The organism is Turicibacter bilis, assembly GCF_024499055.1.
In the GTDB taxonomy this organism is placed as follows: Bacteria; Bacillota_I; Bacilli_A; order MOL361; family Turicibacteraceae; genus Turicibacter; species Turicibacter bilis.
The window spans coordinates 2,607,059-2,664,729 of the sequence record NZ_CP071249.1 but is presented as its reverse complement, the minus strand read 5'-3'; the positions used below and the strand labels follow the sequence as shown (position 1 = coordinate 2,664,729).

47 protein-coding genes (2 of these 47 running past the window's edge) are annotated in these 57,671 nt (G+C 34.6%); 11 read left to right on the top strand and 36 right to left on the bottom strand.

Annotation, left to right across the window (positions count from 1 at the left end; all coding sequences use genetic code 11):
- Together recU and J0J69_RS12790 are read left to right on the top strand one after the other, a co-directional pair.
- Positions 1-120 carry the end of a Holliday junction resolvase RecU gene (gene recU / locus J0J69_RS12795; RefSeq protein ID WP_068759485.1) on the top strand. Its footprint begins 459 nt before the window's first position, so the window shows 120 of its 579 coding nt (coding positions 460-579); the start codon falls outside the window, past its left edge; it ends in the stop codon at positions 118-120.
- Between the two features lie 20 nt (positions 121-140).
- Positions 141-3,173, top strand: coding sequence for a transglycosylase domain-containing protein (locus J0J69_RS12790; protein WP_212724378.1), 3,033 nt, complete (start codon positions 141-143; stop codon positions 3,171-3,173).
- Between the two features lie 90 nt (positions 3,174-3,263).
- Here J0J69_RS12790 and nth read toward each other — a convergent pair whose 3' ends face one another.
- The 5 genes from nth to dapB form a co-directional block, all read right to left on the bottom strand.
- Positions 3,264-3,914: an endonuclease III gene (gene nth / locus J0J69_RS12785; protein WP_068759482.1), complete on the bottom strand. Its 651-nt coding sequence runs from the start codon at positions 3,912-3,914 to the stop codon at positions 3,264-3,266.
- Positions 3,915-3,929: 15 nt separating this feature from the next.
- Positions 3,930-4,604, bottom strand: coding sequence for a DnaD domain-containing protein (locus J0J69_RS12780; RefSeq protein WP_237252528.1), 675 nt, complete (start codon positions 4,602-4,604; stop codon positions 3,930-3,932).
- Positions 4,605-4,615: 11 nt separating this feature from the next.
- Complete coding sequence (locus J0J69_RS12775) at positions 4,616-5,092, bottom strand: PepSY domain-containing protein (protein ID WP_212724377.1); 477 nt, start codon at positions 5,090-5,092, stop codon at positions 4,616-4,618.
- A 10-nt stretch (positions 5,093-5,102) separates the two neighbouring features.
- Positions 5,103-6,242 carry a CCA tRNA nucleotidyltransferase gene (locus J0J69_RS12770; protein WP_068759481.1) on the bottom strand — a complete coding sequence of 380 codons (1,140 nt, stop codon included), beginning with the start codon at positions 6,240-6,242 and terminating at the stop codon, positions 5,103-5,105.
- Positions 6,243-6,353: 111 nt separating this feature from the next.
- On the bottom strand, positions 6,354-7,064 hold the full coding sequence (gene dapB / locus J0J69_RS12765) for a 4-hydroxy-tetrahydrodipicolinate reductase (protein ID WP_055277433.1): 711 nt from the start codon (positions 7,062-7,064) through the stop codon (positions 6,354-6,356).
- A gap of 105 nt (positions 7,065-7,169) precedes the next feature.
- Here dapB and J0J69_RS12760 point away from each other — a divergent pair, with 105 nt between their 5' ends.
- A complete protein-coding gene (locus tag J0J69_RS12760; protein WP_055305944.1) occupies positions 7,170-8,042 on the top strand; it encodes a YitT family protein in 873 nt (290 codons plus the stop codon).
- Between the two features lie 35 nt (positions 8,043-8,077).
- Here the strand turns inward: J0J69_RS12760 and J0J69_RS12755 are convergent, their stop codons facing one another.
- Both J0J69_RS12755 and J0J69_RS12750 read right to left on the bottom strand, forming a co-directional pair.
- A complete protein-coding gene (locus J0J69_RS12755) occupies positions 8,078-8,785 on the bottom strand; it encodes a zf-HC2 domain-containing protein (RefSeq protein WP_068759479.1) in 708 nt (235 codons plus the stop codon).
- On the bottom strand, positions 8,782-9,249 hold the full coding sequence (locus tag J0J69_RS12750; protein WP_212725741.1) for an RNA polymerase sigma factor: 468 nt from the start codon (positions 9,247-9,249) through the stop codon (positions 8,782-8,784). The genes J0J69_RS12755 and J0J69_RS12750 overlap by 4 nt, the downstream gene beginning before the upstream one ends.
- A 261-nt stretch (positions 9,250-9,510) precedes the next feature.
- On the opposite strand from J0J69_RS12750, the gene J0J69_RS12745 reads away from it, so the two are divergent.
- Complete coding sequence (locus J0J69_RS12745; protein ID WP_128446202.1) at positions 9,511-10,806, top strand: ISL3 family transposase; 1,296 nt, start codon at positions 9,511-9,513, stop codon at positions 10,804-10,806.
- Positions 10,807-10,874: 68 nt separating this feature from the next.
- Here J0J69_RS12745 and J0J69_RS12740 read toward each other — a convergent pair whose 3' ends face one another.
- From J0J69_RS12740 to J0J69_RS12665, 16 genes are all read right to left on the bottom strand, one after another.
- On the bottom strand, positions 10,875-11,603 hold the full coding sequence (locus J0J69_RS12740) for a zinc metallopeptidase (RefSeq protein WP_055243121.1): 729 nt from the start codon (positions 11,601-11,603) through the stop codon (positions 10,875-10,877).
- A 101-nt stretch (positions 11,604-11,704) separates the two neighbouring features.
- Positions 11,705-12,955: a tetratricopeptide repeat protein gene (locus J0J69_RS12735; RefSeq protein WP_055243123.1), complete on the bottom strand. Its 1,251-nt coding sequence runs from the start codon at positions 12,953-12,955 to the stop codon at positions 11,705-11,707.
- Between the two features lie 11 nt (positions 12,956-12,966).
- Complete coding sequence (gene aroA / locus J0J69_RS12730; protein WP_212724375.1) at positions 12,967-14,238, bottom strand: 3-phosphoshikimate 1-carboxyvinyltransferase; 1,272 nt, start codon at positions 14,236-14,238, stop codon at positions 12,967-12,969.
- On the bottom strand, positions 14,229-15,308 hold the full coding sequence (aroB, locus tag J0J69_RS12725) for a 3-dehydroquinate synthase (RefSeq protein WP_055243127.1): 1,080 nt from the start codon (positions 15,306-15,308) through the stop codon (positions 14,229-14,231). The genes aroA and aroB overlap by 10 nt, the downstream gene beginning before the upstream one ends.
- Entirely contained in the window at positions 15,308-16,459 is a 1,152-nt protein-coding gene (gene aroC, locus J0J69_RS12720; RefSeq protein ID WP_055243129.1) for a chorismate synthase, read from the bottom strand. Before aroC ends, aroB begins: the two co-directional genes overlap by 1 nt.
- Before the next feature lie 11 nt (positions 16,460-16,470).
- Positions 16,471-17,034 carry a GTP cyclohydrolase I FolE gene (folE, locus tag J0J69_RS12715; protein WP_055243131.1) on the bottom strand — a complete coding sequence of 188 codons (564 nt, stop codon included), beginning with the start codon at positions 17,032-17,034 and terminating at the stop codon, positions 16,471-16,473.
- Between the two features lie 531 nt (positions 17,035-17,565).
- Complete coding sequence (locus tag J0J69_RS12710) at positions 17,566-18,957, bottom strand: glycogen synthase (protein ID WP_055277641.1); 1,392 nt, start codon at positions 18,955-18,957, stop codon at positions 17,566-17,568.
- Positions 18,958-18,960: 3 nt separating this feature from the next.
- Entirely contained in the window at positions 18,961-20,226 is a 1,266-nt protein-coding gene (locus tag J0J69_RS12705; protein ID WP_055305497.1) for a glucose-1-phosphate adenylyltransferase, read from the bottom strand.
- A gap of 326 nt (positions 20,227-20,552) precedes the next feature.
- The gene (nifJ, locus tag J0J69_RS12700) at positions 20,553-24,128 is read right to left on the bottom strand and encodes a pyruvate:ferredoxin (flavodoxin) oxidoreductase (protein ID WP_055305498.1); all 3,576 of its coding nucleotides are present in this window, start codon (positions 24,126-24,128) and stop codon (positions 20,553-20,555) included.
- 514 nt (positions 24,129-24,642) lie between these two features.
- Complete coding sequence (locus J0J69_RS12695) at positions 24,643-26,400, bottom strand: NADH-dependent [FeFe] hydrogenase, group A6 (RefSeq protein ID WP_055243141.1); 1,758 nt, start codon at positions 26,398-26,400, stop codon at positions 24,643-24,645.
- Between the two features lie 11 nt (positions 26,401-26,411).
- A complete protein-coding gene (gene nuoF, locus J0J69_RS12690) occupies positions 26,412-28,232 on the bottom strand; it encodes an NADH-quinone oxidoreductase subunit NuoF (protein WP_055275696.1) in 1,821 nt (606 codons plus the stop codon).
- 27 nt (positions 28,233-28,259) lie between these two features.
- A complete protein-coding gene (locus J0J69_RS12685) occupies positions 28,260-28,628 on the bottom strand; it encodes a (2Fe-2S) ferredoxin domain-containing protein (RefSeq protein ID WP_055243145.1) in 369 nt (122 codons plus the stop codon).
- 23 nt (positions 28,629-28,651) lie between these two features.
- The gene (locus J0J69_RS12680) at positions 28,652-29,197 is read right to left on the bottom strand and encodes an ATP-binding protein (RefSeq protein WP_212725487.1); all 546 of its coding nucleotides are present in this window, start codon (positions 29,195-29,197) and stop codon (positions 28,652-28,654) included.
- Positions 29,198-29,869: 672 nt separating this feature from the next.
- Entirely contained in the window at positions 29,870-30,196 is a 327-nt protein-coding gene (locus J0J69_RS12675) for a hypothetical protein (protein ID WP_156344934.1), read from the bottom strand.
- A gap of 421 nt (positions 30,197-30,617) precedes the next feature.
- Entirely contained in the window at positions 30,618-31,094 is a 477-nt protein-coding gene (locus tag J0J69_RS12670) for an NADH-quinone oxidoreductase subunit NuoE family protein (protein WP_055243151.1), read from the bottom strand.
- 507 nt (positions 31,095-31,601) lie between these two features.
- Positions 31,602-31,694 (bottom strand): YjcZ family sporulation protein, encoded by a 93-nt coding sequence (locus J0J69_RS12665; RefSeq protein ID WP_082411206.1) that lies wholly within the window; start codon positions 31,692-31,694, stop codon positions 31,602-31,604.
- A 186-nt stretch (positions 31,695-31,880) separates the two neighbouring features.
- Here J0J69_RS12665 and J0J69_RS12660 point away from each other — a divergent pair, with 186 nt between their 5' ends.
- Positions 31,881-33,419 carry a peptidylprolyl isomerase gene (locus J0J69_RS12660; protein WP_212725485.1) on the top strand — a complete coding sequence of 513 codons (1,539 nt, stop codon included), beginning with the start codon at positions 31,881-31,883 and terminating at the stop codon, positions 33,417-33,419.
- A gap of 39 nt (positions 33,420-33,458) precedes the next feature.
- Here the strand turns inward: J0J69_RS12660 and J0J69_RS12655 are convergent, their stop codons facing one another.
- From J0J69_RS12655 to pulA, 3 genes are all read right to left on the bottom strand, one after another.
- A complete protein-coding gene (locus J0J69_RS12655; protein WP_212724866.1) occupies positions 33,459-34,388 on the bottom strand; it encodes a 3'-5' exoribonuclease YhaM family protein in 930 nt (309 codons plus the stop codon).
- On the bottom strand, positions 34,378-35,856 hold the full coding sequence (hemZ, locus tag J0J69_RS12650; protein ID WP_212725484.1) for a coproporphyrinogen dehydrogenase HemZ: 1,479 nt from the start codon (positions 35,854-35,856) through the stop codon (positions 34,378-34,380). Before hemZ ends, J0J69_RS12655 begins: the two co-directional genes overlap by 11 nt.
- A gap of 123 nt (positions 35,857-35,979) precedes the next feature.
- Positions 35,980-38,127 carry a type I pullulanase gene (gene pulA, locus J0J69_RS12645; RefSeq protein WP_212723502.1) on the bottom strand — a complete coding sequence of 716 codons (2,148 nt, stop codon included), beginning with the start codon at positions 38,125-38,127 and terminating at the stop codon, positions 35,980-35,982.
- 293 nt (positions 38,128-38,420) lie between these two features.
- On the opposite strand from pulA, the gene J0J69_RS12640 reads away from it, so the two are divergent.
- Positions 38,421-39,053 carry a YczE/YyaS/YitT family protein gene (locus J0J69_RS12640; RefSeq protein WP_055275683.1) on the top strand — a complete coding sequence of 211 codons (633 nt, stop codon included), beginning with the start codon at positions 38,421-38,423 and terminating at the stop codon, positions 39,051-39,053.
- Between the two features lie 200 nt (positions 39,054-39,253).
- On the opposite strand, the gene J0J69_RS12635 is transcribed toward J0J69_RS12640, so the two are convergent.
- A complete protein-coding gene (locus J0J69_RS12635) occupies positions 39,254-41,017 on the bottom strand; it encodes a helicase-related protein (RefSeq protein WP_212725483.1) in 1,764 nt (587 codons plus the stop codon).
- A 234-nt stretch (positions 41,018-41,251) separates the two neighbouring features.
- Positions 41,252-43,192: a sensor domain-containing diguanylate cyclase gene (locus J0J69_RS12630; RefSeq protein ID WP_212725482.1), complete on the bottom strand. Its 1,941-nt coding sequence runs from the start codon at positions 43,190-43,192 to the stop codon at positions 41,252-41,254.
- Positions 43,193-43,737: 545 nt separating this feature from the next.
- Between J0J69_RS12630 and J0J69_RS12625 the strand changes: the two genes are divergently transcribed.
- Positions 43,738-44,865 carry a DEAD/DEAH box helicase gene (locus J0J69_RS12625; RefSeq protein WP_055275677.1) on the top strand — a complete coding sequence of 376 codons (1,128 nt, stop codon included), beginning with the start codon at positions 43,738-43,740 and terminating at the stop codon, positions 44,863-44,865.
- Positions 44,866-44,993: 128 nt separating this feature from the next.
- On the opposite strand, the gene J0J69_RS12620 is transcribed toward J0J69_RS12625, so the two are convergent.
- The 4 genes from J0J69_RS12620 to J0J69_RS12605 form a co-directional block, all read right to left on the bottom strand.
- Positions 44,994-46,424 carry a glycoside hydrolase family 32 protein gene (locus tag J0J69_RS12620; RefSeq protein WP_212725481.1) on the bottom strand — a complete coding sequence of 477 codons (1,431 nt, stop codon included), beginning with the start codon at positions 46,422-46,424 and terminating at the stop codon, positions 44,994-44,996.
- A gap of 19 nt (positions 46,425-46,443) precedes the next feature.
- Positions 46,444-47,412 (bottom strand): carbohydrate kinase family protein, encoded by a 969-nt coding sequence (locus tag J0J69_RS12615; protein ID WP_068759465.1) that lies wholly within the window; start codon positions 47,410-47,412, stop codon positions 46,444-46,446.
- 87 nt (positions 47,413-47,499) lie between these two features.
- Positions 47,500-48,873, bottom strand: coding sequence for a sucrose-specific PTS transporter subunit IIBC (locus tag J0J69_RS12610; protein ID WP_212725480.1), 1,374 nt, complete (start codon positions 48,871-48,873; stop codon positions 47,500-47,502).
- Between the two features lie 331 nt (positions 48,874-49,204).
- The gene (locus J0J69_RS12605; RefSeq protein ID WP_055243432.1) at positions 49,205-50,194 is read right to left on the bottom strand and encodes a LacI family DNA-binding transcriptional regulator; all 990 of its coding nucleotides are present in this window, start codon (positions 50,192-50,194) and stop codon (positions 49,205-49,207) included.
- 131 nt (positions 50,195-50,325) lie between these two features.
- On the opposite strand from J0J69_RS12605, the gene J0J69_RS12600 reads away from it, so the two are divergent.
- Positions 50,326-50,754: an Hsp20/alpha crystallin family protein gene (locus tag J0J69_RS12600; RefSeq protein ID WP_055243431.1), complete on the top strand. Its 429-nt coding sequence runs from the start codon at positions 50,326-50,328 to the stop codon at positions 50,752-50,754.
- A gap of 36 nt (positions 50,755-50,790) precedes the next feature.
- Here J0J69_RS12600 and cysK read toward each other — a convergent pair whose 3' ends face one another.
- Both cysK and J0J69_RS12590 read right to left on the bottom strand, forming a co-directional pair.
- Positions 50,791-51,726 (bottom strand): cysteine synthase A, encoded by a 936-nt coding sequence (gene cysK / locus J0J69_RS12595; RefSeq protein WP_055243430.1) that lies wholly within the window; start codon positions 51,724-51,726, stop codon positions 50,791-50,793.
- A 143-nt stretch (positions 51,727-51,869) separates the two neighbouring features.
- Positions 51,870-53,093, bottom strand: a complete 1,224-nt coding sequence (locus J0J69_RS12590; protein ID WP_237252344.1) for a M20 family metallopeptidase — start codon at positions 53,091-53,093, stop codon at positions 51,870-51,872.
- Positions 53,094-53,378: 285 nt separating this feature from the next.
- Here J0J69_RS12590 and J0J69_RS12585 point away from each other — a divergent pair, with 285 nt between their 5' ends.
- From J0J69_RS12585 to J0J69_RS12575, 3 genes are read left to right on the top strand one after another with little or no spacing between them, the layout of a single operon-like run.
- The gene (locus J0J69_RS12585) at positions 53,379-54,473 is read left to right on the top strand and encodes an MGDG synthase family glycosyltransferase (protein ID WP_212725479.1); all 1,095 of its coding nucleotides are present in this window, start codon (positions 53,379-53,381) and stop codon (positions 54,471-54,473) included.
- Between the two features lie 5 nt (positions 54,474-54,478).
- Entirely contained in the window at positions 54,479-55,165 is a 687-nt protein-coding gene (locus J0J69_RS12580) for a polysaccharide deacetylase family protein (RefSeq protein ID WP_212725478.1), read from the top strand.
- Entirely contained in the window at positions 55,165-56,223 is a 1,059-nt protein-coding gene (locus J0J69_RS12575; protein WP_212725477.1) for a lysylphosphatidylglycerol synthase transmembrane domain-containing protein, read from the top strand. Before J0J69_RS12580 ends, J0J69_RS12575 begins: the two co-directional genes overlap by 1 nt.
- Before the next feature lie 40 nt (positions 56,224-56,263).
- Here the strand turns inward: J0J69_RS12575 and J0J69_RS12570 are convergent, their stop codons facing one another.
- Together J0J69_RS12570 and amrS are read right to left on the bottom strand one after the other, a co-directional pair.
- Entirely contained in the window at positions 56,264-56,680 is a 417-nt protein-coding gene (locus J0J69_RS12570; protein WP_237252341.1) for a DUF2871 domain-containing protein, read from the bottom strand.
- Positions 56,681-56,763: 83 nt separating this feature from the next.
- Positions 56,764-57,671, bottom strand: partial view of an AmmeMemoRadiSam system radical SAM enzyme gene (gene amrS / locus J0J69_RS12565; RefSeq protein WP_212724857.1) — the 3' portion only. It continues 79 nt past the right edge of the window; only the last 908 of its 987 coding nucleotides appear in the window; the start codon falls outside the window, past its right edge — the gene reads right to left on this strand; it ends in the stop codon at positions 56,764-56,766.

Sequence of the window (57,671 nt, the reverse complement as noted above, 5' to 3'; positions counted from 1 at the left end):
AAATTAGGTAATAGACGCTCAATTAGGCGTGAAGAATTTGCACAATATGGAACAAAAATTCCTGAAGGTGCCTTTCCAAGAATCGATTACTTAAAAGTGGTTGAAGAACTTTTCTTATAATCGTAAAGGCGGTGACTTAGATGAAGAAAAATAATGGTAATAAATTCTCTCTCACCCTACTCCAAGCTATCGGAACAATTTTTAAATCATTCGTATTAGTTGGGCTGCTGGGGGGAATTGCAGCAATGATGATTGGGAGCTTCATCATTTTCAAAACAATTGAAACAGCTCCAGAACTAGATATCTCAAAAATTTATGCAACCGAATCAACAGTTATTTATGATAAAGATGGAAATGTGCTTGATGAACTCGGAATTCAAAAACGTGAATGGGTTTCTTATGATGAGATTTCTCCCGTTTTAATTGATGCTATTGTCGCAACTGAAGATTCAAAGTTCTATGAACATGGAGGAGCCGACTGGCAACGTTTCTTAATCGCAGCTCTATCTAATCTTTCAACAGGTGACTTTGATCAAGGAGCAAGTACATTAACTCAACAGTTAATTAAACAAACTCACTTAACAAGTGAGAAAAGTATCGATCGTAAAATTAAAGAGCTATACTTATCTATTCAAATTGAAAAAGTCTTAACAAAAGAACAAATCATTGAAGCCTATTTAAACTACTCTCCATTTGGAGGAAGTGTTAATGGGATTCAAAAAGCTGCAGAATACTATTTTGGAACAACTGCTAACGATTTAACATTAGCACAAGCAGCGACTTTAGCAGGACTCGTTCAATCACCTTCAAACTATCGTCCAGACCATTTTGCAGATGCAGCTGAAACACGACGTGATACTGTATTGAAACTTATGGTGAAGCATGGCTACATTACTCAAGACTTAGCAGACTTAGCAGCAGCTGAGCCTATTACAGATATGCTAGTCTACACTGAGTCTGAAACAACTGATAAAACAAAATATCAATCATTTATTGATGCTGTCTTAAATGAAGTTGAAAATAAATATGGTTTAGATCCATACTCAGGATTACAAATTTATACAACCATGGATCCTGAAGCTCAAGAACTCATCTACGATATCCAAAATACTAACAACTATGTTGACTGGTCTGCTACTGGGCTTGCGAATTCAAAAACAGATATTCAATCGGGTATTGTGTTTATGGATACACAAACCGGTCAAGTTCGTGCCATCGGTGGTGGGGTGAATGAAGAAGGTATCGAACGTGGGGTAAATTTCGCCACTCAACTTCAACGCCAACCTGGTTCAACAGCAAAACCAATCTTTGCCTATGGACCTGCCATTGAATACTTAAAATGGGGAACAGGTACAACTGTTGATGATGAGTTATATACTTATCAAGATGGAAGTGGACAAATTGTTCATAACTATAATCATATCTATCAAGGTCGCATGACTATTCGTTATGCATTAAATAAATCATTAAACGTACCAGCCGTAAAAGCATTTAATGCAGCAGGTGCTGATAATGTGAAAACATTTGCTGAAAACCTCGGATTTACTTTCTCACCAGAAGTACTAAGTGCAGACGGATCTTTATTTGAATCAACAGCCATTGGTGGTGTTTCAAGTGGATTCTCACCATTACAAATGGCAGCTGCTTATGCAACCTTTGGAAATGGTGGAATTTATAACGAACCCATTATGATTGAAAAGATTGTAACAAGCGATGGAACAGTGATTAAGGCTGACCAAGAATCACATCGTGCCATGAGTGAAGAAACAGCCTACTTATTAACAGATATGTTACATACCGTTATGACAGATGGAACAGGTACAACTGCCAATGTTGGTGGTATGTACTTATCAGGAAAAACAGGAACAACCAATCTGGATCCAAAAGATCGTGCTACTTATGGCTACCCTGATAATGCAATTCGTGATTCTTGGTTTGTCGGTTATTCAAACTACTATACAGCTGCTATTTGGACTGGATTTAATCATAATGAAGATGGTTATATTACTCAAACAACGCAATCAAAACCTTGGTACGTATTTAATACCTTAATGAAGTATCTAAATCCAGCAGGTTATGTAGAGCCAACTCGTCCAAGTAGTATCCAATCGTACACCATTGAACAAGAAAGTGGAAGTAAAGATGGCGAAGTGTTATCACCATCGAAGTTTACACCAAGCCAATATGTATCATCTGAATTATTTATTAAAGGATATGGACCAAGCGGAACATCTACTCGTTTCCAACAATTAGATACTCCACAGAACTTTACAGGATCTTACACTGGCTCAGCTCTTCAGTTCTCTTGGAATCATGTTAAAGGTTACACATTAACACTTGATGAGGCTCGATCAAAAGCTAGCTATGCAGCTGATCTAGCCACTAAAGCAACAAAGATTAGCCAAGTGCCAACATTAAATCCAACTGAGTCACAACTTCGTATGATGATTAAACAAATTCAAACGATTGGACAAACGATTTACGATGTTTATGCCACAAATCATTATGGAAATGAAATCCTACTCGGTTCAACAACAGGTAATACATTAACAGTCGATAATGTTTCAATTGGGGATATGTCTAAATATAAAGACTTCTATATTCGAGCACGTTATGAAAATTCAGGAGCATTAACAAGCGAAAACTCAAATGCGATTACGATCGATTGCGATAGTTGCTCAAAACCAGTTGATATTCCAAATATGCAAGGTTGGACAAAGCAACAAGTAGAAGATTGGGTAAAAGCAAATGGAATTACAGTATCCTATACTGAGACTCCGACAAATGAGATAGCAAATGGTCTTGTCTTATCAACATCACCAGCTAGTGGAACATTACTTCCTGGTGAAACATTAACAGTTACTATTGCATCTGCACAGTTAACTGTACCAAACTTCAAAAACGAACCTGATTTCATTAGTCAGTATCAAGCTTGGGCTGCCCTAAACTCAGTAACTGTCAAAGTTAAAGAAGAATTCCATGATAGTATCCCAAGTGGAGCATATATCGGTTCAAATCCAGGAATCGGATCTTCAATTACACCAGGATCAACATTAACGATTACGATTTCAAAAGGTCCTGCAGGCGGTTCGACAACTCCACCTGTCAATAATAATCCGACAACTCCTGAAGATATTCCTGATAATGGAAGCTCAGAAGGTTCAGAAGATTAATAACATCTAATCATTAAGCTCAATTAAAAAAAGACTTCTTCGGAAGTCTTTTTTTCTAAAATAAAAGGATTCCTCAAATGAGAAATCCTTTTATTTTGCTTTTTTAATTAAACGTTTCCCTTCTTTGCATGAAGTAAATAATGGGCATGTCTCACATTTTGGATTTTTAGCTGTGCAGTGATAACGGCCAAAGAAAATCATTAAATGATGTGATTTAGACCAACGTTCTTCTTTAATAAGTCGCATTAATTTATGTTCAACATCTAACACTGTATCATCAGCCTTTGCAAATCCAAGGCGTTTAGAAATACGATCGACATGTGTATCAACAGCGATACGTGGGACATCAAAGCCTACTGATAAAACAACATTTGCCGTCTTACGGCCGACTCCTGGTAACTTAACTAACTCTTCAAATGTATTTGGTACAACACCATTATATTCTTCAAGTAATAAACGGCATAATGCCTGAATATTTTTTGCTTTACTTCGATATAAACCAATGGTTTTAATATCTTGTTCTAATTCTTCTAATGTTACATTCAGATAATCTTGTGGTGTCTTATATTTCTCAAATAATGTAGCTGTTAATTTATTCACACTTTTATCTGTTGTTTGTGCCGATAATAAAACGGCTAATACTAATTCAAATTCATTTTTAAAATTTAACTCACAATGTGCATCTGGAAATAATTCTTCCATTACATCGATCATTTCTGCAGCTTTTTTCTTTGATACCATGATGTTCTCCTCTATCTATTCATTCATCCAATCATAATAGAAGTTTGGATCGACAGCAGGGGCTTGTGTTGATGTTGTCGCTGCTGTTTGTTTTCGTTGACGGAAAGCAATTAATTGACGTTTAGCTTCCTCGACTGTCTTAATATTTTTCTTTTTCCAATCTAATAAAATTTTATCAATATAGCGAATCGATTTAATTTGATACGAGTTCATTTCTTGAATAGCCAATTTAATTAAATCCGCATCAAAGTTATCCTCTGTCATCCATAAATGAATCGTCTCAATATCAAGTGGACTTAAAATCCCGAACTCTTGCTCAATCATTTTAAAAATTTCTTCACGTTGAGAGGATTGAGACTGTGTTTTTTTCTGCTTTAAGTGTCGCTCTAATTTTTCAAATAATGGTGAGATTGAATATTCTTCAAATCGTTTTCCAAATGAATCTGTTTTACTGCTTACTGAAATGTATTGGCGTTCGACAAGACTAATAAATAATAATGAACAATTTGCATCATCAATGGTCATATGTGTTGAAATCTCTGCAAAAGTCCATCCTCCTGGCTTTGTTTGAAGTAAACGAGCTAATAATACTAAAAAGACATACTCTTGTTCATTTAGACCTAGCTCACCATAAGTTGTTAATAATAACGTATTAAAGTCTAATAAATTTTCTTTCCATAATTCGTACATCACAATCTCTCCTACTTTATATCGAATTGTAATAATACATCACCAGTTTTAGCATCAATAATGATATAATGCTCTTCATCTCCTAAAGAAACTAATACTTCATAGACTGGTTTTTCATCGTAGATTCCTAAGTAATAGTGTTTTACTATGCCTTGCCCTATCAGCGACAGGGCTTTTTGTGCGGCTTGCTCAGGTGTCATCAATTCTTCAACAGGATAGCTAAAATCAACGGTATTATCTTTAATAAAATAGTAATACTCTTTATTTGATGTTAACAAGACTTTTGCCACATAATACTGCTCTTGACCACTATACTCCGCTATTTCTAAAACTTCAGAAACTTCTGGCAAATTAGCTAACGATTTTTGATACGTCATCAAGGTCTTATTATATTGTAAAACATACGAGGCTAATAAAATTAAACCTGAACAAAGAATAACGATGATTAATAAGACGCTACGCTTTAACCATTTATTTTTTTTATTCATATTTGACTCCTTATCGGTACTGTTTTATAAATTCAATAAGCACGGCTCGATTATTGACTAATTGCTTCATTACAATTTGATACTCAATCTCCTCTAGTAACTGTTGAATCCACGGCCCTTTTGGGCGATTAATTATTTTTGTAATTGTTGCTACATCAATTGCTAATTGTTTACGCGTTTGAAGAGGTAATTCAATCACTTCGTATGGTCTCATCTCCTGATTTAAAAAGCAAATCAGTTGATGATACAGTTGTGCCCAAGTTTCACCATAACGATAAGTAAAGTAAGGCATCGGAACTGGTGAATGAACACATGAACGTAGCACTTGAATACATTTTTTCTCTTCTTTAGAAAAAGGCCAAGCTGATAAATACCTTGATAACTCTTCTAAATTTAGACTAGCAAGTACAAATAATAAAATCGGATGCGTTAACAATTCAAAATTATAGCTTCGATACTCACAAAGTGGTGCTAAATCAGGTAACGCCTCTAACAACTGCGTATCATATAAATAATGCATTGCCTCTTGCCTTGAGCTCCCCTGAATCAATCCTTCTAATTCCTTTTTAATACGCTCTTTTGAGATATGTGCAATCAAGGGACTAACCTTCTTAATCCCCTCTAACGTTTCGTGATCTAATGAAAACCCAAGCTTGGAAACAAATCGGATACCTCGAAGCATTCTAAGTGGATCCTCTGTAAAACGTTCGGTCGGTACACCTACACATTTTAATAACTGATTGTTAAGGTCATTTAGCCCTTGCATGGGATCATATAAACAATCATTAATATCTCTTGCAATGGCATTAATCGTAAAGTCCCGACGTTTTAAATCATCTTCTAAAGAAGCTGTAAAAATCACTTCATTTGGATGGCGATAATCCGCATAGCCTGTCTCTACTCTAAAAGTCGTTACTTCAATTGGAATTTTATTAATGATTACCGTTACAGTTCCGTGTGCTAATCCTGTGGCAATTGTTTTTTCAAACAGCGACATCACGACTTCTGGTTTAGCTGATGTTGTAATATCAATGTCATAAATCGGAAGATTAATTAGTTGATCACGAACCATGCCACCAACAAAATAAGCTTCATATCCCGCTTCATTCAATGTTTGTAAAACCATTTTTCCAGTTGCAAGTAACTCCATGATTAACACTCCATCTCAAAATTATACTCTTCTTATTATACTTAACATTAAAGTGGATAATCAACTCATACTCTACTTTTTTATCATAAAAAAACCTTCGATATGAAGGCTTTAATCAAGTAAATGTTGCAATCCATATACTAGTTCATCCAATTCACTAACCTTGCGAATGGCAAGAATAATTCCTTTTTCAAAGGAATGGCGGCTATTTGATTGATGAATAAGTTCTAGCGTCTGATATTCATCACTCACCAAGACTTGATGTTTCGCTAAAACACCTGGCATGCGAACACTATGAACATGAGTCGATGTTAATTTACGTTTAAGCGCACAATCTAGCGTATTCGCAATATAAGTAGCCGTTCCAGATGGCTGATCTTTTTTATTCACATGGTGATATTCTACAATTTCAAAGTTATCAAAATAGTGCGAACAAATTTCAGTAAACTTATTAATCAAAATCGCACCAATTGAAAAATTAGGAGCAATGACGCCTTTCCCGCCATTTTCTTTAGCTATTGTTTTTAAATAATCTAAATCCTCTTTATTAAAACCTGTCGTTCCAATGACAATAGCTTTTCCTGCTTTTAACATGACCTCAGACGCCATTTTGGCAAACTGATAAACTGTGAAATCTACATAAACATCAAACTCAACTTCATCAAGAACTTTTTGAATATCATTATAAATGGGAATCTCTCCATCTAACTGTTCAACTTCACTTACCCCTGCAACTAACTCTATATCTTCTTCAGCCTTGATCGCTTCAACAAGAAAACTCCCCATTTTGCCTTCTAATCCACCGACAACGATTTTTTTCATTATATCCCTCCACCATTTGCCTATCTTTATAGTTTATTTTATTTTAACTTCGACTAAACGTGATATAATAAGATATAAAAGGAAAAAAAATCTAGGAGGTTCAGCGTGTCAACAAAATTATTAAAACAACTATTGTTAATTACACTTGGAACAGCTATTATGGCCTTTGGAATCATCAACTTTGCAGTTACCAATCAGATGGCTGAAGGTGGTTTTACAGGAATCACAATTATTTTGTTCCATCTGTTCGGACTAAGTACTGGAGTTAGTAACTTATTATTAAACATCCCGATGTTAATCATCGGTTACCGTCAATTCAGTAAAAAAGGATTCTGGTTAACGATTTTTGGAACATGTATGTTATCTGTGTTCTTAAGTTTATTTGAAACGTTAGGACATATTGTTCCACCACTTCCAAATGATATGATGATTTCAGCTATCGGAATGGGAGTTTGCGTTGGAACAGGATTGGGAATTATCTTCAATGCGGGTGGAACAACAGGTGGTGTTGATATCATCGCAAAAATTATCAAAGATAAAATCGGTATTCCAATGGCACGTACGATGTTTGCTTTTGATGCCATCGTTATTGGAATTTCAATGATCATCTTCTTATCATTTACCAATGCCATTTACACGATCATTGGATTATATATTGCAGCTCAACTGATTGACAAATTCCAAGAAGGATTCCGTGCTGGACAAAAAGTCTTAATTATTTCTGATAAATATCAAGAGATTGCAGATGCTATTCATAACAAAATGAATCGTGGAGCGACATATATTCACGGTATGGGTTCATATAACAAAAGCGATAAAATGATTATCCTAACTATTATTAATAAACGTGAATTAAGTTCCTTAAAAGAAATCATTTATCAAATTGATTCTCAAGCTTTCGTAAGTGTCAGCCACGTTTACGAAACACTAGGAGAAGGTTTTACCTTCGATGCTAACGGTATTCCATACTTCGACTAATCAAAAAGCGACTGAAAAACTTCAGTCGCCTTTTTTTATTCTCTCTCCCAAAGTAATGTTGCTTTTTCCAATACAGAGTCTAATGGTTTATCAAATAAATGATTATAATTAGCTACCATATAATAAACCGCATCAATCTTACCATTAATATAAACTTTCTCCCAATTAGCTTCGGTCCATCCACTGAGATTTTGATGCTCTTCTACAGTAAATAGATTTTCACTATCAGAAATGAATTGTTGCTTAGGGGATAGCTTTGTCCAAATTGTATTCGTGTAGTAAATCATAAGAATATTTTTCATCTGTCCATCAATCTCTACTGTTCGTTGTAAATGATGGCATCTATAAAAGTCATCTTCTAAAAATTTAAACTCCATCATACGATCTTCTATCGCTTGAACTCCAATCAACCTTTCATTATACTGAATTGGAACTTCTAACCTGAAGATTAAAAAGTAACCTCCAATACAAATTCCTATTGCGCTAAAGACTGATAACAAAATTAATGTAATTTTATTTTTCATAAATTTTTGTCGTAATGATTGTAATGTCTGCACTTGTGCTTCTTCAATATTAACTGATTTAATCACTTTAAACTCATCCTGTTTCATTTGATCTAAAGCTACTGAACACTTAACACATGTTTGCAAATGCTCCTTCATAAAAGCTTTCGTGTCCTCCTGACAGACCCCATCGACATAAAGAGGTAATAAATCTTCAATGATTTGACAACTAATCCTCATTTTAAGTCCTCCTTTACTTTGAGTTTAGCTCGATGAAACGTGACTCGTGCCCAACTTTCTGACTTTCCAAATAATTCCCCAATTTGAGCAAATGATAGCTCTCCAAATAACCGTAAATTAAACACTTCTTTATAGGGGCCTTCTAATCGATGAACAGCTCGATGAATTTCAAATGCTTTTTCTTTATGAATCAGCTTAGATTCAAAGCTCTCCATCGCAATTTCTTCTGGCAATTGCTCAGTTCGTTTACTCTTCTTATAACTTGTGAAATACGTATTCTTTGCAATATGGCAAAGCCAAACTCTTAATTTACAATCCCCCTTAAATCGATGAATATTTTTAATGGCCTTTAAAAAAGTCTCTTGCGTAATATCTTCTGCCATTGCCTCGTGATGACATAATGATAAAACATACTTATAAACATCTGGAAAATATTCCGCATAAATCTTCTCAAACTCTGTCACCCCATCACCTCGCTTCCATCTATAAGACTTTCAAACCATTCATTCGTTACAAAATTTTACTAATTTTATTTTACTACAACATAAAAAAAGTCATCAAACGTTAAGTTTGATGACTTTTTAATTAAGGTTCTATAATATTTGGTGTGGGTGATTCCCACACTTCTTTTATTTGGAATAAAAAATAAGTATAAAAAAAGAGACATCACGTCCCAAATTCTATACCATGTAATTGACCAAAAAAAACACGAAAGGATTGGGTTTATGTCTCACAATAATTGTATCTTAACTTTACTCGATTTAAAAGATAAAAATATTACTTTTTCAGAAAATTGGATGGAAGATGTTCAGATTAACGGGATCCGCTCTAAGGTCATTTCTGGTATCCTCTCTTTTCAACCGACCCATTGTTACAACTGTGGTCATCTCTTTGACTCACAAATCATTAAACACGGCTTCAAAACCTCTCGTATTAAGATGATGAAACTCTCTGGCTTTGATACCTATCTCGATTTAAAAAAGCAACGCTATAAATGCCGTCATTGTGATCGTACCTTTACGCTTAAAACCTCTCTCGTAGAATCTAATTGTTACCTTTCTAATCCCCTTAAACAAGCCATTTTCCTAGAGGCTAGCCATAAAAAATCCGAGTCAGATATTGCCCGTGAACTCAACGTATCCCATTCAACGGTCAATCGGATCATTCATACATCGTACGAGGAACAACCCCTTCATTTTAACTCTCTTCCAAAGGTGCTTTGTTTTGATGAGTTTAAGTCGGTCAAATCAGCGGAAGGGGCTATGTCATTCATTTTTTGTGATGCTTCTAATGGGAAGTTAATTGATATCGTTGAAGACCGTCGTCTAAGCACTTTAAAACCTTATTTCATGCGATTTTCTAAGGAGGCCCGTGAAGGTGTAACTCACGTTGTTATTGATATGTATGCTCCGTATATGACACTCATTAAAGAGGTGTTTCCCAACGCTAAAATTGTTTTAGATAAGTTCCACGTCGTTCAACTTTTATCTCGTGCCCTCAATAAAACTCGTATTCGCTTCATGAACCAAAACAAAGAATTCTACAATAAATTCAAACATTATTGGCGCCTTTTATTAAAAGCCCAAGAGGATATCCATTCTACCCACTACTTCTATTCTAACTGTTTCAAAAAGCAGATTTCTCAACAAGAAATCATCGACTTTTTACTCGCTTTAGATCCGGAATTAAAAGCCACTTATGACTTCTATCAAACCATCAAACAGGCCATCAAACTTCGCAACTTTGATGCTTTTCATCATGCCATTCAAAACCCCTCTGACTTACTTTCACCTGAAATGAAAACAGCTTTAAAAACATTAACTAACTACCAAGATTATATCAAAAATACGATTGAAACATCTTATACCAATGGAGTGCTTGAAGGGATTAATAACAAGATTAAAGTGATTAAACGCATGGCCTTTGGATACCGTAGTTTCTATCATTTCAAAGCTAGAATTTTGATTATCCATAAGTACACCTTTGAACAAAAAAATAAAAGGAATCAAACTGCTCAATGAGCAGCTTAATCCCTCACGATTACAGGTATAAAATTTCTTCACCCACACCAGTTGACAAAGAGCCTTAATTAATCGTTATTGCGTGAATTAAAAATCATGATTAAACGTAATAATTCGGCAATGGCCACCACAGCTCCCGCTACATACGTTAATGCTGCCGCCGTTAACACTTTACGTGCCCCTGCTTTTTCTTCGTTACCATATAAAATATTCATTTCTGATAACTGAGCAACTGCACGAGTTGATGCATTAAACTCAACAGGTAAAGTCACAATTTGGAATAACACGGTTACGCCAACTAAAATAATCCCAAGTAATAAAAATGATGAACCACCAAAAATAAATCCTAAAAGAATGGCTAAGTAACCAAACTTATTGGCAAAATTTACGACTGGAAACATTGCTGAACGGAATTGAAGTGGTGCATAGGCATTCGCATGTTGAATCGCATGTCCACATTCATGAGCAGCAACTGCTAAAGCAGCAATCGATGTTCCATGATAAATATCACGTGATAAACGAACTGTTTTACGACTTGGATCATAATGGTCACTCAAACGACCACCAACCTCTGTCAAATGAACATGTTGTAATCCATTTCGATCTAGGATACGACGTGCCACGTCCGCTCCAGTTAAACCTGATGAAGCGCGAACACGTAAGTATTGGTTAAACGTCGATGATAAATAACCTTGGGCTAACATCGGGACGATTAATGCTATCAATAAATAAATTAAATACGATGAATCGAAACGCATCCCATATCCACCGTAATATCCACCATAATATAAGAACATTGTTCAATCACCTCTACTAGAATTTCTTTAAGATGTATTATACACCATTTAAGGTTTTGTCATCAGATTGTAAAAACCATTTTTTGAGTTTTATACAATTCTTACATTAAATTCTCTAGTAACTCTCGAGCCGGTGTTAAACTTGGATCAATATTTAAAATTTTCTCAAGTTGTTTCGCTGCCTCTTCACGACGTCCTTCTTCCATTAAGAATTGCGCATAATCAAATAAGAAATCAACATTTTCTCCATAGTTGACGAATGCTTTCTCAAAGTATGAAGCCGCTTCATCATACTCCTCTAATTCTAAGAAAGCAATCGCTAAATCCCAATCAAATCGGTCATCAAATAATCCGTTTTCTTCATAATGTTGAATATTTTGAACGACTTCTTCAAAGTCTTCTAACACTAAGCAAATACGGTTACTACGAAGTGCTGCTTCTAAATCTTCTGGATCTAAGTTTAAGGCCTCATAATAAGCATCGCGCGCCCCTTCTAAATCTTTTAATTTCTCTAAAGCCAATCCTTTTAAGTAGTGTAACTCGGCATTGAATTCATTATGTGTTATCCCTTCTTGAATCATTTCAAGTGCTTTTTCATAATCTTCTTCTTTTAGATAGATTTTTGCTAACAATGGATAAATTGTATCATAGCTTGAATCTAATTCTTTTAAATCATGAAACACGCGCTTAGCTAATGAGTAATCGTCGACTTGATAAGCAAGGAATCCTTTATTAAAAAGTTGATCCGTATTCAACTTACCAAAATATTTTTCTGATAAATCGAATTGTTCTAATGCTTTCTCAAATTCTCCAATATGGCTGTAGCACGTTGCTAAACGGTCATACACATTAATGTCAGCGTTTAATCCACATTCAATTAAATCTAAGTATAAATCTAATGCTTTTTCAAATTCTCCAATGTGATGATAAAACTCAGCATAAGCTAGTTTAATTAAATCGTTATGAGGTTCGAGTGATATAGCTTTCTTTAACTTATCTTCAGCGACTTCAAATAATCCTTGAGCGATGTACATATCTGCTTCGAGTAAAAGAACACTCGCATTCGTTTCTTCATCGCTACCCGCTAATAAGTCAAGTGCTTTTTCATCCTCAGCTAAATCTAAATATAAATCCGCTAAGAATGTTTTTAAGTTGACTTCATTTGGATATTTTACTAACAATGGTTCAACTAACTCAATCGCTTTTGAGACATGAGCAATCGCCGCGAAAATTTGAGCAATAATGAAGATTTCATCATCATTAGCATCAAACGCAAAATGTTGCATCTGCTCAATCGCCTCTTCTGTCAGTTGCCCTTTCTCATATAACTCAATAAAATATTCAATTGACATTTATAACACCTCTAATTTCCTAATAACACATTTAGATGTTTTAAGAAGTCTGGATATGAAATCTCCATTGACTCAACATCTTCAATAATGAGTGGTTCATCGATTAATAACGAAGCCACACAGAGCATCATCGCAATTCGATGATCTTTATGACTTGAGACTGACGCCTGATTAAACGAACCTTCCGGCTGTCCTGTGATGATCATTCCATCATCAGTACTTTTTATTTCGGCGCCAATTGCTTTTAGCTGGTTGACGGTCACATCAATACGGTTCGTTTCTTTAACCTTCAACTCCTCAGCATCTTTAATGACTGTTATCCCTTTTGCACGTGTGGCAAGTAACGCTAAAATAGGGATTTCATCAATTAAGCGTGGAATCATATCGCCTTCAATCGTCGTGGCAACTAAGTCTTTCGTGTATTGAATATGAAGATCAGCGACTGGTTCACCACCAAAATAACGTTCATTGACTAATGTAATCTTTCCATTCATCGCTCGAATCACATCAATAATTCCTGAACGTGTCTCATTAATTCCGACATTTTCAATCATTACATCACTACCTGGAACCATTAATGCCGCTACGACAAAGAACGCTGCAGAGGAAATATCACCCGGTACAAAGACTTCCCCTGGTGTGATCGGCATCTGTGGTCCTTGAACCGTAATCATTCGATTCACTTTATTATAGGCAATTTGGAAATCCTCAAACATTTTTTCCGTATGATCACGCGTCGGAATTGGTTCATGAATCGTCGTCACACCTTGAGCTAACATCCCAGCTAACATAATGGCAGACTTCACTTGGGCACTTGCAACGGGAAGCTCATAAGAAATTCCCGTCAACTGATGACCAGTAATTGTAGCAGGTAATGTAGCATCATTTTCTAGCGTAATATTAGCCCCCATTTGTGAAAGAGGGAGAGTCACTCGTTTCATTGGGCGCTTCGATAATGATTCATCACCAATTAACGTTAATGTAGCAGGTAAGTTGGATAGTACGCCCATCAATAAGCGTGCGGTTGTTCCAGAATTTCCGGCATCTAAAATTGACTGATCATAACAAAAACTCTCTAACCCCGGGCTCGTAATTATTAAACAATCCTTGCTTAATTCAGACTTCACACCAAATTGTTTAAAAATTTCTAGCGTACTAATACAGTCTGCTCCTAGTAATGGCTCGTGAATTCTTGTCGTCCCTTTGGATAAACTACTAAAAATAATGGCACGATGAGTAATTGATTTATCTCCTGCTACTTTAATGCTTCCCTTTAATGACATACTCTCACCTCTTTTGTCATTTCATTTAAAAATTGTTGTAACATTGGCTTTAATTCTTCTTCGCTAAATGTTACTAAAACAGGATTGCCTACCTCTTTTAATAAAACAAAACGGATCTGATGTTGTTCATTCTTTTTATCATGTAACATGTAGTTCATATATTGTGTTGCACGATCTGCTTTTAAGAATAGGGGAAAGTTAAGCTGTTTTAAATAAGATATGTAATCATCTATCGCTAAATCAATCTTAAATGTTTTCTTACTTAAATATAGCGCAAATATAATCCCAATAGCGACAGCTTCACCGTGTGATAAGCTTTTCTCATCGAGTTCAATCGCATGGCCAAACGTATGGCCAAAGTTTAAAAAAGCACGACTTCCTTTTTCAAACTCATCCATTTCAACCACATTCTTTTTAACCATCAGACTTTGCATTAGTAAAGCAGCAAAGATTTCTTCCTGCAGTGGGTCTAATGTATGAAACGACATTAACGTCTTCAATAGTACCTCATCTGAAATGAAACCATGCTTCACCATCTCTGCTAACCCACTTCTCCACTCTTTATCCGATAACGTTGCTAACAATGGCAATTCGTAGATGACAGCTTTCGGTGGATAAAAGGCACCAATTAAATTCTTTCCAAGCTCATGATTAATCGCGACCTTTCCACCGACCGCACTATCGTGCGCCAGTAAGGTGGTCGGAACTTGAATAAAATCAATTCCACGCATATACGTTGCGGCAACAAATCCAGCTAGATCACCGACGACTCCACCACCAAAGGCTAATATTAACGCCTTACGATCAACTTGATTTTGAATCAGAAACGTTTGAATCGCATGATACACCTCGAAACTTTTTGATGCTTCTCCTGGTTTGATGACATATACTAAGGCCTCTTTTGATAAAACATGCGCTAACGTTTGATAATGTAACTCATAGACAGTTTCATCTGTAATGACAACTACTTGTGTCGCTTTTTGGATGAATGGCGTTAACTCATTTAAACAACCATCACCAATATAAATAGGATACTCCCCTTGATGCGTTTTAACTTGTAATTGTTTCATTAAAAATCCCTCATTGCTTCACGGTGACATTTTACAGCTTTAATTAAAGATGACATTTGGTTAGATTGGAATTCTTCTAATATCTCCTTTGCTAGTTCAAAGGCTAAAACTGATTCTAAAACGACACCCGCAGCGGGAACCACGCAACTATCTGAGCGCTCAATCATACTTTCCTCCACTTCTTTCGTATCAATATGAATCGAGTTTAATGGCTGATATAACGTTGGAATTGGTTTGATCATCGCCTGCACCACAACTGGCATTCCATTCGTCATACCCCCTTCAAATCCACCATAATGATTACTCATTCGCGTAAATCCTTGATCATATGAGATTTGATCATGGACTTCACTTCCAAAATGAGAACTCGCCATCATCGCATCACCAAAATAAACCCCCTTAACTGATTGTACCCCCATAAAGGCTGCGGCAATTTTAGCGTCTAATTTTCGATCAAATTGAACATAACTACCAAGACCTGCCGGTACATTTTCAGCTAATACTTGAACAATCCCTCCGACTGAATCACCTTGCTGTTTCGCTTCATCAATATGTTGACACATTTGAATCGAAAGGTCTGAATCAACACAACGAACAGGCGAATTAGCAATCGCAGCTTGAATAGTTGAAATTGTTGTTGGATAATTCGTTACTGATACTTTCCCAATTTGTAAAACATGAGAAATAACCTCAATATCTAACGCTTTTAAAATCTGTTTAGCAACGGCTCCAACTGCAACACGAATCGCTGTTTCGCGTGCAGATGAACGTTCTAAAACATTTCTTAAATCTCGATGCCCGTATTTCATTGCCCCAACTAAATCAGCATGGCCTGGTCGTGGCACTTTTTTAATTTCATAATCATGCTCATCAATCGGCTCAATCGCCATGACATGACCCCAATTTTTATTATCCTTATTTTTAATGACAAGTGTAATTGGGGATCCAAGCGTAACCCCATGACGGACACCACTTGTAATCTGCACTTGGTCACTTTCAATTTTCATACGGTCGCCACGTCCATATCCTTGTTGACGGATCCTTAAATCTTGATTAATCATCTCTGCTGTTAAAGTAAGTCCTGCAGGGACTCCTTCAATAATTGCTGTTAGCTGTGGTCCATGTGATTCTCCACTACTTAAATAACGCATATCGATGACTCCTATCCTTTAATTAAATTTAATACTTCCTGTCTCATTGCTAAATCTTCTTTAAAAATTCCAGTGCTATAGATTGTTTTGGTCATAGCTCCCGGTTTTTTAATGCCACGCATTACCATGCACATATGCTCGGCTTCAATAACAACCATCACACCTTTTGATTTAATCGCATTAGCAATCGTATCCCCAATTTGTTTTCCCATACGCTCCTGAAGTTGTGGTCGACGTGAAACAACATCTGTTACACGAGCAATCTTACTTAATCCCACTACCTCATTATTCTCAGGATAATACGCCACATGAACTTTCCCAAAGAACGGTAATAAATGATGTTCACACATTGAGTGGAAGACAATATCTTGTACTAAGACATATTGATCATATTCTTCACTGAAATAAACTTGTAAATGTTTTGAAGGATCTTCATGTAATCCACCGAAAACTTCCTCATACATACGTGCTACACGTGCTGGTGTATCAACTATTCCTTCTCGATCTGGATTTTCTCCAACGGCTTCTAAAATCATTCTTACGGCCGTTTCAATTTTATTTTTATCCACTGACATATTATCACCTTTTTACATAATCATTCGACATTTAAGTATATATGCTATTTTACCATAATCTATATTGAAAATGATTAATATTTTACATTTAGAGTATCAGACTTCACCCCTTAAAATTTCATTAATTCTGACCAACTATATATAAACCCCAATAAGTTTTTCATAACGTAAAAAATAAAGCCCTGCCAATGGAGGATACATTTTCTGCGAAAATGGCAGGTGACCCAGCCCTGCCAATGGAGGATACATTTTCTGCGAAAATGGCAGATGACCCAGTCCTAGCAGTAAAGGAATGGATTTCTTCAGAAATCGCTAGGTGACCCATCGCTACCCTAGTTCGCCTTTCTATCAAAAAGACTTGCGTACTAAGCCTGATTGTTAGAATATGAACTATATTTCGCTATTTATATAGAAGCAAAAACAGATATTTCACATCCACTTTTTAGTTTTTGCTAAATGCCTAAAGTTATCAAAAAAGTAACAAAAAAGCATAAAAGCAAGATAGATTGCTTTTATGCTTTTAATGTCGTATTAAAACATAGATTGGTAGAGTTCAACATAACGATGAGCCGAATGCTCCCAAGAGTAATCTCCAGTCATTCCTGTCACCATTAATTGATGCCAAACTTCTTTGTTATGATGATAATAATCTAATGCTCGACGAATGGTATATAACATATCATGCGCATTATAATTGGTAAAGCTAAATCCATTTCCTTCACCAGTAGCTTCATTATAGGAATGAACCGTATCATTTAATCCACCTGTTTCACGAACAATCGGAACTGTTCCGTATCGCAGTGATATTAATTGTGATAAACCACATGGCTCATATAATGATGGCATTAAGAACATATCACTTGCACCATAAACTAAGTTTGCAAGTTTTCCATTATATCCTAAATAAATCCCCACCTGTTTCGGATACTTATCTCGAATCCATTGGAAATACTGTTCATACTTTGCCTCTCCAGATCCGAGCAAGAAAAATTGAATATTATCGTAAATTAATAACTCTTCTAAAACACAAGTAATTAAGTCTAATCCTTTTTGTGAATCTAATCGTGTGACAATTCCAATCAACGGAATATCAGCATTGATTTCTAAATTAAAACGTCTCTGTAATTCTTCTTTATTTTTAAGTTTCAATTCTAATGTCTCTTCGGTGTAAGGTGAAACAAGTGCTGTGTCAACCGCTGGATTAAAGATATCAGTATCAATTCCATTAACAATTCCACTCAAATCAGATTGACGCATACTTAAAATATGATTTAAATTTTCCCCATAGAAATCCGTTAAAATTTCTTTAGCATATGTCTCACTAACCGTTGTCACCTTATTTGCATATTGAATCCCTAACTGCATATAGTTAATATTTATATCATCAAATCGATAGCCTAAATGGCGAACGGCATGTGAAGTGAATTGTCCTTGGAAACGTAAGTTATGAATCGTATAAACTGTTTTAGTATTGTAATAAAACGGATCGGCATAATAACGCTGATCCATAAAAAATGGAATTAACCCCGTCTGCCAATCATTCGTATGAATAATATTTGGCTGAAAATTAATATTCTTTAATAAGCGCAGGGTAACTTCACAGAACATAGCAAATTGATAATCGCGATCTTCACACTCATAAATAGAATGTCGGTTTGAAAAAAGTGGTTCAAATATTAAGTAATATTTAACCCCCTCTAACTCAACACAATTAATCCAAAATAGTTTGCCCATAACCTCAACATTGGTTACCCAATATGCACCTTTTAACATTCCCTCAGGGATTTGTTTATAACCTGGTAAAATAACACGAACATCATGTCCTTGTTTAACTAGTGCTTTTGGAAGGGCATAAGCTACATCAGCTAGCCCTCCTGTTTTAATAAATGGATAAACTTCAGATGAAACAAATGCAATCTTCACGGTTTAAGCCTCCTTTGCAGGATAAACCGTGCTACCACAAGCTATAATTTTGTCACTAAAGTCTGTCTCAGCAACATGCGGAAAAATACGAACATTACGTTCAATAATTGTTCCCTCAGGAATATGTACCCCTTTACCAATAACATTTAAGCCACTTGATAATACTTTTGGTTTTTCTTGATTTGGACAAACATTAGATCCACGCCCAATGATACTTCCTTTACCAATAACACAGTTTTTATCAATAATAGCTCCATCAATGACACATCCCTCTTCAATGATGGTATCATTCATAATAATACTATTACGAACAATAGCATTTGGATGAATATGAACACCTGGACTTACTACGCATTTAGTCACAGATCCGGCAATAATTGAACCATTTGAAATCAAGCTTTGACAAACTTGAGCCTTTGAACCAAATTTAGCAGTTGGTTTTTCTTCACTCTTTGTATGAATAACCCAATCTTTATCATACATATCTAATTGAATTTTATCGACTGTTGTTGTTAATTCTAAATTAGCCTCTAAATACGACTCGTATGTTCCAACATCTTTCCAGTAATCACGGAAGCGGTAAGAATAAACATGTCCATTCTCAATTAAATGAGGAATAACGTCACTTCCAAAATCTAAACCAACCTTTTTAAGATGTTGTAACGTATTAATTAATACATCCGTTTTAAACACATAAATCCCCATCGATGCTAGATTACTCTTAGGCTCTGCTGGTTTCTCAGCGAACTCTACAATACGTCCATTTTCATCATCTGTTAAAATTCCAAAGCGAGACGCTTCACTCCACTCAACTTCTTGAGCACAAACTGTTACATCTGCACCTTTCTCAATATGTTGTTGGATTAATGGACGATAATCCATTTTATAAATATGATCCCCTGATAAAATTAAAACGTTGTCCGGATTCTTACGTTTAATATAACTAATATTTTGTAAAATCGCATCTGCTGTTCCTGTATACCATTGATCTGATGAATGACCTTCACATGGTTGTAATAACGTTACTCCCGTATTTTTACGATCAAAATCCCATGCTTGACCTAATCCGATGTGTTCATTTAATGATAATGGTAAATATTGGGTTAAAATTCCAATATCGTATATTCCTGAATTTGAGCAATTACTCAATACGAAATCGATAATTCTAAATTTCCCTGCGAAAGGCACACTCGGCTTGGCTCTTCCAAGTGATAAAATGTCTAGACGTGATCCACGTCCACCTGCTAAAATCATAGCTAAAGTTTTCATCCCAAAATCCCCCACTTCTATCTTTTAAGCTGTATATTGATTTATTTTATTCAACACTTTTTTGAACACTCTAATACTATCACGCGATATTTGGTATTTTTATCATCTTTTGTCATATAGTTCACAAAAATTATGATTTATCGTAACCCGTTACACAACACCCCGAGTGTAAGCGTTATTTAATCCCAGTTTCTATTATTTCTAAAACGATTTGACACTTTTTGTTATGTTGTGTCGAGTTGTTATTAGTTGTTTTTTCAAGCCATTTCACATCACATATCAATAAAAAAAGCTTATCGGATTTATCCGATAAGCTTTTTTAAAAATTATTCTGCTGATTCTTTTTCTTCTACAACTTCTACTTCATCAGAGAAATCTAATGCAGCCATACGTTGTAATTGACGGAAACGACGTTGTGAGTCACGACGATTTGCTTCTAATAATTCTTCAGCATGCTCTGGGTTAATTTTTGTAACTTGAGCATAACGAGCTTCACTCATTAAGAAGTCTCGGTATTTATCCCAGTTTGGTGCTTTAGAATCCATTTGTAATGGGTTTTTACCTTCTTCTAATAATTTAGGATCGAAGCGGTATGTTGGCCAGTATCCACATTCAGTCGCTAATTTAGCTTGGCTCATTGAGTTTGCTAATCCACCTTTAATACCGTGAGCGATACATGGTGAGTATGCGATAACGATAGATGGACCTTGGTGTTTTTCAGCTTCCATCATTGCTTTAATAACTTGAGCTTGATTTGCACCATGAGAAACTTGAGCAACATAGACGTGTCCATAAGACATTGCGATTGCTGCTAAGTCTTTCTTCTTACCACTCTTACCTGCTGCTGTAAACTTAGCGATTGATGCAGCACGTGAAGATTTAGATGATTGTCCACCTGTATTTGAGTAAACCTCAGTATCTAATACTAAGATATTAACATCTTCATTATTAGCGATAACGTGGTCTAATCCACCATATCCGATGTCATAAGCCCATCCGTCTCCACCGATAATCCAGTTAGACTGTTTAACGATGTAATCTTTTAAGTCCAAAATTTCTTTAACTGCTTCATTTGAAGAATTTGCAATGGCAACTTCTAATTGAGGTGCTAATGCTTTTGTTACTTCTCCACTATGACGGTTTTGTAACCATTTAGTGAATAATTCAGATAATTCAGCCTCAACTTTATCCATATTTTCTTCCATTAATAATCCAATACGGTTACGTAATGTTTCAGCTGCAATATGCATACCGAATCCAAACTCAGCATTATCTTCGAATAATGAGTTTGCCCATGCTGGTCCATTTCCTTCAGCATTTTTTGTATAAGGTGTAGCTGGGAATGATGCCCCATAGATTGATGAACATCCAGTTGCATTGGCAATTGTCATACGATCTCCGAATAAACGAGTTAATAATGTGATGTATGGAGTTTCCCCACATCCAGCACATGCTCCTGAGAATTCGAATAATGGTTGAGCAAATTGTGAACCTTTAACTGTTGTTTTTGGCATTAAATCATCTTTGTATGTGACGTTGTTGAAGAAGTATTCAGCACGATCGACTTGTCCTGCTTCTAATTCTTCACTAATTGGAACCATAACTAATGCTTTGTTTCCTTTTTTACCTGGACAGATATGCGCACATACTTCACATCCTGTACAGTCTAATGTTGATACTTGGATACAATATTCTAATCCATCTAATCCTTTACCAATTGCTTTTAATGTACGTGTTCCTTCTGGAGCTTGCTCCTTCTCAGCTTCTGTTACTAAGAATGGACGGATAACTGCATGAGGACATACGTAAGCACATTGGTTACATTGGATACAGTTTTCTTCAATCCATTTTGGTACAAAGTTAGCAATTCCACGTTTTTCATACGCAGCCGTACCATTTGGCATTGTTCCATCTGCATAGTCTACGAATGCTGATACTGGTAATGTGTCACCTTTACTATGGTTGATTACATCAGCGATTGTTTCAACAAAGTGAGGGCGGCCTTCTTTAACATGTGCTTCTTCTGGTGTTAAGTTGGCCCATGCTGGATCAACAGTTACCTCAATTAAACCTTCAGCTCCTTTATCAATAGCAGCAAAGTTCATTGCGATAATTGCTTCTCCTTTACGTGAATATAATTTCTCCACGTATTTTTTCATTAATTCTTGAGCACGTTCATATGGCATGATTTGCTCATTTAATTTGAAGAATGCAGATTGCATAATTGTATTAGTACGACGTCCTAATCCAATTTCTTTAGCTAAAGTTACGGCATCAATGATATAGAACTTAGCATTTTTCTCTGCTAATTGCTTTTTGAAGCTATTTGGCATATGGTTAACAATTTCCTCTGCTGAGTGAACAGTATTTAATAAGAATGTTCCTCCTTGACGTAAACCGCTAATCATATCGTATTTACCAATATATGTATCCATCGAACATGATACGAAGCTTGGTGTTGATACTAAGTATGGTGCACGGATAACATCCTTACCGAAACGTAAGTTAGAACGTGTTAAACCACCTGATTTTTTAGAATCGTATGCAAAGTAAGCTTGTGCATATAAATCAGTATTTTCACCGATGATTTTGATTGTGTTTTTATTAGCTCCGATTGTTCCATCAGATCCTAATCCGAAGAATAATGCTTCTGTTACATCATCTCCTAAAACCATTACCTCATTATTTACAGGTAATGATTTGAATGTTACGTCATCGACGATACCTACTGTAAAGTCATCTTTCATTTCCCCAGCTAAGTTATCATAAACAGCAACAATATGAGATGGTGTTGTATCTTTTGATGATAATCCGAAGCGTCCACCTATGATTTTCGGTGCATTTTCACGACCGTGGAAGATAGAGCGAATATCTAAGCATAATGGCTCACTAGTTGCTCCTGGTTCTTTTGTACGGTCTAATACAGCGATACGTTCTACTGTTGATGGTAATACGTTGAAGAAGTATTCTGAGCTGAATGGACGATATAAGTGAACAGTGATAACCCCTACTTTACGTCCTTCATTTTTAATTAAATAATCAACGGTTTCTTTAATTGTTTCTGTGATTGATCCCATTGCAACGATGATTTCAGTTGCATCTTCTGCACCATAGTACATGAATGGTTTGTATTCACGCCCTGTGATTTCAGTAATTTTTTCCATGTAGTCTGCTACAATTGCAGGTACTGCATCAAAGTATTTATTTTGAACTTCGCGTGTTTGGAAGTAAACATCATCATTTTGTGCTGACCCTTTTGTTACTGGGTGATTTGGATTAATTGCACGTGCACGGAACTCACGTACTTTATCGTAATCTAATAATTTTCCTAAATCTTCATAATCCATTACTTCTACTTTTTGAATTTCATGTGATGTACGGAATCCATCGAAGAAGTGTAAGAATGGAACACTTGATTTAATTGCAGCTAAGTGAGCTACCCCACCTAAGTCCATAACTTCTTGTACTGAGCTCGTTGCTAACATAGCAAATCCAGTTTGACGTGCTGCATAAATATCTTGGTGATCACCAAAGATTGATAATGATTGTGCCGCAAGCGCACGTGCAGATACGTGAATAACACCTGGTAATAATTCTCCAGCAATTTTATACATGTTAGGTACTTTTAATAATAACCCTTGTGATGCAGTATAAGTTGTTGTTAATGCACCCGCTTGTAAAGAACCGTGAACTGTCCCAGCAGCTCCTGCTTCAGATTGCATCTCAACTAATTTTACTGGTGCTCCAAATAAATTTTTCTTACCTTGTGAAGCCCATAAGTCTGTATATTCTGCCATCGGAGTCGAAGGCGTAATTGGATAAATCCCTGCTACTTCTGTAAATGCGTAAGAAACATACGCTGCTGCCTGACATCCGTCCATTGACTGGAACACTTTAGACATAACATTAACCTCCCTAATTAAATCGTATAAATAGAAATATCTTCATTATACTATACCTCATTCATTGGAACAATAATAGTAAAATGCTTTTATAACTATTTTTAGCAATTTTTAACATTATAATCAAATTGTAATTTTACCCCTATCCCTTCTATTAAAAGGTATAGATAATCTTAATATCAATTAGCCTAACTTTATAATCTTTTAATTTAAACTTATTAAATTAGGTCATTTTTGATTGCTACTTTATCAGTATACCTAATCTTTTTAAAGTCTCAAAGACATTTGCTTTTATTTTTAAACATTATAACCATTTTATCTTTATTCTTAATTTTTGAATCTTCAAAAGAAATGGGGTTTGACAATTTCTTTCTATTGAAACTATTCACTCAATTCTTAAAATTAACTAGTCCCCGTATAATTTAAACATCATTTTAAATGAGAAAATATTTTTAAAAAATCAAGAAACTATTTTGGTGATGAGCCTAATTTTTTAATGAAGAAGATTCAAGTATTATTGTGAGCTATACACGTCTTTTTTATGATAGGTTGTATGTAATAATTGATGAGCTTTATGACTATTTGGCGTACCAAGATACTCTTCATACATAGCTTTAATGACAGGATTTTCATGAGATTTACGAATTTGTCTTGCTTCATCATCTTCATAAAGAGCTTTAGCACGTTCAGCACGAATATCTAAACCTGAATTATATAAATAAGCGGGAACATGAGGTTGTCCACCACCTGCAACACAACCACCACTACATCCCATCACTTCGACAAAATGATATTTTTTTTCACCACTTAAAATTTGATCCACAATATCAAGTGCCTGTTTTCCTCCATGAACGACCGCAACGTTCAAACTTAACTCACCTATTTGAATCGTTGCTTCTTTTAAACTAGCTACACCTCGAACAGCTTCATATTCAATCGCATCCAGCGATTGGCCACTTAAAACATCTGCAGCGGTTCTCAAGGCAGCTTCCATTACACCGCCTGTTGCCCCAAAAATAGTTCCTGCTCCACTATATTCACCCAATGGATGATCAAAGTCTTCATCTGGTAAATTAACAAAATCTAACCCATACATCCGAATCATTCTTGCCAATTCACGTGTTGTAATTGAAGCATCTACATCTTGAATGCCATTCACGTTCATCTCTTCTCGTTTTAACTCTGATTTTTTGGCAATACAAGGCATAACTGACACACAGTAAATAGTAGTTGGATTAACACTATTTTTCTCTGCCCAGTAAGATTTTAAAATTGCACCAAACATTTGCTGAGGAGATTTACATGACGATAAATTCGGAATTATTTCTGGTCGATATTGCTCCACTAATCGAATCCAACCTGGTGAGCAAGAGGTGATCATCGGAAGTACTCCATCCTTATTAATACGTTCAATCAACTCATAAGCTTCTTCCATAATAGTTAAATCTGCACCAAAGTTCGTATCAAACACTTTACACGTTGGCCCACCAATACGTCGAAGTGAAGCTGCGATTTTACCATTTACTCGTGTCCCAAATGGTAATCCAAATTCTTCACCAAGTGCTGCACGTACAGCAGGCGCCACCTGAAAGACGACAATTTTATTTGGGTCATTAATCGCTTGAATGACTTCTTCAATATTTGAATGTTCCGATAAAGCAGCTGTTGGACAAGCATTCACACATTGTCCACAATGGATACATCCAGCCTGATCCATACCCATTTCAAATGCTGGCCCAATATATGTCTTAAATCCGCGTTGATTAAATGCTAACACTTCAACTCCTGCTTTTTCACGACAAGCAGCGATACAACGTCCACATAAAATACACTTTGATGTATCACGTACAATTGAGTAAGAATCATCACGATAAATTGTCTCACGACGCTCTCCTTCAAATCGATCACTCTTACAGTTTAAATCATTTGAAAGTTGTTTCAATTCACAATTATGATTACGATTACACGTTGTACATTCAATATTATGGTTCGCAAGTAATAATTCAACCGTTGTCTTTCTCGCATTTAAAATTCGCTTAGAATGAGTTAAGATTTCCATTCCCTCACTAACTTTCATATTACATGCTGTAACTAATGACCGAGCACCTTTGACTTCCACAACACAAACACGACATGCTCCCGTCTCATTTAAATCTTTTAAAAAGCAAAGTGTTGGAATTTTAATTCCCACTTCCCGTGCTGCTTCTAAAATCGTATATGTATCTGGAACAACATATGGCATCCCATTTAAGGTAATATGAACTACTCCCATCTTTCCTCCTCCTATCGCTTAATAATCGCACTAATTTTAGTCGGACAAGTTGCCATACATGCCCCACACTTAATACAATCGACTTTATTAATCACATGACGACGTCGGCCGGTTTTGGCATTTACGACTTCTCCAATTGGCTTAATACATGCAGCCGGACAAGATTTAGCACACATTCCACACCCAATACATTTTTCAGTGATATAGTACTCTAATAACTTTGAACAAACACCAGCTGGACAACGTTTATCAATAACATGGGCCAAGTATTCATCTTTAAAATGATGCATTGTTGATAAAACTGGATTGGGTGCTGTCTGACCTAAACCACATAATGAATTAGCTTTAATGTAATCTGCCAATTGTTCTAATTCATCTAAGTCCGAAAGTTCACCTTTTCCTTCTGTAATCTTATTCAAAATTCCCATCATACGCTTTGTTCCTTCACGACAAGGTGTACATTTCCCACATGATTCATCACATGTAAAATCTAAATAAAAGCGTGCAATATCAACCATGCAGTTATCTTCATCCATAATAATCATTCCACCTGATCCCATCATTGAACCAAGTGCCACTAGATTATCGAAATCAATTTCTGTATCTAAATATTCTTCTGTTAAACAACCACCTGAAGGTCCTCCAGTTTGAGCAGCTTTAAATTTCTTACCATTTGGAATTCCTCCACCAATACCATAAATCACTTCTTTTAGAGTCGTTCCCATCGGAATCTCAACTAATCCAGTATTATTAATTTTCCCACCTAAGGCAAATACTTTCGTTCCTTTTGAACGCTCAGTCCCAATACTAGAAAACCAATCTCCACCTTTTAAGATAATTTGTGGGATATTAGCATACGTTTCAACATTATTTAATAAAGTCGGTTTTTCCCATACCCCTTTAACAGCTGGAAATGGTGGACGTGGACGTGGCATCCCTCGTTTCCCTTCAATCGACTCAATTAAAGCTGTTTCTTCTCCACAGACAAAAGCTCCTGCTCCTAAACGTAATTCAATATCAAAATCAAATCCTGTATTAAAGATATTTTCTCCTAACAATCCATAGTCATGAGCTTGCTTAATGGCAATGCTCAAACGCTTAACAGCAATCGGGTATTCTGCACGAACATAAATATATCCTGTATCTGCCCCAATGGCATAACCAGCAATTGTCATAGCTTCTAAAACAGCATGAGGATCTCCTTCAAGAATCGAACGATCCATAAAAGCACCTGGATCTCCCTCATCGGCATTACAAGCGACATATTTTTTATCACTCTTTGACTTATACGTAAATTCCCACTTTAATCCAGTTGTAAAACCTCCGCCTCCGCGACCACGAAGTCCGGACTTTTTCACTTCTGAAATGACCTCTTCAGGTTTCATCTCAGTTAAGACTTTAGCTAATGCCATATATCCATCATGCGCAATATATTCATCAATATTTTCAGGATTAATTTTTCCACAATTTCGTAAAGCTAATCGCGTTTGTTTAGCATAAAACTCTACTTCATTAACTGATTTAATCTCCCCATCTTCAATGGCTTCTTTAAATAATAAGTCTTTAATGATTCGTCCTTTTAAAAGATGTTCCTCTGCAATTCTCTTTGCATCACTTACTTGAACTTTTGAGTAAAAAGTTCCTTCTGGATAGACAATCATAATCGGTCCCGCTTCACATAAGCCAAAACATCCAGTCATCACCACTTGAACTTCCTGCTCAAGCCCTAGTCGCTCTAACTGTAACTCCAATTCCTTTTTAATTTCTCTTGATTTAGAAGATGTACAGCCCGTTCCCCCACAAATCAAGACGTGTGAACGATAATATGACATGAATCCCCCTCCTTTTGTTTAAAAGTATTAATTTAAGCTTGCATCAATAGTAAATTCAGATACGACATTTCCATTCACTAAATGTTCTAATACGACACGTCTCGTTTTTTCAGGCGTCATATGAACATAGGTCGTTTTCTCCGATTCATCATATACCTCAAATATTGGTTCATACGCACACATGCCAACACAGCCCGTTTGAGTGATCATTACCTCTTCTAAATGACAGTTATTCACCTCTTGAATTAATGTATTTAAGACAGATCGTGCACCAGCCGAAATTCCGCATGTTCCCATCCCGACGACAACTCTTAACTTTGAATGCTCTTGATTTCTTAACTGTAAATTTTTCAAAGTTTGTTCACGAATCTGTTCTAACTCTTTTAACGTCTTCAAAATAAACCCCCTCCTAATCATCTTTAATAAGATGTAAAAGAAAAATCTCCCGCTTCTAACTCTTTTTTAATCCACTCTATAATAGCTGAATGATTAATTGGAACTTCTCCAATTACTTTTTTAACAGACTGTGTCTTAAATTTATATTCACACTCCTCACTTCGATGAGTGTAATTAAAATCAATGATGGGTTCTAAATAGATTAGCGAAATTAATGTGTTATGAATATCGCCAAAGGGTGGTCGATCAATATGATCTAATCTTATTTTCAACGTTACCGTTGTTCCCACACCTATCTTCGAATCAATGAAAACTTCCCCCTCACATCGACTAGCCATTGCCGTAAGTAGAGGAATGCCCAACCCAACCTTACGAGTCGCCCGCGTTGTAAAAAAGGGATCTCTGACTCGATCGATCATTTCTTCTGACATCCCCTGTCCATTATCTTTAACCTTTATCATCAGGAGACTTTTTTGTTTGAGCTCAATCACATTCATTTCAACCAATGTAGCCTGCGCTCGTATCGAGTTCATCGTTAAATCCAGAATATATAACGATAAGTCCCTCATTTGGTCTCCCCCTTTAAATCATCAGAAAATAATCGGTTACGCTTTGAAACTTCCAAATAATAAAGGGGTTCATTAGATAAGGATATATGAAAGCTCTGGTGAAACCTGCCTATCTCCCCATTCATAAATTAAGAAATTAATTAAATTCCATCAATCATTAATGCTCCTGGAATAAATCCTAACTTAATCAAACTATTATAAGCTAACTTATTGAGATGTACCACAACAACCATACCACCTAATCGATGAACCTGGAAAATGACATCTTCACAGGTCAAATTCATTAATTAAATGAGTAACCATGGAAACTCTCAATTACCTCATTGTGATGATTGATTCACCACTGATGTCCAAATAACTCTTCATTACTTTTCATTAAATTTAAATGGGATTCAATCAATATTACAAAATAATCAGCTATCTCTAATGACTTAAAATAGCTCAATAAATCAACACCTTCTATCGTTTCAATTTCAATCCCAGGAATAAATAGGACCCCAACCTCTTCATCTACCTTGGAAACTACTCGTCAATTTCTTGTGCTATTATGATGAGTCAACGCGATTATATCTAGCTGTTTCAAACTTCACATTAAAACAATATCATTAGGTATCATAAAATCATCAGCACAAGGTGATAAGATGAAGTAAATATGTAAGTCATAATAAACGCTTATACCTCGATTAACTTGACGAGGTCAACCGCATCTAGAACGGATGAAATTAAAACAACTCCTCTTTCATTTGCCACATCGATTGTTTCCTGTGGAATGTCTACCCCGTCAACGACAATGACAGCACTCAAATTAATTAACGAAGCAACAGCAATCACATTAGGATGGGCTTGAATCGTTAGCCATATTTGGCCTGGTTTCGCTTTAGCCATGACAAAGCTCAATAAATCCCCCACATATAAGCCGGATACCGTTACCGAATGTAAATTAACTCCCTTACTTAGGACTCGAAATCGTGAGTCATATAAGATTTCATTAAACTTCACACTCATCATCTCTTTCTGCATGATTTAAGACCATGTAATGACTCAAATACTTGATGTATCATGTATTAACCCTCTAGCAACGTCTTATTTTTCCGGCTAACTCTAACATAATTGGACTTAGTCGTTTCCCACTCACCAAAAGTAAATAATTAATATCTAATATTTCTGTGGTTCGTAATGATTTAACATGTGCTAATCGTGTATGCAACACCACTTCTTAATTAACGTAAGTTAACACATCGCTCATCAGATCACAGGCAAACGCAATTTCAATGCATATTCTAATTGATCAGCAGATCGTAATATAAAACATTCTGATTAAAAAATGAATAATGGTTGATATCTTCAACGTCCCCCTCAATCTCAATCAGGAAAGTTGATAATCACTATCGTTGGGATAACGCTTACACACATAGATATACTAATTGTACTTATTTAAAATTGATGATACTTGTGTAGGATCGACTTTCCCATACACATCGTCATCAATTGTAATGACTGGTGCTAATCCACACGCCCCAATACAACGGGTCGCAACTAATGAGTATTTTCCATCTGATGTAGTTTGATCGGGTTCAATTCCTAACTCTTCTTTAAGTTTCTGTAAAATCGCTTGTGCTCCTTTAACATAGCACGCTGTTCCTAAGCACACTCCAACAACATGTTCTCCTTTTGGTTCTGTAGAAAACTGAGAATAAAATGTAACGACACCATGAATGCGTGCAACTGAAACTCCTGTTTTATCAGAAATAAACTTTTGAACTTCTAATGGAATATAACCAAAAATATCTTGTGCTTCATGTAAAATAGGCATTAATCCATCCGTCTTATCTGAATGATTCTCAATAAACAACAATAACTTCTCAAAATTCTTTGGAGTTAAGCTTGAATGTCCCATCGTGACCTCCCCCTTAATTATTAAAGTCAAAGAGATTATATGCGAGTTAACCCTGGAATAATATGTATATTTTCATCTTTTATTCTCATTTTATTGACATTTTTATTTGATTTATAACCCTGATTAAATATTGACATAAAAGACAATAAAAGATCTTTTTCGCCACTCTAATCTCTTCACATCCTTTTAAATATATGTCTATTCTTATAAATTTAGACTTAAATCACAAAAAAGGACCTAACGGTCCTTTTTAATCGAGCATATTTTGAGCAATATATTTTGAAACATTCACTCATGAGTTCAATTACCTAAGATTCCTCGTATCACTCAAGTTATTTTTAGAAACCAAATCCACCACAGCAGCAGCTGATGATTACTAATAAAATGAATAATACTAAGATAAATGCACAATTATTTCCACACATAATAATTCGCTCCTTAACTAACTATTATTTAGGCTCTTTTCAGAGCATAAGATTTTTCTTCTATATCCAATCAATTCATTTCCTACCATGCACTAGATCCGCATCCCCAGCAGCATCCGATAATGACTAATAAGATAAATAAGACTAAGATAAATGCACAATTATTTCCGAACATAATCTCAACTCCTTTCCAGCCTTTCCACACAGTTTCCTGAGCTAATATATCCTATGAGTTTTTCACGATTTGGTTTATGTTTTTACTTAAATTCCACAAAAACCTACCAAAAATATGTTGTTACAAAATTTGAAAAATGATATGATTAAAAACGTTAAATCAAACAAAAAAGAGGATGTGAAAGTGATGAAAAAGTACTTCCTAGTAACAGCTGCACTTGCTACAACACTACTACTTGGTGCCTGTTCAAATAAAGATGAAATCGGGATGAAATTACCAAATGGAAACGACAATTTTATTACATCTGATGTGGCCAACATAACTAAACAACAAGTATTTGATGAAATGGTTACCGATGCTGGGTTATCTGCATTATTAGATTTAGTAGACTATGACGTCTTATCAACAAAATATGAAATCGATACAGCTAAAGTAGATAGCGCGATCGATATGTATAAACAAATGCATCCTGAATTTGAAGATTTCTTATTAGCTCAAGGATTCAAAAATGAAGAGGCATTACGTCAATATTTAGAATTAAACTTATATCGTGAAGCTGCTGCACGCGCTGCTGTTACAGTAACTGATGAAGAAATCCAAACAGCTTATGATGAAAAATACAAAAAAGATGAAGAAGCAGAATCAACTGAAGAATCAGAGTCAACTAACAGTGAGGAAACAAAGGAAATCCCAACACTTGAAGAAGTAAAAGATGAATTAACAGAAACATTAATTCAAAATAAATTAACAGATGAATTCATTGTGGCTACACTAGCAACTGAACGTGAAGCTGCTGGATTTGTTTTAACAAATGATTTCTTAGAAACACAATATAAGGAAATCTCAACAACATACGAAGAATCAAAAGAAACAAATTCTTCAATCATCGCTAAAATCACTGACCATGAATATACAGTTGAACAACTATATGATGAATTAGTTCCTGCATATGGATTATCAGATGGAATTTCATTAGTTGATGAGCAAATTTTAGAGAAAAAATATCCAGTTGATAAAAAAGAAGTTAAAGAATTAATTGATCAATTCAAAGTTGCTTACGGAACTAACTATTATCAAGCCATGGAATCTGCTGGATTAAAAACAGATGAAGAAATTTATAATTACTTCAAATTAGCACAATTACAAGATGCAGCTTTAGCTGAAGCATATCCTATTACGGATGAAATGTTACAAAAATTATATGATGAAACATTACCTAAAATTAGCGCTCGCCACATTTTAGTTGCTGATGAAGAAACTGCAAAAGAAATCATTGCTAAATTAGATGCTGCAGAAGATAAAGAAGCAACATTCAAGGAATTAGCAGGTGAATATGGAACAGATGGAACAAAAGAAAATGGTGGAGATTTAGGAACATTCGGTCAAGGAGAAATGGTTGCTGAGTTTGAAAATGCAGCTTACGCCTTAGAAGTCGGACACTACTCTACGGAACCTGTAAAAACACAATTTGGTTACCACGTTATCTATAAATATGCTGAAAATGAAAAAGCATCATTTGAAGACATGAAGGAAGAGTTAGAACAAACTGCTAAGAAACAAGAGTATACTCAATTACGTTTAGAAACACTATTAATTAAATTCCGTTCAGAAGCTAATTTCAAATTTACAGATGAATTTTTACAAAAACGCTATGAAACAATCGTAGCAAACATCGAAGAATCAGCTGCTCAAGAATCAGCTGCTCAAGAAGAAGCTGCAAAATAATAAAAAGAGTTAACGACTCAGTTGAGCCGTTAACTCTTTTTATTTATGATGATAAAAACGACGATTATCAAGCATTGGAATACGGTCACTCATTTGCCCTTCTTCACAATGTCTAAGGGCAACCTCAATGGCTGTCATTTTGGCTGAAACAACATCGAGATAATGTAACAGCTCAGCTTCGATAATCATTGGCTCTTTTGGTGAACCCCATTCTAATTTTCCATGATGAGCAATCACCATATGTTTTAAGAATAACACTTCTTCTCCATCATATCCTAATTCTTTTGACGCCTCATCAATCATCGATACCATCATATTAATATGCCCAATCATTAATCCTTCAAGTGTATACTCAGTTTTAATACATTGCTCATAGCTCATCTCAAATAATTTTCCAAGATCGTGTAATATAACCCCTGCATATAAAAGGTCTCGATTAACTAATGGATATAAATCACAATAAGCTGCCCCCATTTTTAACATTTCATAAACATGTTGGGCTAGTCCTGACATAAAAGCATGATGCATACGACTTGCGGCAGGATGAAGATAAAACTCTTGCTCATATTTTGTTAAAAAATAATTAAGAATATCTTTATAATACCCAGGTTTCATTTCATCTAAAAATCCTGTAATATCTGACTTCAAATTCTCTACTGTAAATTTTGAAGACTCTACATACTGAGAATAATCAACCTCTCCTTCAACCAATGAGACAGACTCAATATTAATTTGCTTCTGAGCATTATAAAGCTGTACTAGTCCTTTAACAGTTACAACTTGCCCTGCTTCAAAGGCATTTAACTCTTCAGGTTTTAAACTCCATTTATTGGCGAAAATAGAACCACTTTGATCGACAAACTCAAACTTTAAATAAGGCTTTTGAGCTGTTGTACGCCCGACATTGACTGATTTAATCATAACTGTTAACGTTGAAACTTCTTTAACCTTTAAATCTTTAATTTGCATGTGTATCACCTATTTCTAAACTTTCAATGAGTGTTTCTACTTTCTTTTGTGCATAAGTCTCATATGAATCAATATATGTTTTTAAATCTTTTGGATTATGAACCGATGTTCCAATTAAATATTTACTTGAAGCCCCGACCCCAAGTCCTAAAATATTTTGAGCTTCTTCCATGATTAAAATATTATAAATACTTTCCTGTCCCACCTTTGAATAACCGATATTCTCCATATTACCTGAAATATTTTTTTGTCGATATAAATAATAAGGGATATAATCATGAGCAGCAGCAAAATCATATGTCATTTGCCCCATTTCTTGTAATTCCTCTTTTGAGGCCGTTGTATACAATCCACGATTTTGAGTAATTTTCGAGCTTCGTTTAAAGGCTAACATATGAACAGTCAATGATTCAGGTTGTAGCTTTTCAATCTGCTCTAAACTATAAGCTAAATCCTCTTTTCCTTCATTTGGTAGTCCAACAATTAAATCCATATTAATATTATCAAATCCATGTTCTTTAGCCATGTAATATTTTTTAATGACATCTTCTACTGTATGGTGACGACCAATTTCATCTAATGTTTTTTGTTGGAATGATTGCGGATTAATACTAATACGATGAATATTATATCGCTTTAACAACTCTAATTTCTCAGGTGTAATCGTATCTGGACGCCCCGCTTCTACTGTAATTTCACGAACCTCTTGTGAATTTGCAATGTTTTCATAAACTGTAATTAATAACTTTTCAAACTGCTCTGCGGTTAACGTCGTTGCTGTTCCTCCTCCAAAATAAATTGAAGTGACAGATAATTGACGTTCTTTAATAAAAGCACCCACGATTTTAATTTCTTCAAGTAATGCTTCTAAAAATGGATCTACCCACTTTTTGAATGGTCCATGAGCATAAGCTGGGAATGTACAGTATGCACAACGTGTGGGACAAAATGGAATCCCAATATAAATACTCACTTCATTTTGAATCGTATGTAGGTCAGGAATCACTTTTAATTGATGATTGGCAACCTCTAGCAATAAATTAATTTTCTCATCTGAAACTAAATATTCTTCCTGCATATAATCTTTAATTTCTTGGTCGGTAAATCCACGCTTTTTCATTCCATGAACCAGTTTTGTTGGGCGCATCCCATTTAATAATCCCCATGATTGAACACGTCCAGTTTCACGTTGTAATAACAATAAATAAACAGCTAAATAAGCATATTTACGTGTCTTTGATTCATTCACTTCAAATTGTCGCTTAATCGTCTGCGTATCATCTTTCAAGGTTCCCGTCACCACAAGATAATCACCATCAACCTCTTCTTGAAATTCAAACACTAATGCATACTCGTCTGCTTGGTTGATTGCAGAAGCTTGATAGAATGCTTGGTTTAAAACTTGCATTGAATTGAGAATTAATTCATCAACAACGCCTTCTACTTTAATATTCACTACTTCTGTCATGATGTGCACTCCATTTCTCAACAAAAACTCCTTAGCAGTGCTAAGGAGTTTTCACTATCTACTTTTATCTTTTTTGCGTTCATTCATCACCAAATGAAAGAGACGACTGATTCAAAGATCAAATCATTTCACTAGAATTATCGTACTGAGCGGTGCCATTTTCAATTCACCTTCAATCGATTTAATACCTTCCGTTCCACTTTGATGCTCATCAGCAATCAATATAAAATCATTTGTGACGATTGGAATATTTACTTCACGATTTTGTGTATTAAAGAAAATATGGATTTCGTCCCAACACCCATAGTCTTTAACATTTTTCAATGTATATTCTATCACAGAATGATGATGTTGAAAAATGCGTAGATGTTTTTTTACAAGAATTGCATTTGAAAAACGAAAAGCACCGTGAGCTTTACGGATTTTGATGTAGCCTTTAATCAAATTAATACTCTTTTCATGTTCATAAACTTCATCCCAATGAATAGCATTAATTTCATCTGAGACATTATAGCTATTTTCAATTCCATTCTTACTTCTAAAAAATTCCTGTCCACAATGAATAAACGGAATTCCTTGAGCGAAAATCACCATCGCTGCCGCTAAGATTTGACGTTTTTCACGCGTTTCATCATTTTCATCACTATTCGATAATTTCATCCGATCCCATAATGTATGATTATCATGACACTCGACATAATTAATACTTTGAGAAGGATCATAAAACATATATGTTTCGCCTTCGATCAAACCTGAACTACCTGCTAGCAACTGTTTTCCAGCATTCGCATATCCGAAATTTCCAAGCGCTAATCCTCGATCCTGATGATTAAAGGTATGTCCTTTAATATTATCCCGGAACGCATCATTAAAATGGCCAATTCGTGGTAGCTTAAAAGCATTAAACTTAGCAGCCTTTTGAGCTTGTGGTAATGGGGTATTCATATCCCACCCCTCACCATAAAGAAGAATACTTGGATAAAGTTCCTCACAAAGTTGACGAATTTCATTCATCGTATCAACGTCAATAATTCCCATCAAATCAAAGCGAAATCCATCGATTCCATACTCTTCTACCCAGAACTTAACTGAATCTAAAATATATTTACGAACCATGAGTCGTTCTGTTGCCAAATCATTACCACACCCTGTTCCATCTGATGGCATTCCTTGATAATCATAACGATAAAAATAAGTTGGAACCATTGCATCAAACGGGAAGGTCCGTCGTTCATAAACATGATTATAAACCACATCCATAATCACACCAAACCCATGCTCATGTAGGATGTTAACCATCGTTCTTAATTCATTAATACGTGAATAAGGATCTTTCGGATTTAAAGCATAGCTTCCTTCTGGAACATTATACTGGACTGGGTTATATCCCCAGTTATAAGATTGCTCTGGAAAGTTTTCATCGACACCAGCAAAATCGAAAATAGGCAGTAATTGAATATGTGTCACACCTAATTCCTTTAAATAAGACAGACCATAGTGATATCCTGTTTTTTCATCTATTATCTCTTCTGTTATCCCTAAAAATTTCCCACGATTTTTAACTCGTGAAGATGGATGAATCGTAAAATCTCGAATACTTAATTCGTAAATAATGGCGTCAGTCGGCTTATTTAGTTTAGGTCTCAACTCATGTTTAACTTTAACACATTTCAACGGATCCACAACGACACTATATTCTGCATTTACAGTAGAAGCTATAGCATAAGGATCAATCGTTTCTTGGCGTACTAAATTATTAACAATCTCATATCGATAACGACACCCTTCTAAATCTTGATAAATAGTCAGTTCCCATATTCCCTTAGATAGTCGCTTCATACGTCTAAAATGGGTTACATCATTTTCATATAAAATTAATTGAACTTGTGTAGCAGTTGGTGCCCATAGTTTAAATCTTGTCATGTTCTTACTGTAACTTGGCCCCAAATCATCACCATTATAATAAAACCGTTTATCAAATTCTTCAGTTCTCGCAATATAACCTAAAAATAAATAGCTTGTATTTTTATAACAATCCATGACTTGATATTCAGTTCCTACTGTGACAAATCCTTGGATAGATAAGCTATATTTTAACTCGTTACCAAAATCAAACTTCTCTTCTACCTTTAACTCATAAGCCTCTGATGTCGTCATATTGATAAGCTTAAATGGAGCAATTTCTCCATTATAATAACTTTTTGGAACAAGTATTGTAATTTTATTATATTCATCTAAATAAGATGAATATCTACCTTGTGTTATTAACATCAGACACCTCCTCCCCACTTCAACTTCTTGTGATCTCTCTATGTATTTCACCTACTATTATTGATTTTTCTTAGATAAAATAATCATTATCATACAATAAATCCCTAATATTTCATTCTAATTATATTATATGCTTTTTCCATTTAGTAGTTTAACTGACTTTTAATGGAATATAAAAAAATAAATACGACAAAATAACATATAGTAGTTGACTTTTTATCATTTTTTTTATATTATGTATACAGTTTCAAATGTAAGGGCTATTTATTTTACAGTCTCATAGGAGGATTATAATGAGTAAATTTAATATTAAAAACTATATCGTTCGAATCATGTTCTTTTTAGTAGGATGTTTCATTATCCAGTTGGGGGTAGCATTCTTTATTAAATCAAATACTGGGGTTGATTCTTTTACAATCTTTATGCAAGGTTTAGCAAATTTATTACACATTACTGTTGGCCAAGCTAATATTTTAGTTATGGGAATTGTATTTATTGGTATGTTAATCTTCACTCGTGAATACATCCGTTTAGGAACATTCTTAGCTGTTATTACAGCAGGACCATTCTTAGATTTAATTAATAACTTATTAAATAACGTAGGTATTGATGCTTTACCATTAATTGTTCGTTTATTAATTGTAGCTATTAGCTGTGTTGTTATCGCAATTGGATTCTCAATTTTAAAATCAGCTGAATTAAGTGTTGCTCCAACTGACCAATTACCATTAATTATTGTTGATAAAACAAGCTGGCAATACAAATGGGTTCGTATCACAATGGACGTTATCTTCATTGTAGTTGGTTTCTCTTTAGGAGGAGTTTTAGGACTTGGAACAATTATCACAACACTTTTAATTGGACCATGTATCCAATACTTCTTACCAATTATCGAGAAAAAAGCAGAAAAAATTATTCCAAATTAATTAAAATTATATTCAGTTGAATAAGTAATCCAGCTATTATTTGGATGATACTAATGAAAAAAGATTAACTATTAATTTATTAATATCAGCTTATTCACAAGATCCCTAATAAGTAAAAAAAAGCAACTTTTAAAAAGTTGCTTTTTTTTATTTTGGATATACAGAAACATATTTACTGCATTATATTTAAAAACTTTCATTTAGAGGCGCAGTAATAAATAATTCAATTTTTTACTAACCTTAGAGCGTTCACGATAAACCCAATTTATATCAAATTCGAGATGGAACACTTTTGAAAAAGAGTAATATAAATTAACTTCTTGATAGTGAATTTCAAGTATTTCAAGATCTTCAGCATGTAGACGAGGTTTCGTTAATTCACTATTTCCATTGATAAAGTGTTCCTCGATATAGAGTAATAATAAATTCAATAAATCCATTTGCATGAAATTTACAGGTAGTTTCATAATTTTCCATTGTACCCATTGCGAGAGCTTATAGTGTTTAATTTGAGTCAATACAAACAAATACCGCTCGATATCCATCTTTTTATAATGGTGAATATCTTGATAATGATTTTCCCAAATCATTAGTTTCTCAATCAAAGGAATCCCTTTAATTTCAAGCATCGATTCATGTGGACCAATAATAGCCTGCTCAATGACTTCATCTTTACATTCTAGCTTTTCTTTTACAAATGCCAAATGCTCATCTAAGCATGTGACATAGCCGATTTCATAAATCCCTTTGCGTCCTGCTCGTCCAGCAATTTGTTTTACCTCTTGTGACGTCAATTCACGAACGACTTCCCCATCAAACTTTTTAGCACTAACAAATACAATTCTTCGAATTGGTAAATTAACTCCCATCCCAATGGCATCAGTTGAAATGAGTAACTCACTTTGTCCCTCACTAAAGGATTGATATTGAATCCGACGTACTTCTGGTGGTAAATCTCCATAAATAATACTCGTCTTAAACCCTCGATCTTGATAATATCTGGATAGTTCTAAAACTTTCTTTTTAGAAAATGCAATCAGAGCATCCCCTTTAATCGGTTTATTTAATTGATAAGCAGTAGACTCAAACTGTAAGGGAATATTACGGAAATACTCGATACACTCGTATTCATCCCCACATTCAGTAATCATTTGGATTAATAATGACTTCACATTAAGTGCGCCACATAAATGAATTTCTGGACTTAAAATCCCTAAAATAGCACGTGTCCAAGATGCCCCCCTAATACTATCTTGAATCAATTGAACCTCATCAATGACTGCGACATGATACTCTTTTTCTAAATCCAACTTTTCGATCGTACAACTAATATGATGAGCCCCTTCAATCAGTACCTCCTCTTCTCCTGTTAACAAATGACACTTAACGCCATCTTGGTTCATTTTCTCGTAATTTTCAAGTGCCAATAAACGAAGTGGAGCTAAATAGATTCCATCCTCTCCTAATTCAAGTTTCTTCATCGCATGATAGGTTTTTCCTGTATTCGTCTCTCCTAAATGTAAATAAAACTTACGTTTCATCTGACGTGCTATAGGGTACTCATCTTTCGGATGTGACGGTAAAATAGCAAAATGAGGAGAATTCATTAATCCTGGTAAATAACGACTAAGTAAAATATATAATACTCCATTTTGCATGTATTCTTCTTCAAATCCCTCAATCACTTCTTCCAGTCGATATTCAGTTTCATTCTCCTCATTATATAAATTTAAAATTTGTTCTGATGCGTCATTTAGTAACCTTAAATAGTCTTGATAGATTTGTTGCTCATTCGTTTCTTCTAGTTGATTCAATAAATATTGAACAACTTTCATTTTTTTCCGAATAGTTGCTTCTTGATTTAATAATACTCCCATCGACCTAGTCTTAACATTTAGTTTTAGTTGAGTAAGGTGCGCCTTAAGTTTTTTAATTTCTTTATCAATCCCTTGTATTTTCTTCATAAGACACCTCTTTCACTCTTTGCCATATTGCTCATCAAGCTTTAAGGTTTCTAATAAATAGTATGTTTCATCTTAGCGTAATATCATTTCATTCAAATAAAAAATAGCCTTTTAAACAGACGAGTCATAAAAAAATCTCTACCCTTAAATTAATCTCTTAAAAATCATTTCCCAAAAAGAAAAACCTGATTAAATAACACCAACTTGGTCGATTATCTCAGGTTTTTTAATTCTTTAATTTTCACTTACTTTTGAGGGAGCTAATTTTTCTAATTTTAATCTCCTGTAGCTTGTCACTTGATCACGTCCATTGGTTTTTGAATGATACATTGCTTGATCCGCTGCATAAATTCCATTGTCTAACAAATCTTCATTAAATCGATACTCGTGAACGCCTAAACTTGCTGTCACTTCTTTTATTCCTAATTGATTAAATCTAAAACTAAGCTCCTTCAATTCTTCTCTTAATTGTTCTGCAAATTCACAAGCTTGATCAATATTCCGATGATTTAAAAAGATGATAAACTCTTCTCCTCCATATCTCCCAATTACCGTATCACGATTACGCTTGGTCTTCAATAAATTACTAAATAGTTGAATAACTTGATCACCTATTTGATGACCATATGTATCATTAATAAGTTTAAAATGATCAATATCAATCATGATAACACTCATTGGATTTTTATGTTTAGCTAGCCGATATAATTTTTCTCCTTTTTTTAGTGCCTCTACTCGATTATATAAACTTGTTAATCCATCATAGCGAGCCAAATAAGCTGTTTGACGATATAACTTAGCATTTTCTAAAGCAATAATAATATAAGAAGCTAAAACACTTAACTTAGTTAAATCGCGTTGAGTGTATGAGTTAATTTCATAAGATTGAACAGTAATATACCCTTTAACTTCATTACGAATGATTAAAGGACAACAAAGTATGGATTTAATACCTTTTTGAAATGAAATCGTTTCATCCTTTTTTAACTGATATAGTTCATATTCTTCATCTAAATTATTAATAATTAAATTTTCCTTTTGTTTAATACAATAAACGCCTAAACTATTCTCATCGTCTAAGCTAACATATCCAGAGTTCAATCGATTACCTGATTCTAAATATATTAAATAGTCTAAGCAATTTTTCTCTTCGTTAACCTCTGTAATAGCTAATACAGTCGTATCCATCATTTTAGAAAGTTGTTCATGAACATGAATGATTAATTTTTCCAAACTTAATGTTTCTGTAAACGAACGACCGATATGAGAAATAGTTTCTAATTCATCATAGAGTGACTTAAAAATCTTTGCTTCACTAATATATTTCTCTCGATTAATTCGCTTCTCCCAAAGCTCAGAACGCTTTAGGTGAGCCTTTCTTTCTACTTCCGAACATTTTTCATAATAATGCAAGGCAAGTTCAAAAATATTTAATGATTTATAAAATTCAATTAAAACCCTACATATATTAACAGATAGTAATGGACTTCCAAGACGCTTAACGTAATGATTAGCTTCTAACAGAAATAGCTCTCCTCTTAATTTATTATCCTTCGCTAACTCGATTTTCCCCCACTCATAATACGTTTGTGCCAGGTATTCTAAAAAATTTCCTTCCTGTGCTAGACGAATTGATTCTTCAAAGCTTTCCTCATATACTTTATCATCACCAAGTTGATAATAAACTTTTCCTCTCATACGTAAAGTTTCTGACAATAATGCCGGATGATTAAGGTTAAGTACTCGTTCATAAGCACGATCAATCAAATACTTAGCTTCCTCAAGATTATTATCGACTAAACAAATGCCAGCTTCTAACTGATCTAAAGATACTTTATTCCCCTCCACGACTGGTTCTTTTAAACATCTTATCAATTTTACTGCTTCTTTTGCTTCCTCATATTTTTCTAATGCATAATAATTAAATGCAATATTTCCTAACGTTAATAGTAATAATTGATCATCCCCTGATTCCTGTGCCAGTCTTAGTCCCTTCACTCCAAAATCAATACTCTCATCATATAGGCCAAGGTTAAAATAACCACACATTAAACCACTGTAACTTTGGACTATCCCAGCTTCATCTTCATTTTTTTCAAAAATTGATATAGCCTCATCCCACAAATCAATAGCCGCCTGTGTCTCCCCTTGATTAAGCAATAAATATCCTAACATATTAAGCAACTTAGCCGCAATAAGATTAAATTGCTGACTTCTCATTATTGAAATTAATTGCTTAATCTCACTTGTAGAGACTTCATTGCACCTTCTCTGTTCAGCAACAAATGTTAATACCTTCTCTATATCTGATTCAGTTTCAAAAAATTTATCGTATAAACATTTAACTTTTGGACTTACGTTATTCAGTTTCAGCCTCCATCACCTTCCCAGTTTTTACCTATGTCAGTTAAATTCTAACATATAACAGATTAAATGTATCGACTTTTCATATAGTTTTTAATACAAAAATACACTATATGTTCTTTTTTTCTGCAAAGCATTATTAACAATAATATTTTATTAGTTTCCTTTTGCTAAAGAATTCCCCCTTTACTTTTTATCACCAAGTATTTTATTACTATAATCAACGGATTACGTCACTTCAATCTTAATTGTAAACACAGTATATCAATTATAAATCACTATAAATTAATTACTCATGTATTTTTGCATAGACTATGGTATGATTAATTGAATACAAGAACGAAAGGTATGTCATTATGAATTTTAAAGATTTAGGGATTAGTGAACCATTGGTTCAAGTTTTAAAAAAATCAGGAATTACAACTCCTACTTCAATTCAAGAAGAGTGTATTCCATTAATTAAAGACTATAAAGATGTAATTGCTCAGGCTCAAACAGGAACCGGAAAAACATTAGCTTTCTTATTACCATTATTTGAAAATATTTCACCTGATGTCTGTGCAACTCAAGCATTAATTATCACGCCTACTCGAGAGTTAGCTTTACAAATTACAGAAGAAGCTAATCAATTAGCTAAAGGAAAAGCTATTAATGTGTTAGCAGCTTACGGAGGACGCAATATCGGTTCTCAGCTAAATAAATTAAAAGGTACTATTCATTTAATCATTGCAACTCCTGGACGATTAATTGACCATATTGAACGTGGAACAATAGATTTAAATAAAGTTAAAACAGTCGTCATTGATGAAGCAGATCAAATGTTATTAATGGGATTTAGAAATGAAGTTGATCAAATTTTAAGAGCGACGCCACGTAACCGCCAAACCTTATGTTTCTCTGCAACGATGGCACCAAATGTTAAAAAACTTGCTTACCACTATACTTACTCACCAACAATGGTAACGATTGAACCTAAGAAGGTGACGATTGATACGATTCGTCAAGAAGTAATTGAAACAACGGATCGTTGGAAGGCAGATACACTTTGCCAAGTTCTTGAAGAAGATAATCCATTCTTAGCCATTATCTTTGCTCGTACTAAGCGTCGCGCCGATGAATTATTTGCTAAAATGAAAAAACGTGGATTTAACGTTCAAGTCATTCATAGTGATATTGCACAAAATAAGCGTGAACGTATCTTAAAATCCTTCCGTGATGCAGATTTACAATACTTAATTGCAACAGATGTTGCTTCACGTGGACTTGATATTAGTGGTGTGACTCATATTTATAACTATGATGTTCCAGAAACACCTGAGATTTATATTCATCGTATTGGGCGTACAGGTCGTGCAGGTGAAGATGGATACACATGTATGTTTGTCGCACCAAAAGATAATCTCGAATTTAATATGATTGAACGTAAACTACGTCGCAACTTACCAAAGCGTCAATTAAAGGAAGAATTACGCAAAACAAAATAACAAAAACACAGCCATGCTGTGTTTTTATTTATCGCTTTTCTTCTCAATCCTATATCTTTTCAACAATTATAACGCCATATCTTTCATCAAAAAAGGGATAACCTAAAATGATTACCCCTTCATTAACACTACAATGACCATTTAGTTAACGTAACGTCACCTGTTCCTGATAAAGTTAATGTTTTATCTAATCTTTTATTATAAATACGTGAAGTGAAAACTTCAGCCCCTTCATTTAAATAAACCTCTAAGATTGAGTTATCAGAATAGATACGTACATTTGAGATAGCTTTAATCTCAACACGACGGTAATCACGTCCGTATCCACTTTCACCTAATGATAATGTAAAAATTCCATCTTTAAATGTTAATTGACAATCTTCACGGAAATCTAATTCAAAGGTAGTTACATTTGTGAAGTCTAGGTTTAATTCGTATGTATTATTTTCAAATAATTCGAATACTTGTGATTGAGCTAAATTAATCTCTTTAATGATTGTTTCATGTTTACGCAGTACTTTTAACTCTTCTACTGGCACTTGATATAATTTTTCACCTTTTAAAATTAATTCACGTGGTAACGTTAAACAATGTTGCCATCCTTTTTCAATAGTTGGATTGATGTGTTCAACGGCATCAGGTACACCAGCCCATCCATACATAATGATACGTCCATCATGATTTTTAAATGTTTGTGGTGCATAAAAGTCAAAGCCACGATCTAATTCATCAAAAGCACCTAATGACAATATTTGTTTATTTTCATCAAATGATCCAACAGCATATCCACTTTGATAAACATTATGATACTTTAATCCTTTAGCATCCATTCCTTGTGGAGAGAACATGAAGATGTCTTTTCCATCTAACTTGAACGTATCTGGACATTCCCACATATACCCCATGTCATCTAATCCACCAGCTGGAACACTAACTAATTCCCAATCAGTTAAGTTAGTTGATTTATATAGTAAGACATATCCTTTATCATCTACTGAACGAGCACCTAATACCATGTAGAAGATTCCATCTTCTTCCCAAACCTTTGGATCACGAACATGTAATCCCATATTTTTAGGATAATCTTCATTAGTTAATAAAATTTGTTTTTCAGAGAAATTAAACCCATCTGTCGATTTAACCATAATTACATTTTGCTCTCGTCCCGTTAAAATGTAATCATGATCACCTTTATGTTTAACATTTCCAGTATAGAATAAATACATTTCATCATTATGAACTAAAGCAGATCCTGAATAAACCCCATCTACATCTGAAGCGATGTCTGGGAATAAGGCTACTTCATGCTCTGTCCAGTTTACCATATCTGGTGATGTATAATGTCCCCAGAACTTTAATCCACCTTTCGCATCTAGGGGTGAATATTGATAAAACACATGATATAATCCTTTAAAATAACATAATCCGTTTGGATCATTAATCCAACCAATAGGTGCCATGAGATGAAATTTATTACGCCACTCATCCCCATTAACTATGGGTAACTGATTCGCTTTTTCTGCAGCAATTTGGTTAATAAACTGTTGTTTTGTCATCATCCTCACATCCTCCTAAAAATTATCGATTCATCATTTCAATCACTGCTTCTTTTGTAGGTAATGCTGCAATGGCACCTTTTTTAGAAACAGTTAATGCTGCAGTTGCTGCGCTAAATGTCATGATTTCAGTCACTTTTACTTCATCTAATTGAACTAACTCTTCTAACGTATTAACTGTTTGAGCAACTTGATATAAGAACGAACCGATATATGAATCTCCTGCTCCTGTTGTATCTTCAGCTTTTACTGTAAACGATGGAACAGTCACTTTTCGTTCTTTTGTGATGAAGTCTGATCCATTTGTCCCTTTTGTATAAATAACAACTTCTACATTTCCAACGAATAATGATTTTAATGCTTCTTGCTCATCTTTAATTCCAGTAATGAATTCTAATTCTTCATCACTAATTTTAACAATATTTGATAAAGGTAAAAATTCTAAAATAGCTTGACGGCAAGCTTCTGGTGACTCCCATAATGGTAAACGAACGTTAGGATCAAAGCTGATGATTCCGTTATATTTTGTTGCATACTCAATAGCTTTTTTATGAGCTTGTTTAATTGGTGCATCAATCAAGCTAACAGAACAGAAGTGTAAGATTGATCCATTTTCAAAATCTTCTTCATGAATTTCATCTTCACTTAATAACATATCGGCACTTGGATTACGATAGAATGAGAAATCACGCTCTCCATCTTCTTTTAAAGAAACGAATGCTAATGCTGTATTAGCTTGATTTGTACGTCCTACACGTGAAACATCTACACCTAATGGCTTAACTTCTTCTAAGATTGCATCTCCGAATCCATCCATCCCTAATTTTGTTAACATTTGTGCTTTTCCACCTAATTTAGCGACAGCTGCTGCAACGTTTAATGGAGCTCCACCTGGCACACGTAAAAATCCTTCTACATCTTTAAGTGCTACTCCTTTTTGTTGTGGAATGAAATCGATTAATGCTTCTCCAATTGAAATAACTTTTTTCATGATACCGTTCTCCTTTTTGCTATAATACAGAAAAATGAATAACGGAGAGTCCCCCATTATCCATTTTCCATCTATGAATTTATTTAATTAGTCTTCTTTAATCCCAAGAATCCATGTCGCAATGAAAGCTCCTACAACTGCAATTCCCATTGCAATTAAATAGTTTAATGTTGTTCCAGGTGCAGAAATTGCTAAGGCCGGAAGTCCAGTTACTCCAACAGCTGTAAATACAACTTTAGAGAATACAATGTAAGCTCCACCTAAAGCCCCACCAATTGCAGCTCCGATGAATGGACGACCATACTTCATGTTTACCCCAAAAATTGCTGCTTCAGTTACACCAAATAAACAACTAATGGCAGATGGTAAAGCAATTGCTTTTGTTTTTTTATTTTTAGCTAAGAAGTAAACAGCGAATGCTGCCCCACCTTGTGCTACGTTTGCCATTGACCAAATTGGTAATAATGAGTTAAATCCAGTATTTCCAATTAACTCTAACTCAACAGCATGGAAACTATGATGAATACCAGTGATTACGATTGATGAATAAGATCCACCTAATAATAATCCCGCGAAGATACCGAAGTTATTTAAGGCATATGTAAAGAATGTTGAAATTGCTGAACCTACTGTATTAGCAATTGGTCCAATAACAACTAACGCTAAGAATCCTGTCACTAATACAGTGATTAATGGCGTTAATAAAATATCTAACATTTTAGGCATATATTTACGTGTATATTTTTCAATATATGACATTACAAAGATAACGATTAAAATTGGTAATACCGTTCCTTGATATCCAAGTAAAGGCATATCAATGATTCCTAATACATTAACTGTTTCATAACCAGTTCCTGATGTCCAAGCATTTTGTAATGCAGGGTGAATCATAATTCCACCAATTGTGGCTGCTAAGTAAGGATTACATTTGAATTGCTTTGCGGCTGAAATTGCGATTAAGATTGGTAAGAAATTAAATGCCGCAGATGAGAACATATCTAATAACATGAACCACCAAGTATCAGTTAAGTGTCCTAAACCAACTTTATCAACGACCCCTAAAATCCCCATTAATAAACCTGCCGCAACGATTGCAGGAATAATTGGTACAAAGATGTTTGATAGCATACGACAGAAGCGTTGGAATGGATTTAATTTTTCCATTGCTGCATCTTTAACATCTGCTGTACTCATCTCTTGAATTCCAGCAAGTGCTGCTAATTCAGCATACACGCGATTAACTGTTCCTTGTCCAATAATAATTTGGAACTGTCCCGCTGTTGAAAATACACCTTTAACAATATCCATTTTTTCAATTTCTGCTTTATTTACTTTTGACTCATCGTTTAAAACTAAACGTAAGCGTGTCGCACAATGCGCAGCACTAGCAACATTATCTTTTCCACCGATTGCTTCAAGAATAACCTTAGCGACTTCGGCATAATTTGGGTTTGTCATAACTTTTTACTCCTCCTAAGTATCCTGTCTACAAGTAAATATACTAATCATTTTAGGATGACTAATATATAGTTGAAGATGATACATTGTTTCATTGAGCTGACGACTTATTATTTCTTCTAAACGCCATTATTGTTTTCCATTTTTCTCACTTCAATGTTTACTACTTTGAGTTTCTTTGAGGGAACGTTCCCACAAAGTCCTAAAAAAATAAATTAACGCTTTCTTTTTGGACTGTATTTATAATTGGTTTTTATGGTTACTTAATGAGATTTTTGCGGGAACGTTCCCATCAGGTTCAAAAAAATAATAACCTTCATCACGAAGATTATTATACACTATCACGTTCTATAAGTCTATAATTAAAAATAAAATTGCTTTCATAATTTTTAGAGCTTTCTTTTCCTGATTGAATTAACTGCATTAAAAGATTAGCACTTTTAGCTCCCATCGTCTGAAAATGATAATGAACAGTTGTAAGCCCTGGTGTCATATAAGCAGCGATTTTTATATCACCTAGCCCCATGACTGCAACATCGTCAGGGATCTTATATCCATTTTCTTTTAAATATTCCATACATCCAATAGCTAAGTTATCAGTCACGGCAAAAATTGCACTTGGTGGTTTTGGTAACGACATTAAATGCTTAGTCAAGTTAAATCCACTTTCATGACTAAAATCCCCAATTTGAATATACTCTGATTGAGCTTCAATTTTCTGTTCTTCTAAAGCATCTAAATACCCTTTTTTACGCTCAATTCCAACCGCAACATCATATTCACCAACGCCAATAAATCCTATTGAACGATGACCTTTATCAATTAAATAGTTAATGGCATCTTTAGATGCATGATAATCATCATGAACAATACATGGATAATCCTTTACTTTTTGAGCAACAACAACAATCGGAATATGTAACTGCTCAAATAACTCATAATGTTTAGGTGTAATTTCAGTAGCCATAAAAATAATTCCGTCTACTTGGTTTTTAAAGACTTTTAAGTAATCGAATTCTTTTTCAATCGATTGACTTGTATTTCCGATTAGTACTTCATACCCAGCGTTACTTAATTCATTAGTAATTCCTTCAATGACACGAGCAGCTGTTTCTGTACTAATTTTTGGAACAATAATACCAATTAAATTTGTTTTTTGTGAACGCATAGCCTGAGCTTGTCGTCTTGGAACAAACCCCGTTTGTTCAATTACTTCTTTTATTTTCTCGCTAGCTTCCTCGCTGACATATCCATCATTTAAATATCTAGAGACGGTTGACTTTGATACTCCTGCCAGTTTCGCAATTTCAATTATATTCATTGTATCACACCTCTCATTATCAGTTTATCATACCCATTTCATTCATGCAATCTCTCCAAAATAGACACTCAAATATGACAATCGCATATGATATGTTGTATAACTTTTATCTCAGATAAGGAGGAGATAGGATGTCAAATTTAACACCCTTTGGCGGAAAAAATGAATCATTAGCACCCGTTAATTTTTTTGATATTTTTAATCATATGGAAACGATGATGTTAAACACTTTTCAATCTGCTTTTACACCAATGAATAATACAACCTTTAATGATCAAGGAACAGAATATATTTTCACGTTGACACTTCCAAATTTAAAACGGGAAAATATCCAGTTAGCTGTTGAAAATCAAAATTTAATCCTAACAGTAAAACAAGTTGTTCAAGCAAATGAAGAAACAGGACAAGCTTACCAAAGTAGTTCTTTTTCACAAAGCTTCAGTCTATACGACGTTGATGCCGATAAAATTACAGCCAACTTAACTAATGATACACTTACCATTGTTCTTCCAAAAAAAGAATCAATGGTCATCAATCGTCGACTAATTAATATTTTATAAAAATACTAAAGGTGAGCTAAAATGCTCACCTTTTCATTAGTCTTCATTGTATAATCCAGTTGATAAATAGCGTTCACCTGTATCTGGACAAATCACAACAATTCGTTTCCCTACATTTTCTTCACGTTTAGCTAACTCAGTTGCAGCATAGACCGCTGCTCCAGAAGAAATGCCCACTAATAAACCTTCTGCATCCGCTAATAGACGTGATGTTTGAAAGGCATCTTCATTTGATACAGAGATAATCTCATCAATAATATTGCAATTTAAAACATTCGGAACAAATCCAGCACCAATTCCTTGAATTTTATGAGGGCCGGCTACCCCTTTTGATAAAACGGGTGAAGTTGCTGGTTCAACTGCAACTACTTTCACATTTTGGTTATATTCCTTTAATACTTCTCCTACTCCTGTGATTGTTCCACCTGTCCCAACGCCAGCAACAAAGATATCCACTAATCCATCTGTATCATTCCATATTTCAACAGCTGTCGTCAAACGATGAATAGCTGGATTAGCCGGGTTCTCAAATTGCTGAAGCATTATCGCCCCCGGAATTTCTTGACAAAGTTCCTCAGCTTTAGCAATGGCACCTTTCATCCCTTTCGCCCCTTCTGTTAAAACAAGGTTGGCACCAAGAGCTTTTAATAACTTTCGACGCTCGATACTCATCGTGTCTGGCATCACTAACGTTAATTGATAACCTTTAGCTGCCGCAACAAAGGCTAAGCCAATCCCCGTATTTCCACTCGTCGGTTCAACAATCATCGATTCTTTCGTTAAAACCCCTTGGCTTTCAGCTGCTTTAATCATGGCACAAGCAATTCGATCTTTTACACTTCCCGCTGGATTAAAATACTCTAGCTTAGCAATTAACTCTGCCTTTGCTCCTACTTGCTGACTATATTTGTTTAAACGCAATAAAGGTGTATTCCCGATTAGTTCAACTAAACTATCCACAATGTAACTCATCTATTCCCCTCCTTTTATATTAATCATTATATTTATTCGTACGCTTCAAATATTCTTCCGTTCATTAAAAAATTATACATTAATGTATATTTTTGCCCCTTTATGTATCTCTTAGTTGAAGAACATATAAAAAGAGGGCTTCTTTAACCCCTCTCTTCAATTACTTCAGATAAATGAGCTTCTTTTATTTTTTGGAATTCTTCTTTAATCATTTTCAAACAATCATCATCCGTCAATAAGCGAACTGCAATACGCGCTAAAATGATTGCGCCATCAATAATAGCTTGATCACCTGCTTCTGATTTAGCTGCCTGTTTAAATTCCTCCGTATGAATCGTAATAGAATCATTACAAATTTTAATCGTTGGATGAATCGTTGGAACCACCTGGCTCACATTTCCTGCATCGGTTGAACCAATGCTTTTACAATCTTTCGTTTTAACCTCTAACCCTAATCGATTGGCTTCCTCAATAAAAAGATTTTCGAAACTTGGGATAATGAACATTTCCCTCACTCGGTTAAGTGAATCATCATATTTAAACCTACATCCTGTTGCTAATGCAGCACCTTGACCAATTTTTAAAATTTTTTCTTTATAAATATCACATAAATCAGATTTAGGAGCTCGAATATAAAAGCTAGCTTTCGTATATGCAGGTATAATATTTGGCGCCTCACCACCATTTGTAATAATTCCATGAATTAAAACCCTTGGTGGCATTTGCTGCCGCATGGCATTAATCCCACTATAAAATAGAAGCATAGCATCTAAGGCATTAATCCCTTTTTCAGGTGCTGCTCCCGCGTGAGAAGGACGACCAAAAAACTCAAATTCAGGTTTAACAATCGCAAGGGTTGGTTGAGTAGGGGCTGTTGTATGAAACGGATGAATCATCATACAGACATCAACTTCATCAAATAGATGCTCTTGTACATAACTCTCCTTTGCATTCCCGTGTGGTCCTCCCTCTTCAGCAGGTGTTCCGTAAACAACTACCTTTCCACCTAACTCATCAAGGACTGAAGAAATAGCTAAAGACGCACCTATACTCATCATAGCAATAATATTATGACCACACGCATGCCCTAAGCCTCTTAATGCATCATATTCAACGAGTATTCCAATTGAGGGTCCTTCCTTCTGACTTTTCTTACGCGCAATAAAACCTGTTGGATGGGTAGCAATATCAATCTCAACCTCAAATCCTTCCTCTTTTAATAAATTAGTCAGTAATTGACACGCAAATTGTTCCTCATTGCCTAATTCAGGTTTTTCATGAATTTGATGACTCATCTTCAAATATAATGGCGCTTTTTCTTTAATATCATTTGCCACTCGTTCAAAATAATTTTCTACTTGATTCATCATCTAAATCCCCTTTTCTGATCCATAATTTTTCCTAAACTCTAGCTGTTACTACATTATGTTAATTTATCCTAATCGACACGGTTATACTCCTAATCCAAATATATTCATTATTCAGGGTAAGAAAACAGTTATTGTTTAAACTTACACTCCCTTGTTAGTTAAAATACCATTATTTTCTTAACGTATTATTCAGAGAATCTTTAAAAAATCTTAAGATTTTTATAGAACAAATCTAAAGATTTAATTTCTATAATAAACCTATAGGAAACAGGAGGAAATAATATGAAAGTTCTAATTTTAACAGGGAAATTTGGAATGGGGCATTACTCAGCATCCTATTCAATAGAGGAACAACTTAAATCTACCATTGAAAATTCAGATGTTACGATTGTCGATATATTCGACTATACACTGCCACATATCTCAAAACTCATTTACCGAAGCTTTAGTCTCCTTATCAATCGAGCATCTATATGCTATAATATATTTTATAACTATACAGAAAATGGCAACGAAACTTCAAAACCTATATTAGGCGATTACTTCTATAAATCACTACAACAATTACTTTTAATTACAAAACCAACAGTGATTATTTCAACCATTCCTTATTGTTCTCAGTTAGTTTCTCATTATAAAACTAAATCTAGTTGTCAAATTCCACTGATTACTTGTATTACAGATATTAGTAGTCATTCAGAATGGATTAATGATCAAACAGACTGTTACTTAGTAGGAAGTCCTTCTCTTCAGTCAGAATTAATCGAAAAAGGAATTCCTCGAAATAAACTTCATGTAATTGGAATTCCAGTCAAATTAGCCTTTAAATCCCATCATGTATTACCTCAGTTACATCAAGAAAATAAACACCTTTTAATCATGGGTGGTGGTCTAGGTTTATTACCAAAATCAAAAAAGTTCTATAAAGAGTTAAATAACTTAAAAAATATAAAAACAACGCTGATTACAGGAGGGAATAAAAAACTTTTTCAGAAATTACATGGAAAATATGAAAACATCGATGTCATTGGTTTTACTAATCAAGTCTATAACTACATGCAACAAGCTGATTTAATCATCTCTAAACCAGGGGGAATCACTATATTTGAAGCGATTCATTCCGAACTACCGATGTTAATTATCGAACCTTTTTTACAACAAGAAATGAAAAATGCTCAATTCATTAATTACCATCGACTCGGTCGAATTATATCAAAACAGCAACTGATAAATATTCACTATCTCTCTCAAATTTTAAATGATGAAACGAACCTCTACGAAATGAGACAAAATATGAAGTCACTTAAGCAGCAGCTCAATCATGCGACACTTGATACCATTATCCTGTCTTATCAAAACTGTCAGTTGGGAGCCTAACACTAATGATTTTTTTATTATTACCACTAAGTGTGTTTATCATCCACTCAATTTTACCAACCTATTACCATAAACACTTTAATTCAAATGCAATCACCGATACTCAACAACAAGGAATACTTCTCACCTTTGATGATGGACCTGATGAAATCTATACTGAGAAGCTTCTCGATCTCCTAAACAAACACGATATAAAAGCTATCTTTTTTGTTGTTGCAAAGAACGCTAAAAAATATCCTCATCTCATCAAACGTATGATGGATGAAGGACATGAAATCGGTCTTCATTCACTCGAACATAAAAATGCATGTTTACATAGTTATTTCTATACAAAAAAAGACTTTCAACAAAGCCTCGACATTATGAATCAATTAAATGTAACGTGTCACCTTTATCGTCCACCCTGGGGACATATGAATTTATTTACTTATCACTTCATGAAAAAACATCAATTAAAACTTTGTCTTTGGAATGTCATGATTCAAGACTGGAAAAATCAATCTAAATCTCTCTTAAAAGAACGATTGATTAAACAGTGTCATTCAAATTCAATAATCTGTTTACATGATTCTAGTCATGATTGCGGCGCTGATTACGGGGCCCCTTTAAATACAATCGGTGCCTTAGAACTAGCCATCCCACAATTAAAAATAAAAGGATTGAAATTCATTTCTCTAGAAAGGAGCCAGTAATGAATAATAAGCTAAAATCATCAGTAAGCCTTTTATTTATGATTTCTCTAATCATAATTACAAGCTATTTTATTTTTAAAGATCAATCTTTACCTACGTTACTTCAAACATTAAAAGATGTTAATTTATTCTATATTATATTAGGCCTTTGTATGATGTTTATCTTCGTTGGGTGTGAAGCCATGAATACATTCTCAATTATGCGTGCCCTCGGACAAAAGATTTCCTACATAAAATGTCTAGGATTTGCATTTATCGGTTTCTATTTTAGTTCAATTACTCCCTCTTCCTCTGGTGGGCAACCCGCTCAAATGTTTTATATGAACAAAGCTAACATCAATCTTTCTTATTCTTCCTTAAATTTATTAATTATTACCGTTGTCTATCAAATGGTCATGATGGCATACGCTGGAATTATGTTCCTTCTGAACCATGAATTTATTATGACTAATCTTCATGGAATTCAATACTTCTTAATGTTTAGTGTAACAATTAACCTTTTATTAACGATTGGTATTTTATTAGCGATGTTTTCAAAAAAATTTATCTATCAATTAATCTACTTAGTTACTAAATGGTTAGGCGCTATTCGAATCATAAAAGATGTAACCGCGACACAATCTAAACTAGAATCACTAGTAAAAGAGTATACGATAGGAGCAGATTACCTTAAAACACGACCTCTTTTATTACTGCGTGTCGTTTGTACAACAACCATTCAATTAACTTCTACTTATCTAGTGCCCTATTTTGTTTATAAAGCATTCCATCTTAACGACTTTACTTTATTACAAATCATCTCGCTTCAGTCATTAGTCTCATTAGCTGTTTCATCCATCCCACTTCCTGGGGCAGTTGGTGCTTCAGAAAATGCATTTATGAGTGCTTTCAAACTATTCTTTGCAAGTAACCTTATCGTCCCAGCAATGTTGTTATGTCGTGGAATTAGTTTTTATGCCTTTTTAATTATTAGTGGAATTATCTCATTGATTGTTCATCTCCTTTTAACAAAAGAGCAATCGACAACTCCCCCATCAAAATCTATGATTTCAATCTAAAAAAGACGTATTGAGCCTCATCACTCAATACGTCTTTTGATTATTTTGTTGCAATCGTACGTCTAAGATTCATAAAGAATAGGATAAGTCCTACTCCTAGTAAAATATGACCGACACCAGATACTCCTGAAACTGAGGCATCAACTGCTTTAGAAAGTTCAGCACCTTGAATTTGTAAAAATCCACGAACTGCCATCATTAGTGATGTTAAAATTAAACCAACATTATAAGTCATAAAGAATCCATTAAAGATTTTTTGTTCACTTAACTTTAATGTTGCTTCTAATGCTAACACAACTAAAAAAAATAACATACCTAAAGTAAATAAATGAGTGTGTAATAACGATAAATTCGTTTTACCTGAGAAACCAACAACTTTCGTATACTCTCGATACACCACACCCGCTACTAATGCAACAATTGTATAAACAAATGCCGTATTTGATATTTTTTTCATTATCATTCATCTCCTCTTTTTCAACAGGAGATATTGTACATGGACTCTTAATTAAAGTCAAATTTCATGCATTGCTTTTAACATCATAGCTTAATGGGAATTGGTATGTGACAAGTTGGGCATTTTGACTCATGAATTAAACAACGTGTCTCATATTGATGTCGTTCAATTAAACGTTCATGACAATTCGGACAATAAGTGTTCGTATCAGCACCCGCAACGTTGCCGATATAGACATAATTTAGATATTTCTTAGCAACCGCCACAGCTTGAGCCATGATATCAACATTTGTAGCTTCATTTTTCATTTTATAACGGGGGAAATAACGACTTAAATGTAGCGGGATATCTGGATTAATGGACGCTAAAAACTGGGCAATTTGTTCTACTTCTTCTAAAGCATCAAATTCATCTGTGACTAATAACGTGGTAATTTCAATATGAATATAGTCATTAGCACGTCTAATCGTCTCTAGAACTGGATCTAGTTGAGCGCCGCAAATCTTTTGATAGTAACGATTTGAGTACCCCTTTAAATCAATATTCATTGCATCAACATAGGGTAATAATTTCATTAAAGGTTCTTTATTAATGTAACCATTTGTGACAATAACAACACTCGTGTCAGGATTACGACGCTTTAACTCTTTTGCCGTATCATAAACGTATTCATACCACATTAGCGGCTCATTATACGTGTAAGCTATTCCTGCATTATTCTCAACCGAAGCTAAGACCTCGCTTAATTCATCAATCGATAGTGTGTCTGTTTTAGGACGATGTTGAGAAATCTCATAGTTCTGACAAAAACTACAAGTCATATTACAACCAAAACTCCCAAGTGATAAAATATTTTTTCCTGGTTTAAAGTGATACAGTGGCTTTTTCTCAATGGGATCAACTGCTGCTGAGGTAACTTCGCCATAGTTGATAACCATTAGCTGATTATTTTGTACAGTTCGAACTCGGCATATTCCTGTTTTTCCTTCTG

Excerpts from the sequence above, each read along its gene's own strand:
- J0J69_RS12790 (WP_212724378.1), top strand. The coding sequence starts at position 141 with ATGAAGAAAAATAATGGTAATAAATTCTCTCTCACCCTACTCCAAGCT.
- nth (WP_068759482.1), bottom strand. The coding sequence starts at position 3,914 with ATGGTATCAAAGAAAAAAGCTGCAGAAATGATCGATGTAATGGAAGAA.
- J0J69_RS12780 (WP_237252528.1), bottom strand. The coding sequence starts at position 4,604 with ATGTACGAATTATGGAAAGAAAATTTATTAGACTTTAATACGTTATTA.
- J0J69_RS12775 (WP_212724377.1), bottom strand. The coding sequence starts at position 5,092 with ATGAATAAAAAAAATAAATGGTTAAAGCGTAGCGTCTTATTAATCATC.
- J0J69_RS12770 (WP_068759481.1), bottom strand. The coding sequence starts at position 6,242 with ATGGAGTTACTTGCAACTGGAAAAATGGTTTTACAAACATTGAATGAA.
- dapB (WP_055277433.1), bottom strand. The coding sequence starts at position 7,064 with ATGAAAAAAATCGTTGTCGGTGGATTAGAAGGCAAAATGGGGAGTTTT.
- J0J69_RS12755 (WP_068759479.1), bottom strand. The coding sequence starts at position 8,785 with ATGAGGATTAGTTGTCAAATCATTGAAGATTTATTACCTCTTTATGTC.
- J0J69_RS12745 (WP_128446202.1), top strand. The coding sequence starts at position 9,511 with ATGTCTCACAATAATTGTATCTTAACTTTACTCGATTTAAAAGATAAA.
- J0J69_RS12740 (WP_055243121.1), bottom strand. The coding sequence starts at position 11,603 with ATGTTCTTATATTATGGTGGATATTACGGTGGATATGGGATGCGTTTC.
- J0J69_RS12735 (WP_055243123.1), bottom strand. The coding sequence starts at position 12,955 with ATGTCAATTGAATATTTTATTGAGTTATATGAGAAAGGGCAACTGACA.
- aroA (WP_212724375.1), bottom strand. The coding sequence starts at position 14,238 with ATGTCATTAAAGGGAAGCATTAAAGTAGCAGGAGATAAATCAATTACT.
- aroB (WP_055243127.1), bottom strand. The coding sequence starts at position 15,308 with ATGAAACAATTACAAGTTAAAACGCATCAAGGGGAGTATCCTATTTAT.
- aroC (WP_055243129.1), bottom strand. The coding sequence starts at position 16,459 with ATGCGTTATTTAAGTAGTGGAGAATCACATGGACCACAGCTAACAGCA.
- folE (WP_055243131.1), bottom strand. The coding sequence starts at position 17,034 with ATGTCAGTGGATAAAAATAAAATTGAAACGGCCGTAAGAATGATTTTA.
- J0J69_RS12705 (WP_055305497.1), bottom strand. The coding sequence starts at position 20,226 with ATGAAAACTTTAGCTATGATTTTAGCAGGTGGACGTGGATCACGTCTA.
- nifJ (WP_055305498.1), bottom strand. The coding sequence starts at position 24,128 with ATGTCTAAAGTGTTCCAGTCAATGGACGGATGTCAGGCAGCAGCGTAT.
- J0J69_RS12695 (WP_055243141.1), bottom strand. The coding sequence starts at position 26,400 with ATGGGAGTAGTTCATATTACCTTAAATGGGATGCCATATGTTGTTCCA.
- nuoF (WP_055275696.1), bottom strand. The coding sequence starts at position 28,232 with ATGTCATATTATCGTTCACACGTCTTGATTTGTGGGGGAACGGGCTGT.
- J0J69_RS12680 (WP_212725487.1), bottom strand. The coding sequence starts at position 29,197 with ATGAGGGACTTATCGTTATATATTCTGGATTTAACGATGAACTCGATA.
- J0J69_RS12670 (WP_055243151.1), bottom strand. The coding sequence starts at position 31,094 with ATGGGACATTCAAGCTTAACTCCAAAGAATTTTGAGAAGTTATTGTTG.
- J0J69_RS12665 (WP_082411206.1), bottom strand. The coding sequence starts at position 31,694 with ATGTTCGGAAATAATTGTGCATTTATCTTAGTCTTATTTATCTTATTA.
- J0J69_RS12660 (WP_212725485.1), top strand. The coding sequence starts at position 31,881 with ATGAAAAAGTACTTCCTAGTAACAGCTGCACTTGCTACAACACTACTA.
- J0J69_RS12655 (WP_212724866.1), bottom strand. The coding sequence starts at position 34,388 with ATGCAAATTAAAGATTTAAAGGTTAAAGAAGTTTCAACGTTAACAGTT.
- hemZ (WP_212725484.1), bottom strand. The coding sequence starts at position 35,856 with ATGACAGAAGTAGTGAATATTAAAGTAGAAGGCGTTGTTGATGAATTA.
- pulA (WP_212723502.1), bottom strand. The coding sequence starts at position 38,127 with ATGTTAATAACACAAGGTAGATATTCATCTTATTTAGATGAATATAAT.
- J0J69_RS12640 (WP_055275683.1), top strand. The coding sequence starts at position 38,421 with ATGAGTAAATTTAATATTAAAAACTATATCGTTCGAATCATGTTCTTT.
- J0J69_RS12635 (WP_212725483.1), bottom strand. The coding sequence starts at position 41,017 with ATGAAGAAAATACAAGGGATTGATAAAGAAATTAAAAAACTTAAGGCG.
- J0J69_RS12630 (WP_212725482.1), bottom strand. The coding sequence starts at position 43,192 with ATGTTAGGATATTTATTGCTTAATCAAGGGGAGACACAGGCGGCTATT.
- J0J69_RS12625 (WP_055275677.1), top strand. The coding sequence starts at position 43,738 with ATGAATTTTAAAGATTTAGGGATTAGTGAACCATTGGTTCAAGTTTTA.
- J0J69_RS12620 (WP_212725481.1), bottom strand. The coding sequence starts at position 46,424 with ATGATGACAAAACAACAGTTTATTAACCAAATTGCTGCAGAAAAAGCG.
- J0J69_RS12615 (WP_068759465.1), bottom strand. The coding sequence starts at position 47,412 with ATGAAAAAAGTTATTTCAATTGGAGAAGCATTAATCGATTTCATTCCA.
- J0J69_RS12610 (WP_212725480.1), bottom strand. The coding sequence starts at position 48,873 with ATGACAAACCCAAATTATGCCGAAGTCGCTAAGGTTATTCTTGAAGCA.
- J0J69_RS12605 (WP_055243432.1), bottom strand. The coding sequence starts at position 50,194 with ATGAATATAATTGAAATTGCGAAACTGGCAGGAGTATCAAAGTCAACC.
- J0J69_RS12600 (WP_055243431.1), top strand. The coding sequence starts at position 50,326 with ATGTCAAATTTAACACCCTTTGGCGGAAAAAATGAATCATTAGCACCC.
- cysK (WP_055243430.1), bottom strand. The coding sequence starts at position 51,726 with ATGAGTTACATTGTGGATAGTTTAGTTGAACTAATCGGGAATACACCT.
- J0J69_RS12590 (WP_237252344.1), bottom strand. The coding sequence starts at position 53,093 with ATGAATCAAGTAGAAAATTATTTTGAACGAGTGGCAAATGATATTAAA.
- J0J69_RS12585 (WP_212725479.1), top strand. The coding sequence starts at position 53,379 with ATGAAAGTTCTAATTTTAACAGGGAAATTTGGAATGGGGCATTACTCA.
- J0J69_RS12580 (WP_212725478.1), top strand. The coding sequence starts at position 54,479 with ATGATTTTTTTATTATTACCACTAAGTGTGTTTATCATCCACTCAATT.
- J0J69_RS12575 (WP_212725477.1), top strand. The coding sequence starts at position 55,165 with ATGAATAATAAGCTAAAATCATCAGTAAGCCTTTTATTTATGATTTCT.
- J0J69_RS12570 (WP_237252341.1), bottom strand. The coding sequence starts at position 56,680 with ATGAAAAAAATATCAAATACGGCATTTGTTTATACAATTGTTGCATTA.